At 70.5% G+C, this 57,671-nt stretch carries 51 protein-coding genes, 1 tRNA gene, 1 rRNA gene, 1 pseudogene and 1 riboswitch (1 of these 55 running past the window's edge); of the genes and pseudogenes, 39 read left to right on the plus strand and 15 right to left on the minus strand.

Going from position 1 to position 57,671, the window contains the following annotated elements:
- The first annotated feature begins 98 nt into the window (after positions 1–98).
- From rrf to RT2_RS12950, 21 genes and pseudogenes are all read left to right on the plus strand, one after another.
- Positions 99–215, plus strand: a 5S ribosomal RNA gene (gene rrf, locus RT2_RS12850).
- A gap of 80 nt (positions 216–295) precedes the next feature.
- Positions 296–1,240 (plus strand): tetratricopeptide repeat protein, encoded by a 945-nt coding sequence (locus RT2_RS26220; protein WP_072845191.1) that lies wholly within the window; start codon positions 296–298, stop codon positions 1,238–1,240.
- Positions 1,237–2,256, plus strand: a complete 1,020-nt coding sequence (locus tag RT2_RS12860) for an HAD-IIA family hydrolase (protein WP_072845192.1) — start codon at positions 1,237–1,239, stop codon at positions 2,254–2,256. The genes RT2_RS26220 and RT2_RS12860 overlap by 4 nt, the downstream gene beginning before the upstream one ends.
- Positions 2,257–2,317: 61 nt before the next feature.
- Positions 2,318–2,545: a hypothetical protein gene (locus RT2_RS12865; protein WP_072845193.1), complete on the plus strand. Its 228-nt coding sequence runs from the start codon at positions 2,318–2,320 to the stop codon at positions 2,543–2,545.
- Position 2,546: 1 nt separating this feature from the next.
- Positions 2,547–3,362 (plus strand): TlyA family RNA methyltransferase, encoded by an 816-nt coding sequence (locus RT2_RS12870; protein WP_072845194.1) that lies wholly within the window; start codon positions 2,547–2,549, stop codon positions 3,360–3,362.
- On the plus strand, positions 3,359–4,357 hold the full coding sequence (locus tag RT2_RS12875) for an NAD kinase (RefSeq protein ID WP_072845195.1): 999 nt from the start codon (positions 3,359–3,361) through the stop codon (positions 4,355–4,357). The genes RT2_RS12870 and RT2_RS12875 overlap by 4 nt, the downstream gene beginning before the upstream one ends.
- Positions 4,347–6,128 carry a DNA repair protein RecN gene (recN, locus tag RT2_RS12880; protein ID WP_072845305.1) on the plus strand — a complete coding sequence of 594 codons (1,782 nt, stop codon included), beginning with the start codon at positions 4,347–4,349 and terminating at the stop codon, positions 6,126–6,128. Before RT2_RS12875 ends, recN begins: the two co-directional genes overlap by 11 nt.
- Before the next feature lie 120 nt (positions 6,129–6,248).
- Positions 6,249–7,433, plus strand: coding sequence for a putative cytokinetic ring protein SteA (gene steA, locus RT2_RS12885; protein WP_072845306.1), 1,185 nt, complete (start codon positions 6,249–6,251; stop codon positions 7,431–7,433).
- Positions 7,430–8,380: a copper transporter gene (locus RT2_RS12890; protein WP_139191184.1), complete on the plus strand. Its 951-nt coding sequence runs from the start codon at positions 7,430–7,432 to the stop codon at positions 8,378–8,380. Before steA ends, RT2_RS12890 begins: the two co-directional genes overlap by 4 nt.
- A 171-nt stretch (positions 8,381–8,551) precedes the next feature.
- Positions 8,552–10,306 carry a CTP synthase gene (gene pyrG / locus RT2_RS12895; protein ID WP_072845308.1) on the plus strand — a complete coding sequence of 585 codons (1,755 nt, stop codon included), beginning with the start codon at positions 8,552–8,554 and terminating at the stop codon, positions 10,304–10,306.
- Between the two features lie 10 nt (positions 10,307–10,316).
- A complete protein-coding gene (locus RT2_RS12900; RefSeq protein ID WP_072845196.1) occupies positions 10,317–10,958 on the plus strand; it encodes an NUDIX domain-containing protein in 642 nt (213 codons plus the stop codon).
- Between the two features lies 1 nt (position 10,959).
- Positions 10,960–11,883 (plus strand): site-specific tyrosine recombinase XerD, encoded by a 924-nt coding sequence (xerD, locus tag RT2_RS12905; RefSeq protein ID WP_072845197.1) that lies wholly within the window; start codon positions 10,960–10,962, stop codon positions 11,881–11,883.
- Between the two features lie 139 nt (positions 11,884–12,022).
- Complete coding sequence (locus RT2_RS12910) at positions 12,023–13,042, plus strand: alpha/beta hydrolase (protein ID WP_092776023.1); 1,020 nt, start codon at positions 12,023–12,025, stop codon at positions 13,040–13,042.
- Positions 13,043–13,243: 201 nt separating this feature from the next.
- Positions 13,244–14,131, plus strand: a complete 888-nt coding sequence (locus RT2_RS12915; RefSeq protein WP_245709282.1) for a ParA family protein — start codon at positions 13,244–13,246, stop codon at positions 14,129–14,131.
- Between the two features lie 92 nt (positions 14,132–14,223).
- Complete coding sequence (locus tag RT2_RS12920; protein ID WP_072845310.1) at positions 14,224–15,066, plus strand: segregation and condensation protein A; 843 nt, start codon at positions 14,224–14,226, stop codon at positions 15,064–15,066.
- Positions 15,063–15,893 (plus strand): SMC-Scp complex subunit ScpB, encoded by an 831-nt coding sequence (gene scpB, locus RT2_RS12925; protein ID WP_083577357.1) that lies wholly within the window; start codon positions 15,063–15,065, stop codon positions 15,891–15,893. Before RT2_RS12920 ends, scpB begins: the two co-directional genes overlap by 4 nt.
- Before the next feature lie 708 nt (positions 15,894–16,601).
- Positions 16,602–17,474, plus strand: a pseudogene (locus tag RT2_RS26390) (pseudouridine synthase); the annotation flags it as partial.
- 59 nt (positions 17,475–17,533) lie between these two features.
- On the plus strand, positions 17,534–18,196 hold the full coding sequence (cmk, locus tag RT2_RS12935) for a (d)CMP kinase (RefSeq protein ID WP_072845312.1): 663 nt from the start codon (positions 17,534–17,536) through the stop codon (positions 18,194–18,196).
- A complete protein-coding gene (der, locus tag RT2_RS12940; RefSeq protein WP_174556708.1) occupies positions 18,193–19,638 on the plus strand; it encodes a ribosome biogenesis GTPase Der in 1,446 nt (481 codons plus the stop codon). The genes cmk and der overlap by 4 nt, the downstream gene beginning before the upstream one ends.
- 174 nt (positions 19,639–19,812) lie before the next feature.
- A tRNA-Pro gene (locus tag RT2_RS12945) sits at positions 19,813–19,886 on the plus strand.
- A 147-nt stretch (positions 19,887–20,033) separates the two neighbouring features.
- Positions 20,034–20,648, plus strand: coding sequence for an NUDIX hydrolase (locus RT2_RS12950; RefSeq protein ID WP_072845200.1), 615 nt, complete (start codon positions 20,034–20,036; stop codon positions 20,646–20,648).
- 9 nt (positions 20,649–20,657) lie between these two features.
- Here RT2_RS12950 and RT2_RS12955 read toward each other — a convergent pair whose 3' ends face one another.
- Positions 20,658–21,164: a DUF1990 domain-containing protein gene (locus RT2_RS12955; protein WP_072845313.1), complete on the minus strand. Its 507-nt coding sequence runs from the start codon at positions 21,162–21,164 to the stop codon at positions 20,658–20,660.
- Between the two features lie 85 nt (positions 21,165–21,249).
- On the opposite strand from RT2_RS12955, the gene RT2_RS12960 reads away from it, so the two are divergent.
- The 12 genes from RT2_RS12960 (at position 21,250) to RT2_RS25880 (ending at position 31,925) form a co-directional block, all read left to right on the plus strand.
- Entirely contained in the window at positions 21,250–22,293 is a 1,044-nt protein-coding gene (locus RT2_RS12960) for an SMP-30/gluconolactonase/LRE family protein (protein WP_072845201.1), read from the plus strand.
- Between the two features lie 45 nt (positions 22,294–22,338).
- A complete protein-coding gene (locus RT2_RS12965; RefSeq protein ID WP_083577359.1) occupies positions 22,339–23,022 on the plus strand; it encodes a CDP-alcohol phosphatidyltransferase family protein in 684 nt (227 codons plus the stop codon).
- Positions 23,019–23,879, plus strand: a complete 861-nt coding sequence (locus RT2_RS12970) for a DUF881 domain-containing protein (RefSeq protein WP_072845202.1) — start codon at positions 23,019–23,021, stop codon at positions 23,877–23,879. Before RT2_RS12965 ends, RT2_RS12970 begins: the two co-directional genes overlap by 4 nt.
- 14 nt (positions 23,880–23,893) lie before the next feature.
- Complete coding sequence (locus tag RT2_RS12975; RefSeq protein WP_072845315.1) at positions 23,894–24,244, plus strand: small basic family protein; 351 nt, start codon at positions 23,894–23,896, stop codon at positions 24,242–24,244.
- A gap of 3 nt (positions 24,245–24,247) precedes the next feature.
- Positions 24,248–24,994 (plus strand): DUF881 domain-containing protein, encoded by a 747-nt coding sequence (locus tag RT2_RS12980; RefSeq protein WP_072845203.1) that lies wholly within the window; start codon positions 24,248–24,250, stop codon positions 24,992–24,994.
- Between the two features lie 64 nt (positions 24,995–25,058).
- Positions 25,059–25,463, plus strand: coding sequence for a glycine cleavage system protein GcvH (gene gcvH / locus RT2_RS12985; protein WP_072845204.1), 405 nt, complete (start codon positions 25,059–25,061; stop codon positions 25,461–25,463).
- 168 nt (positions 25,464–25,631) lie between these two features.
- Positions 25,632–26,117, plus strand: a complete 486-nt coding sequence (gene garA / locus RT2_RS12990) for a glycogen accumulation regulator GarA (protein WP_072845205.1) — start codon at positions 25,632–25,634, stop codon at positions 26,115–26,117.
- Complete coding sequence (ftsR, locus tag RT2_RS12995) at positions 26,117–26,854, plus strand: transcriptional regulator FtsR (RefSeq protein WP_072845206.1); 738 nt, start codon at positions 26,117–26,119, stop codon at positions 26,852–26,854. The genes garA and ftsR overlap by 1 nt, the downstream gene beginning before the upstream one ends.
- Positions 26,855–26,951: 97 nt before the next feature.
- Positions 26,952–27,425: a bifunctional nuclease family protein gene (locus tag RT2_RS13000; protein ID WP_072845207.1), complete on the plus strand. Its 474-nt coding sequence runs from the start codon at positions 26,952–26,954 to the stop codon at positions 27,423–27,425.
- A gap of 382 nt (positions 27,426–27,807) precedes the next feature.
- Entirely contained in the window at positions 27,808–28,347 is a 540-nt protein-coding gene (locus RT2_RS13005) for a MerR family transcriptional regulator (RefSeq protein WP_245709293.1), read from the plus strand.
- A 92-nt stretch (positions 28,348–28,439) separates the two neighbouring features.
- Positions 28,440–28,538: riboswitch (glycine riboswitch) on the plus strand.
- Between the two features lie 172 nt (positions 28,539–28,710).
- Positions 28,711–31,560: an aminomethyl-transferring glycine dehydrogenase gene (gcvP, locus tag RT2_RS13010; RefSeq protein ID WP_072845209.1), complete on the plus strand. Its 2,850-nt coding sequence runs from the start codon at positions 28,711–28,713 to the stop codon at positions 31,558–31,560.
- A gap of 194 nt (positions 31,561–31,754) precedes the next feature.
- On the plus strand, positions 31,755–31,925 hold the full coding sequence (locus RT2_RS25880) for a hypothetical protein (RefSeq protein ID WP_169888330.1): 171 nt from the start codon (positions 31,755–31,757) through the stop codon (positions 31,923–31,925).
- Positions 31,926–32,013: 88 nt separating this feature from the next.
- Here the strand turns inward: RT2_RS25880 and RT2_RS13020 are convergent, their stop codons facing one another.
- The 5 genes from RT2_RS13020 to RT2_RS25885 all read right to left on the minus strand — a co-directional run bounded on the left by RT2_RS13020 (position 32,014) and on the right by RT2_RS25885 (position 38,756).
- Complete coding sequence (locus tag RT2_RS13020) at positions 32,014–33,168, minus strand: metallophosphoesterase (RefSeq protein ID WP_072845211.1); 1,155 nt, start codon at positions 33,166–33,168, stop codon at positions 32,014–32,016.
- A 3-nt stretch (positions 33,169–33,171) separates the two neighbouring features.
- Positions 33,172–34,950, minus strand: coding sequence for a substrate-binding domain-containing protein (locus RT2_RS13025; protein ID WP_072845212.1), 1,779 nt, complete (start codon positions 34,948–34,950; stop codon positions 33,172–33,174).
- A 143-nt stretch (positions 34,951–35,093) separates the two neighbouring features.
- A complete protein-coding gene (locus tag RT2_RS13030; RefSeq protein WP_072845213.1) occupies positions 35,094–37,277 on the minus strand; it encodes a malate synthase G in 2,184 nt (727 codons plus the stop codon).
- Between the two features lie 358 nt (positions 37,278–37,635).
- A complete protein-coding gene (locus RT2_RS13035; protein ID WP_169888333.1) occupies positions 37,636–38,193 on the minus strand; it encodes a class I SAM-dependent methyltransferase in 558 nt (185 codons plus the stop codon).
- Positions 38,118–38,756 carry a hypothetical protein gene (locus tag RT2_RS25885; RefSeq protein WP_169888336.1) on the minus strand — a complete coding sequence of 213 codons (639 nt, stop codon included), beginning with the start codon at positions 38,754–38,756 and terminating at the stop codon, positions 38,118–38,120. Before RT2_RS25885 ends, RT2_RS13035 begins: the two co-directional genes overlap by 76 nt.
- Before the next feature lie 276 nt (positions 38,757–39,032).
- On the opposite strand from RT2_RS25885, the gene RT2_RS13040 reads away from it, so the two are divergent.
- From RT2_RS13040 to RT2_RS13055, 3 genes are all read left to right on the plus strand, one after another.
- The gene (locus tag RT2_RS13040; protein ID WP_072845214.1) at positions 39,033–40,043 is read left to right on the plus strand and encodes a Vgb family protein; all 1,011 of its coding nucleotides are present in this window, start codon (positions 39,033–39,035) and stop codon (positions 40,041–40,043) included.
- A gap of 1,414 nt (positions 40,044–41,457) precedes the next feature.
- A complete protein-coding gene (locus tag RT2_RS13050; protein WP_245709281.1) occupies positions 41,458–42,375 on the plus strand; it encodes a hypothetical protein in 918 nt (305 codons plus the stop codon).
- A 23-nt stretch (positions 42,376–42,398) separates the two neighbouring features.
- Complete coding sequence (locus tag RT2_RS13055) at positions 42,399–45,233, plus strand: FtsW/RodA/SpoVE family cell cycle protein (protein ID WP_072845217.1); 2,835 nt, start codon at positions 42,399–42,401, stop codon at positions 45,231–45,233.
- Here RT2_RS13055 and RT2_RS13060 read toward each other — a convergent pair whose 3' ends face one another.
- The 3 genes from RT2_RS13060 to RT2_RS13070 all read right to left on the minus strand — a co-directional run bounded on the left by RT2_RS13060 (position 45,234) and on the right by RT2_RS13070 (position 50,253).
- Positions 45,234–46,223, minus strand: coding sequence for a rod shape-determining protein (locus RT2_RS13060; RefSeq protein WP_072845218.1), 990 nt, complete (start codon positions 46,221–46,223; stop codon positions 45,234–45,236).
- A gap of 538 nt (positions 46,224–46,761) precedes the next feature.
- Entirely contained in the window at positions 46,762–48,321 is a 1,560-nt protein-coding gene (locus RT2_RS13065) for an HNH endonuclease signature motif containing protein (protein WP_083577361.1), read from the minus strand.
- Positions 48,322–48,435: 114 nt separating this feature from the next.
- Positions 48,436–50,253 carry a multicopper oxidase family protein gene (locus RT2_RS13070; RefSeq protein WP_072845219.1) on the minus strand — a complete coding sequence of 606 codons (1,818 nt, stop codon included), beginning with the start codon at positions 50,251–50,253 and terminating at the stop codon, positions 48,436–48,438.
- A gap of 218 nt (positions 50,254–50,471) precedes the next feature.
- Here RT2_RS13070 and RT2_RS13075 point away from each other — a divergent pair, with 218 nt between their 5' ends.
- Both RT2_RS13075 and lplAB read left to right on the plus strand, forming a co-directional pair.
- Positions 50,472–51,245: a class I SAM-dependent methyltransferase gene (locus RT2_RS13075; RefSeq protein WP_072845220.1), complete on the plus strand. Its 774-nt coding sequence runs from the start codon at positions 50,472–50,474 to the stop codon at positions 51,243–51,245.
- Positions 51,246–51,316: 71 nt separating this feature from the next.
- Complete coding sequence (lplAB, locus tag RT2_RS13080; protein ID WP_072845221.1) at positions 51,317–52,366, plus strand: lipoate-protein ligase LplAB; 1,050 nt, start codon at positions 51,317–51,319, stop codon at positions 52,364–52,366.
- Here the strand turns inward: lplAB and RT2_RS13085 are convergent.
- The 3 genes from RT2_RS13085 to RT2_RS13095 all read right to left on the minus strand — a co-directional run bounded on the left by RT2_RS13085 (position 52,351) and on the right by RT2_RS13095 (position 54,837).
- Positions 52,351–52,533 (minus strand): hypothetical protein, encoded by a 183-nt coding sequence (locus RT2_RS13085; RefSeq protein WP_174556709.1) that lies wholly within the window; start codon positions 52,531–52,533, stop codon positions 52,351–52,353. The two genes, lplAB and RT2_RS13085, sit on opposite strands and share 16 nt — an antisense overlap.
- An 88-nt stretch (positions 52,534–52,621) precedes the next feature.
- Positions 52,622–54,109, minus strand: a complete 1,488-nt coding sequence (locus tag RT2_RS13090) for a GMC family oxidoreductase (protein WP_072845222.1) — start codon at positions 54,107–54,109, stop codon at positions 52,622–52,624.
- A 110-nt stretch (positions 54,110–54,219) separates the two neighbouring features.
- Positions 54,220–54,837: a PaaI family thioesterase gene (locus RT2_RS13095; RefSeq protein ID WP_072845223.1), complete on the minus strand. Its 618-nt coding sequence runs from the start codon at positions 54,835–54,837 to the stop codon at positions 54,220–54,222.
- 101 nt (positions 54,838–54,938) lie between these two features.
- Here RT2_RS13095 and RT2_RS13100 point away from each other — a divergent pair, with 101 nt between their 5' ends.
- A complete protein-coding gene (locus RT2_RS13100) occupies positions 54,939–55,307 on the plus strand; it encodes a SpoIIAA family protein (RefSeq protein WP_072845317.1) in 369 nt (122 codons plus the stop codon).
- Between the two features lie 46 nt (positions 55,308–55,353).
- Here RT2_RS13100 and RT2_RS13105 read toward each other — a convergent pair whose 3' ends face one another.
- The 3 genes from RT2_RS13105 to RT2_RS13115 all read right to left on the minus strand — a co-directional run.
- Complete coding sequence (locus RT2_RS13105) at positions 55,354–55,968, minus strand: PaaI family thioesterase (protein WP_072845224.1); 615 nt, start codon at positions 55,966–55,968, stop codon at positions 55,354–55,356.
- A gap of 94 nt (positions 55,969–56,062) precedes the next feature.
- On the minus strand, positions 56,063–57,004 hold the full coding sequence (locus RT2_RS13110) for a 3-methyladenine DNA glycosylase (RefSeq protein ID WP_371851166.1): 942 nt from the start codon (positions 57,002–57,004) through the stop codon (positions 56,063–56,065).
- Positions 57,001–57,671 carry the 3' portion of a hemolysin family protein gene (locus RT2_RS13115; protein ID WP_072845225.1) on the minus strand. 418 nt of this gene lie beyond the right edge of the window, so 671 of the gene's 1,089 nt are visible here — the last part of the coding sequence; its start codon lies beyond the right edge, outside the window; it ends in the stop codon at positions 57,001–57,003. Before RT2_RS13115 ends, RT2_RS13110 begins: the two co-directional genes overlap by 4 nt.

Raw genomic sequence — 57,671 nt, forward strand, 5'->3', positions numbered from 1 at the left:
AGACAACACACAGATACCCTTTTCCCCCGCTGGCACACCCGATTTGTCGGGTGTGCCGGTCCGGGCGGGGAGAGGGGTGTGTGACAGTTTCACAGAGTTACGGCGGCCATAGCGGAGGGGAAACGCCCGGTCCCATTCCGAACCCGGAAGCTAAGCCCTCCAGCGCCGATGGTACTGCACTCGACAGGGTGTGGGAGAGTAGGACACCGCCGTACAATCGTTACCGAAAGGGGACCCGACATACTGGGTCCCCTTTCGTGTTTTCTCAAGCGTATGTTGTCTTAAAGGAGATGCTGTGTCGGACAACAACGATGATCGTCGTTCGTATGGGAACGGCGGTTCTGATCGTGGTCGCTCGGGCGAGAACCGCGGCGGCAACGCCGGCGGCCCCCGTGGCGGCCGAACCGGTGGCCCCCGAGGCAACACCGGTGGCGGTCCCCGTGGCGGGAGCGGCGCAGGCCGCCCAGACCGTCGTGGTGACGGACCGCCGAGGCGTCGTGGCGGCGAGGGCAGTTTCGGTCCGCCCCCGCGCGACGGTGGCGCGTACGCCGAGCGTCGCGCTCCGCGCCCCGAAGAGCCGGACCTTCCCGAGGACGTGCAGGCCGGCGAGCTCGACCCGACCGTGCGTCGGGACCTGCTGAGCCTGGACAAGTCCAATGCGAACGCAGTCGCCCGTCACCTGGTGATGGCAGGCAAGCTGATCGAGGACGACCCGCGTCTGGCCCTCGCGCACGCCCGGGCCGCCCGGCAGCGTGCCGGCCGGGTCGCCGTGGTCCGTGAGACGGCCGGCATCACCGCGTACCACGCGGGCGAATGGGCCGAGGCGCTCTCCGAGCTGCGTGCCGCCCGCCGGATGGCAGGTGGACCCGGTCTGCTCGCCGTGATGGCCGACTGCGAACGCGGTCTCGGTCGTCCGGAGCGGGCCATCGAGCTCGGTCGCAGCGAGGAAGCCCGCGCGCTCACGGGCGACGAGGCCACCGAGCTGCGGATCGTCGTGGCCGGCGCCCGGATGGACCTCGGCCAGTTCGACCAGGCCGTGGTCACGCTGCAGACGCCGGAACTCGACGCGTCCCAGTCCGGACCCACCGCCGCCCGCCTGTTCTACGCCTACGCCGACGCGCTGGTCGCGGCCGGTCGGGTGGAGGACGGCCTCAAGTGGTTCCTCAACTCGGCAGCGGCAGACCTCGACGGCGACACCGACGCAGAGGACCGCGTGGCCGAGCTCTCGGGCGAACAGTGACCTCTGGGTCCTCGACCACCGAGAACGACCGGTCCCTGCGGCAGCGTCACGACGTCCTGCTGCTGGACCTGGACGGCACCGTCTACCAGGGCGCCGAGGCGATCCCGGGCGCTCGGGAGGCGTTGGAGACCGGCGAGAGCCGGTTGTTCTACGTCACCAACAACGCGAGCCGGAGCCCCGCGTCCGTCGCCGCGCACCTGCGTGAACTGGGTTTCGCGGCCACCGAGGACGAGGTCGTGACCAGCTCGCAGTCCGGCGCCCGGTTGGTTGCCGAACATGTCGCCGCAGGGTCGGCGGTGCTGGTCGTCGGGACCGAGGCCCTGGCCGACGAGGTGCGGCAGGTCGGCCTCGTGCCGGTCCGCCGGTTCGAGGACGGCCCTGCGGCCGTCGTCCACGGGCACTCGACCGAGACGAACTGGTCGATCCTGGCCGAGGCCACCCTGGCGATCCGGGCGGGTGCCGTCTGGGTCGCCACCAATGTCGACACCACCCTGCCCACCGAGCGCGGTCTGTGCCCCGGCAACGGCGCGCTGGTCGCGGCGGTGCGGGCGGCAACCGACCGCGAACCGCTGGTGGCCGGCAAGCCGGCCCGACCGCTGATGGACGACGCCCTGCGCCGCAGCGGCGCCGTCAACGCGCTGGTGGTGGGCGACCGGATCGACACCGACATCGCCGGTGCCAACGCCGTCGGGCTGGAATCGCTGCTCGTGCTGAGCGGGGTGAGTCGTCCGACGGACCTGCTGCGTGCGCCGCTCGGGCACCGGCCGACGTACCTGGCCATGGAACTTGCGGCGCTGGACCGGCCCGCCGAGGACCTGGCGATCGCCCCGCACCCCGGTGTCACGGTCCGTCGCGACGGCGGAACCCTGGTCGTGGCCTGCGATCCGACCGGGTCCGCGGACCGCGCCGCCGTCCTGCGTGCGGTGCTGTTCGCCGCCTGGGAGGGCCCCGAGGTGACCGACCTGCGCGGTGAGGACCCGCTCGCGGTCGAGGTCGTCGCAGACCTGCTCGGCTGACCGCCCCGCGCCACGAGTCGGTGTGCGCGAGTGTGGGGCGCATCGACTAGCGTTGACGGCGATGAGTACGCCGATTCCCCGTCCCGGGCAACACCTGCCGGGCCCGCCGCCGACTGTCGACCCCGCCCGGATCCATGCGGAGGTCGACGAGCTGCTGGCCGGTCTCGACACGGCCTCGGCCGTTCACGACGATCCGACCGGTCTGGGCCAGCTGCCCCGGCAGGCACATCTGCTCGAGCAGGCGCACGACGTGTTGGTCCAGGCGCTCGCAACCGTGGACAAGATCTGACGTGGCCAGGCGAGCACGCGTCGACGCCGAGTTGGTTCGGCGGGGGATGGCGCGATCCAGAGAACATGCGGCGCAACTGATCTCCGACGGCAGGGTGCTGATCGCCGGGTCGGTCGCCGTCAAGCCCGCGACCGCCGTCGAGGCCGGCACCCCGCTGCTGGTCACCGACGAGGTCGACGAGGTGTCCTGGGCGTCGCGCGGCGCGCACAAGCTTCTCGGCGCACTCGAGGCCTTCGAACCGCTCGGCCTGTCCGTCGACGGCAAACGCTGCCTCGACGCCGGCGCGTCCACCGGCGGCTTCACCGACGTCCTGCTCAGCCGCGGGGCGCGCGAGGTGGTCGCGGTCGACGTCGGATACGGCCAGCTGGTGTGGCGCCTGCAGTCCGACGACCGGGTCACCGTGGTCGACCGCACCAACGTCCGGTCCCTGGAGGCCGATCAGATCGACGGTCAGGTGGACGTCGTGGTCGCCGACCTGTCGTTCATCTCGCTCAAACTGGTGCTGGGTGCGTTCGTGGCCTGTGCGGCCGACGGCGCCGACCTGGTGCCGATGGTCAAGCCGCAGTTCGAGGTCGGCAAGGACCGCGTCGGCTCGGGCGGCGTCGTGCGTGATCCGGCGCTGCGGGTGGAGGCGGTCCACGAGGTGTCCCTCGCGGCTGATGCGCTCGGTCTGCGGACCCTCGGTGTGGTGGCCAGTCCGCTGCCCGGGCCGTCCGGCAACGTGGAGTACTTCCTGTGGCTGCGCAAGCAGGCCGAGCCGGGAGTGGAGTCGGTGCGTGAGGTCATCGAGCGTGCGGTGCAGGACGGCCCGCAGTGACTTCGGCACCGGAAGGGCAGCGTCAGGAAAGGGAAGGGCAGAGCCCGGAACGGGAGATCCTGGTCGTCGCGCACACCGGCCGCGCGGAGGTCACCGCGACCGCGCGCCGGGTCGCCGCGATCTTCGAGCAGGCCGGCATCGGGCTGCGACTGCTCGCGAACGAGGTCGACCGGACCAGTCCGGTCGGTGCCCCCGACGAGTCCACCGCATCGGACGTGGACCTGACCATCGTCGAGGCCGGCCCCGCGGCCGCTGCCGGTTGTGAACTGGTGCTGGTGCTCGGCGGCGACGGCACCTTCCTGCGTGGGGCCGAACTGGCCCGCGAGGCCGGGATCCCGGTGCTCGGAATCAACCTGGGGCGCATCGGTTTTCTCGCCGAGACCGAGGCCGAGCATCTCGAGGAGGCCCTCGCTCTCGTGGTCCGCCGGGAGTACCGGGTGGAACACCGGATGACGCTCGACGTGACCGTCCGGGTCGACGACAAGGTGGTCGGCCGCGGCTGGGCGCTCAACGAGGCGAGCATCGAGAACGTTTCCCGGCTCGGCGTGCTCGAGGTGGTGCTCGAGGTCGACGGCCGACCGGTCTCCTCGTTCGGCTGCGACGGCGTGCTCGTCGCCACGCCGACCGGGTCCACCGCCTACGCGTTCTCCGCGGGCGGGCCGGTGGTGTGGCCGGAACTCGAAGCGCTACTGGTGATTCCGAGCAACGCACACGCGTTGTTCGCGCGGCCGCTGGTGACCAGTCCCGAGTCGCTGATCGCGATCGAGACGTTCTCCGAGGGGCACGACGGTCTGGTGTTCTGCGACGGCAGCCGGACGCTGTCGCTGCCGGCCGGCGGCCGGGTCGAGGTGGTGCGTGGTCAGCACCCGGTGAAGTGGATCCTGTTGGACTCTGCGCCCTTCGCCGACCGGATGGTGCGCAAGTTTGCGCTGCCGGTCAAGGGGTGGCGCGGCCGCCGGACCGATGGGGAAGGGGACGGTGCGCATGCTCGCTGAGATCCGGATCGACGGCCTGGGCGTCATCTCGCAGGCGAGCGCCCAGTTCCACGAGGGTCTCACCGTCCTCACGGGTGAGACGGGCGCGGGCAAGACGATGGTGGTGACCAGCCTGCACCTGCTCAGCGGCGCCCGTGCCGATGCCGGACGGGTCCGCCAGGGCGCGGCGCGGGCCGTCGTGGAGGGCCGGTTCTCCACCGCGAACACCTCGACGAGGGCCGCCGAGGAGGTCGACCGGCTGCTCGAGTCGACCGGTGCGGAACGCGACGAGGACGGCACCGTCATCGCGGTCCGCACCGTGAGCAGCGACGGCCGTTCCCGGGCGCACCTCGGCGGTCGCAGCGTGCCGGCGGGCGCGCTCGCGGAGCTCACCGCGCCGCTGTTGACCGTGCACGGACAGAACGACCAGCTCCGGCTGCAGCGACCAGACCAGCAGCGCCAGGCGCTCGATGCGTTCGGGGGCGCCGCGATCGGCTTCCTGCTCGACAAGTACCGGTCCCTGCGCGCGCAGTGGGTCGAGGCCCGCGACGAGCTCATCGAGCGCACCCGCAGCGGCCGCGAACTCGCGCAGGAGGTCGACCGGCTCGAGTTCGCGCTGAACGAGATCGACTCCGTCGCACCGCAACCCGGCGAGGACGTCGACATCGTCGCGAATGTGCGCCGGCTGACCGACCTCGACTCGCTGCGCAGCGCGGCGGCCGCCGCGCAGGCGGCTCTGGTCGGTGGCGCCGACGCGGAGCTCGGCGGCGACACCGGATCGGAGGCGGCCGGAGCGCTGGACCTGCTCGGCGAGGCCCGCGCCCGGATCGAGTCGTCCGACGACCAGCAGCTGACCGTGCTCGGGCCCCGGCTGGCCGAGGCGATCACCGTGCTCACCGACGTCTCGTCGGACCTGGCGGGGTACCTTGCGGACCTGCCGTCCGACCCCGGCGCGCTCGACACCCTGCTCGGCAGGCAGGCGGAACTGAAGTCCCTCACCCGCAAGTACGCCGCGGACGTGGACGGCGTGCTGGAGTGGGCCGCCCAGGCCCGGGACCGGCTGTCGCGGATCGACGTCTCCGCCGACGCGCTGGCCGCGCTGACGGCCCGCGTCGAGGAGACCGCGGCCGCGCTCGCGGCCGCCGCGAGCGCGCTGAGCAAGGCCCGGGCCAAGGCGTCCGTCAAGCTCGGCAAGGCGGTCACCGCCGAACTGGCCGGCCTGGCCATGGGCAAGGCACGGCTCGAGGTCGCGGTGCGCCCGATCCCCGCCGGCCCCCAGGACACCGCGCCGCTGACGGTGGACGGTCAGGAGGTGCACGCCGGCTCGGCCGGCGTCGACGAGGTCGAGTTCCGGCTCGCCGCGCACAGCGGCGCGACGCCCCTGCCGATCAGCCGCAGCGCGTCGGGCGGTGAGCTCTCGCGGGTGATGTTGGCGCTCGAGGTGGTGCTGGCGGGGGCGGAGTCCGGCGCGACCATGGTCTTCGACGAGGTCGACGCCGGGGTGGGCGGCCGGGCCGCCGTGGAGATCGGCCGCCGCCTGGCCCGTCTCGCACGCACCCACCAGGTCATCGTCGTGACGCACCTGCCGCAGGTCGCGGCCTACGCCGACACCCACCTGGTGGTGGACAAGGTGGACGGGGGTAAGGGTGCCGACAGCGGCGTGCGGACCCTCACCGACGAGCAGCGGGTGGTCGAACTGGCCCGGATGCTCGCCGGCCTCGACGACACCGAGACCGGCCGGGCGCACGCGGAGGAGTTGCTGGCGACCGCCATGGCCGACCGGGCGGGGTAGCCGGGCGCCGCCGCGCGGCGGCACCCGCATCGGGCGCACTTCGCCGGGCGGCGCCCCGACCAGGAGTTGCTTCGGCGCGCCTCCGTGGGTGAAGGCCCGCGCGGCGTCATGATCGAAGTCATGAAGATGCCCGCTCTGTTGTCACGAAACACCGAATCGCTGCCGGGAACGACCGGCATCGCCAGGGTTGACCGCAACACGGCGAAGCTGTTGCGCCGCGTCGGCCCGGGCGACATCGTCGTCCTCGACGAGCTGGACCTGGACCGCGTCACCGCGGACGCGCTGGTCGCGGCGGGGGTGACGGCCGTCGTCAACGCGTCGCCGTCGATCTCCGGGCGCTACCCGAACCTGGGACCCGAGGTGATCGTCGCGAACGGCATCATCCTGGTCGACTCCGCCGGCGAGGAGGTGTTCAAGAAGGTCAAGGACGGCGCCAAGGTGCGTCTGCACGAGGGCGGCGTCTACGCCGGCGAACGCCGCCTCGCCAAGGGCACCGAGCAGAGCGAGGCGGAGATCTCCGACCTCATGATCGAGGCGAAGACCGGCCTGGTCGACCACCTCGAGGCCTTCTCGGGCAACACCATCGAGTTCATCCGGACCGAGAGTCCGCTGCTGATCGACGGCGTCGGCGTGCCCGACATCGAGGTGGACCTGCAGGACCGGCACGTGGTGATCGTCGCGGACGGCGCGGACCACGTCGCGGACCTGAAGAACCTCAAGCCGTTCATCAAGGAGTACTCGCCGATCCTGATCGGCGTCGGGGCGGGCGCGGACGCGCTCACCAGCGCCGGCTACCGGCCCGACCTCATCGTCGGCGACCCCGACGAGATCACCGCCGACACCCTCAAGTCCGGCGCCGAGGTGGTCCTGCCCGCGGACCCGGACGGGCACGCGCAGGGCCTCGAACGGATCCAGGACCTCGGCATCGGCGCGATGACCTTCCCGGCGTCCTGCGCGCCCGCGGACCTCGCGCTGCTGCTCGCCGACCACCACGGGGCCTCGCTGATCGTCACCGTCGGCTCGACCGTCTCGCTCGACGAGTTCTTCGACCGCGGACGCCGGGACAGCAACCCGGCCGCGTTCATGACCCGGCTCAAGGTCGGATCGAAGCTGGTCGACTCGAAGGCGGTCGCGACGCTCTACCGCAGTCGCGTCTCCGGCGCGGCGATCGCGCTGCTGGTGCTCGCCGCCCTCACCGCGGTCATCGTGGCCCTGGTGGTCTCGAACGTCGGCGGCGAGGCGTGGGACTGGTGTGTCCAGACGTGGAACAGCTTCGCGCTCTGGGTCCAGGGAATGGTCAAGTGATCTCTGCTCGTCAGCACGCGATCTCCCTCGCCGCGGTCTTCCTGGCACTGGCCGTCGGTGTGGTGCTCGGCTCGGGCACCCTCTCCGGCGGCCTCCTCTCGGGTCTGCGCGACGACAAGTCCGACCTGCAGAACCAGGTGAACGCACTGCACGACACGAACAACCAGCAGGCCGAGCAGCTGACCGCGGCGGACAACTTCGACGCCGCGATCTCCGGCCGGGCCGTCCGCGACGCCCTCGGTCAGCGCTCCGTGGTCTTGGTGACCACCCCGGACGCCGACCCCGGCGACCTCGACGCCGTGACCCAGCTGATCGGCGCGGCCGGCGGATCGGTGACCGGCCGGGTCTCGCTGACCGACTCCTTCGTCGACGCGGCGAACAGCGACCAACTGCGCACCACCGTCACCAACGTGATCCCCGCCGGGGTCCAGCTCCGGACCGGCGCCGTCGACCAGGGCAGCCTCGCCGGTGACCTGCTCGGCTCGGTGCTGCTGCTCAACGCGCAGACCGCACAGCCGCAGAGCACCCCGGAGGAGCTCACGCTGGCCCTCGAGGCGCTGCGCGCCGGCGGCTTCGTCGGCTACGACAACGGCGCGGTCGCGCCCGCCCAGCTGGCACTGGTGCTGACCGGTTCCGGTGCCGCCGACGGCGCGGCATCCGGCAACCGCGGGTCGATCGTCGCCCGGTTCGCCGGCGCACTCGACGCGCGTGGCGCGGGCACCGTGCTGGCCGGGCGGCCCGACTCGGCGGTCGGCAACGGACCCGTCGCCGTCACCCGCTCCGACACCGCGCTGTCGACCGGCGTCACCACCGTCGACAACGTGGACCGCGAGTCCGGCCGGATCACGACGGTGCTGGGCCTGCAGGAGCAGCTCAGCGGACACGCCGGCCGGTACGGCACCGGGCCCAACGCGACCGCGGTGACGGTCGGCGCGACGGTCGGCTGACGCGCGTGCGAGTCCTGCGTGTGGCGGACGCCACGGCGCTTCGGGGGCCGTGGGCGCGCGCCATGCAGAGGTTCGCCCCGACAGGTGTTACCGTGAAGTCCCGTGGGTCGGCAGGCCCCAGCACTACCATTGGTCAAGCCCTGCAAGGTCGTCACGGGAGCCCTTTTGTCACTGTCACGCAGTAATTCGCGTACCGCCACCAAGCACATCTTCGTGAGCGGGGGCGTCGCCTCCTCACTCGGCAAGGGTCTGACGGCCTCGAGCCTCGGACAGTTGCTGACCGCCCGGGGAATGCGGGTGACCATGCAGAAGCTGGACCCGTACCTCAACGTGGATCCGGGCACCATGAACCCGTTCCAGCACGGTGAGGTGTTCGTCACCGAGGACGGCGCCGAGACCGACCTGGACGTCGGGCACTACGAGCGTTTCCTCGACCGCGACCTCTCCGGCGATGCGAACGTCACCACCGGGCAGGTGTACTCCACGGTCATCGCCAAGGAGCGCCGCGGCGAGTACCTGGGCGACACCGTCCAGGTGATCCCGCACATCACCGACGAGATCAAGAGCCGCATCCTCGCGATGTCGGGACCGGACGGCGAGGGTCAGCGCCCCGACGTGGTGATCACCGAGATCGGTGGCACCGTCGGCGACATCGAGTCGCAGCCATTCCTCGAGGCCGCCCGCCAGGTGCGTCACGACATCGGCCGCGACAACGTCTTCTTCCTGCACGTCTCGCTGGTGCCGTACCTCGGCCCGTCCGGCGAGCTCAAGACCAAGCCGACCCAGCATTCGGTGGCGGCGCTGCGCAACATCGGCATCCAGCCCGACGCCCTGATCCTGCGCTGCGACCGGGACGTGCCCGAGCCGCTCAAGCGCAAGATCGCGCTGATGTGCGACGTGGACGTCGACGCCTGCATCTCCACCCCCGACGCCGCGTCCATCTACGACATCCCGAAGGTGCTGCACAGCGAGGGCCTCGACGCCTACGTGGTGAGCAAGCTCGGCCTGCCGTTCCGGGACGTGGACTGGACCGTGTGGGGCGACCTGCTCGAGCGCGTCCACGAGCCCCGCGAGACGATCCGCGTCGCCCTCGTCGGCAAGTACGTGGACCTGCCCGACGCCTACCTGTCGGTGACCGAGGCGCTGCGCGCCGGCGGTTTCGCGCACCGCGCGAAGGTCGAGATCTCCTGGGTGCCCTCGGATGCCTGCGAGACCGAGGCCGGCGCCCACGAGGCGCTCGACGACGTGGACGCGGTCCTCATCCCCGGCGGCTTCGGCATCCGCGGCATCGAGGGCAAGCTCGGCGCCATCCGCTTCGCCCGCACCCGCCAGGTGCCGCTGCTCGGCCTCTGCCTGGGCCTGCAGTGCGTCGTGATCGAGGCCGCCCGCTCGGTGGGCCTCGACGACGCCAACTCGGCCGAGTTCGAGCCGGACACCAAGCACCCCGTCATCTCCACCATGGCCGACCAGGAGCAGATCGTGGCCGGCGAGGCCGACCTCGGCGGCACCATGCGCCTCGGTGCCTACCCGGCGGTGCTCGACAAGGGTTCCGTGGTGGCGCGCGCCTACGGCTCCGAGAGCGTCTCGGAGCGGCACCGGCACCGCTACGAGGTCAACAACGCCTACCGTGACCGCATCGCCAAGAGCGGCCTGAAGTTCAGCGGCACCTCCCCGGACGGACACCTCGTCGAGTTCGTGGAGCTGCCCGCGGACGTGCACCCGTTCTTCGTCGCCACCCAGGCGCACCCGGAGCTCAAGAGCCGTCCGACGCGTCCGCACCCGCTGTTCGCGGCGTTCGTCTCGGCGGCGCTGAAGTACAAGGCGGCCGAGCGGCTCGAGGTGGACGTGCACCCGGAGTCGACCCTCGAGGTCGCGATGCACGAGGCCGCAGACGACGACGCGGTCGACGCACCGAGCGCGAGCTGACCCACCCGCGATGAGTCGGCCCGGCGAGCACGAGTTCGAGACCCACGACACCCGCACCGCGTACGAGGGCGCGATCTTCGCGGTGCGGGTGGACCGGGTCGCCATGCCGGGCGGCACCGCCGCGCTCCGCGACGTCGTGGAGCACTACGGCGCGGTCGCGGTGGTCGCGGTCGACGAGCGGGATCGGCTGGTGCTGGTCAACCAGTACCGCCATCCCGTGGGCCGGCGGCTGTGGGAGCTGCCCGCCGGCCTGCTCGACGAGCCGGGCGAGGACCCGCTCGACGCCGCCCGCCGCGAGCTGGCGGAGGAGACCGGCCTCGCCGCAGAGCACTGGTCGGTACTGGTGGACGTCGCGGTGAGCCCGGGATTCACCGACGAGGTGGTGCGGGTGTACCTCGCGACCGCGCTGCACGAGGTGGAGCGGCCGGACCCCAGCGACGAGGAGGCCGACCTCGAGATCTGCCGGGTGCCGGTCGCGGACGCGGTCGACCGCGCACTGTCCGGTGAGATCGTGAACGCGACCGCGCTCTCGGGCATCCTGGCGCTGGCCGCGGCCCGCGCCCGGGACGGCCGGGAAGCGACCGGCCGGCCGGCCGACGCGCCGTGGGCGGACCGGCCGGAGGCGTTCGCGCGGCGTCGCCACGGCGGCTGAGGTGCTCGCCGACCAGGTCGCCGGCTACCTCGACCACCTCGCGGTGGAACGCGGGGTGGCGGAGAACACCCTCAGCTCCTACCGGCGGGACCTGCGCCGGTACCAGGAGTTCCTCGGCACGCGGCGCATCGACGACCTTGGCCGGGTTTCGGAACGGGACGTCAGCGACTTCGTGGTGGCGTTGCGGCGCGGCGACCGGGACGCGCAGGTGCGTCCCCTCGCGTCCAGTTCCGCGGCCCGCGCGCTGATCGCGGTGCGCGGCCTGCACAAGTTCGCGACGTTGGAGGGCATCGCGAACGTGGACGTCGCGCGGGCCGTGAAGCCGCCCGCGCCGGGCCAGCGGCTGCCCAAGTCGCTGCCGTTGGACCAGGTGATCGCGATGCTCGAGGCGACCGGCGGCCCGGACGCGTCGGACCAGGCGCGCGGGCTGCGCGACCGCGCCCTGCTCGAGGTGCTCTACTCCACCGGCGCCCGGATCTCCGAGGCCGTCGGCCTGGACATCGACGACGTCGACGGCGCGGACCGCGCGGTGTTGCTGCGCGGCAAGGGAGGCAAGGAGCGGGTGGTCCCGATCGGTCGGCCCGCGATCGCCGCGCTGGAGGCATACCTGGTGCGGGGGAGGCCCGCGCTGGTGTCCACCGGCGGACCCGCGATCTTCCTCAATGCGCGCGGCGGCCGGCTCTCACGGCAGAGCGCCTGGCAGGTGCTGCGTTCGGCGGCGGACCGGATCGGACTCGCCGACGGGGTGTCACCGCACACGTTGCGGCACTCGTTCGCCACGCACCTGCTCGAGGGCGGCGCCGATGTCCGGGTGGTGCAGGAACTGCTCGGCCATGCGTCGGTGACCACCACGCAGATCTACACGCTCGTCACCGTCGGCTCGTTGCGTGAGGTCTGGGCAGGGGCGCACCCGCGGGCGAGGTGAGCCGTCGTACCCGGTGACGGGTCGGTGACGTTCGGAGGACACGGCCCGGAAAGCCCCGGGTCCCGCGGTGCCGTCGGCCTAGACTCCGCGCAGCGGTGAGCGGATCCCCGCGCTGCCGGACGAGCGTAAGGACATCCCGATGCCCGTTTCCTCCCGTGTCCGTCCACTGACGGTGCTGCGCCGGGCGGGGCGCGCGGCCGTCGCGCCCGCCCTCGTCGCGTCCGTTCTCGGTGCGGTGCTCGTCGCGCCCGCCCAGGCAGACCCGGTGCCCGGCGGCGCGGCGCGGGTGCTCTCGCAGTCGCAGGTCAATGACGTGCGGACCCGGCTGTCGGTGTTCTCGCCGTCGATGGACCGGCCGATCACCGTCGACCTGCAACGCCCGGTCGCGGCGTCCGGTGTCCGGCCGACGCTGTACCTGCTCGACGGCGCCGAGGCGCACGAGGAGGAGAGCGGCTGGACCGCCATGACCGATGTGGGGAACCTGGCCCGCACCGCGAACGTCAACGTGGTGCTTCCTGTCGGCGGGGCGCACAGCTACTACACCGACTGGCGCAACGTCGACCCGGTGATGGGCCGGCTGTCGTACGAGACATTCCTCACCCAGGAGCTGCCGCCACTGATCGACGCGCAGTTCGGGGGGAACGGCGTCAACGCGATCGCCGGCGCGTCGATGGGCGGCGCGGCGGCGCTGACCCTCACGGCCCGGCACCCGGAGCTGTACCGGGGAGTGGCCGCCTACAGCGACTGCGCCGGCATCAGCAATCCCGTGAACCAGCTGCTCGTCCGGTGGGACGTCGCCCGAGGCGGCGGCGACGTGGCCAACATGTGGGGCGCCTTCGACGATCCGGCCTGGGCCGCACACGACCCGCACCTGCTCTCCGGGAACCTGCGGGGCAAGCAGATCTACCTGTCCTCGGGCAACGGCCTGCCGGGCCGGTACAACAACCTGCTCGCCGACCCGCCGATGGAGACGGTCCAGGGCATGTTCGGCGAGTTCGGGGCGATGGTGTGCACCGCGCAGCTGGGAGCCGCCCTGTCCGCGCAGGGGATCGGCCACACCACCAACCTCCGCCCCACCGGCACCCACAAGTGGGGTTACTGGAACGACGAACTGCACGCGTCGTGGCCGACGCTGATGGGGGCGCTGACCTCCCGCTGAGCCGGCCGTGGGCCGCGGTGGGGGTGTTTCGGCCCACGGAAGCCCGCGCGTGTCCGTGCCGGGTTGTCGACGGCAGGCGGTAGCGTCTGCTGCACAGGCAATCGGACGACAGGGGAGCATCGAACCGTGGTGACACCGCAGCCGCCCGCGGCGGAGTCAGAGCGCCCAGGGCAGGAGAGAGCGCTCTTCGACAGCCGGAACTTGGACGTAGCAGGCCGTGCAGACGGCGATCACGGGGTTGGGGACGAGGAGAACCTGGGACCGACGGGACGGCCGTTGCGGTTCGTGCCCGAGCCGCAGCCGCTGGGCTCGCACGGGCCGGCGAAGGTCATCGCGATGTGCAACCAGAAGGGTGGCGTCGGGAAGACCACGTCGACCATCAACCTGGGCGCCTCTCTCGCGGAGTGCGGGCGCAAGGTGCTGCTGGTGGACCTCGACCCGCAGGGCGCGCTGTCCGCGGGACTCGGCGTCGCGCACCACGACCTCGAGCTGACCGTGCACAACCTGCTGGTGGAGCCCCGGGTCTCCATCGACGAGGTGCTGATGCGCACCCGCGTCGAGAACCTGGACCTGCTGCCGAGCAACATCGACCTGTCCGCCGCGGAGATCCAGCTGGTCAACGAGGTGGGACGCGAACAGACCCTCGGCCGGGTGCTGCACCCGGTGCTGGACCGCTACGACTACGTGCTCATCGACTGCCAGCCGTCGCTGGGCCTGCTCACCGTCAACGCGTTGGCCTGCGCGGAGGGCGTCATCATCCCGATGGAGTGCGAGTACTTCAGCCTCCGCGGGCTGGCGCTGCTCAACGACACCGTCGAGAAGGTCCGCGACCGACTCAACCCGCGGCTCGAGATGTCTGGCATCGTCGTGACCATGTTCGACGCGCGGACGCTGCATGCCCGCGACGTGATGTCCCGGGTCGTCGAGGTGTTCGGCGACCTCGTCTACGACACCGTCGTCAACCGCACCGTGCGCTTCCCGGAGACCAGCGTCGCCGGCGAGCCCATCACCACCTGGGCGCCGAAGTCCGGTGGCGCGCAGGCGTACCGGGCGCTCGCGCGCGAGGTGATTCACCGGTCCGGTCGGTAGTGGGCGACGAGACCGCACCGATCGAGAGCGAGTCGACCGATCCCTTCCCGGTCAATCCTGAAGTGGTAGATCCTGAAGTGGCAGTTCCTGACGTGGCCGATCCTGGGCGGCCGGAGACTGCGGGGCTGTCGGCTCCGTCGACCGTGGAGAGCGGATTCCGGGTCCGGCTGCGGAACTTCGAGGGCCCCTTCGACCTGCTGCTCAGCCTGATCAGCCAACGCAAGCTCGACGTCACCGAGGTGGCGTTGCACGCTGTCACCGACGAGTTCATCGCGTACACGCGGCTGCTGGGCAGCGACATGGGCCTGGACCAGACCACCGAGTTCCTGGTGGTCGCGGCGACGCTGCTGGACCTCAAGGCGGCGCGGTTGCTGCCCTCCGGCGACGTCGAGGACGCGGAGGACCTGGCGCTGCTCGAGGCCCGGGACCTGCTCTTCGCGCGGTTGCTGCAGTACCGCGCGTACAAGCAGGTGGCGCAGCTGTTCGCGGAACTCGAGGCGGCGGCGCTGCGGCGGTACCCGCGGTCCGTCTCCCTGGAGGACAAGTTCGCGGGGCTGCTGCCCGAGGTCCTGCTCGGCGTCGACCCGCAGCGGTTCGCGGAGATCGCCGCCACCGCGTTCGCGCCGCGGCCGGTCCCCACCGTCGGCCTCGACCACCTGCACGTGCCGACGGTGTCGGTACCCGAGCAGGCCGCGCTCGTGCTGGACCTGCTCAAGGCCCGGGGGATCGGCGAGTGGGCGACCTTCGACGAGCTGATCGTCGGCTGCGACGTCACCGTGCAGATCGTGGCAAGATTTCTGGCGCTGCTCGAGCTCTACCGTGAGCAGGCCGTGGCGTTCGAACAGCCCGAGCCGCTCGGCGAGCTACGGGTGAGCTGGACCGGTGACGTGGACGCGGACGGGCGGACCCTGGTGAGTGCGGAGGACTACGGATGAGCGCGGTCGACGAGAGCCGGGAGGAGGCCGGAGCGGCCTCCGAGTTCGACATCGGTGGTTTCGAAGCCGGGGGTTTCGAAGCCGCGGGCGTCGGCGACGACGGTTTCGAAGCCGGGGGTTTCGAAGCCGCGGGCGTCGGCGACGACGGTTTCGACGACGACGGTTTCGACGACGCGGAGGCGCAGGACCGGCTCTCGGACGGTGAACTCGACGCCGCGCTGGAGGCAGTGCTGCTGGTGGTGGACTCGCCGGCGAGTAACGACGCGCTCGCGTCCGCGGTCGGCGACAAGCCCGCGCGGGTACGCGGGCGACTGCGTGCGATGGCGGCGGCACTGACCGCACGGCGCAGCGGAATCGACCTCCGGTACGCCGGCGACGGCTGGCGTTTCTACACCAGGAACGAGTACGCGCCGTACGTCGAGCGACTGCTCCTCGACGGTGCCAGGTCGAAGCTCACACGTGCGGCGTTGGAAACCTTGGCCGTTGTTGCGTACCGTCAACCATTGACCCGTGCACGGGTGAGTGCGGTTCGCGGTGTGAATGTCGACGGCGTGATGCGTACCCTGCTTGCCCGCGGACTGGTCTCGGAGGCCGGTGTGGACTCCGAGACCAATGCAACGACCTACGCGACGACCGAGCTGTTCCTGGAACGGCTCGGCCTCGCGTCGCTGGCAGACCTGCCGGCACTGGCACCGCTGCTACCCGACGTCGACGTCATCGACGACATCAGCGACGACATGGAGTCAGACCCGCGGTTCACCAAACTGGGAACCGGCCGGGCGGGATCCAAACCCGATTTGGACACCCGAATTGATAGTGAAGAGTGACAGGACCCTCAAGTGAACAAGCCCGCTCGCCGAGATGGCACACCGGACCGTGGCAGGAGCAATCCCGCCGACAGAAATTCGTACCAGAAGGACTCACCCCGCACGGGGTCGGGTTCGCGGGGTGGCGCACCCCGCAGTTCCTCCCCGCGCGATTCCTACCAGCGCGATGACTCCCCGCGTGGCGGCGCCCCCCGCGGCGGCAGCACTCGCGGCTCCTCCTCCTACGATCGCGGCGCGGCGCCTCGTGGCGGTGCTCCCCGTGGTGGCGAGTCGCGTGGTTCCTACGATCGCGGCGCGGCCCCTCGTGGTGGCGCTTCCCGTGGCGGCTACGAGCGCGGCGGCGAGTCGCGTGGTTCGTACGATCGCGGTGCCGCGCCTCGTGGCGGTGCTCCCCGTGGTGGCGAGTCGCGTGGTTCCTACGACCGCGGCGCAGCACCCCGTGGTGCGGCCCCTCGTGGCGGCGCTCCCCGTGGCGGCTACGAGCGCGGCGGCGAGTCGCATGGTTCGTACGATCGCGGTGCGGCGCCCCGTGGCGGTGCTCCCCGTGGTGGCGAGTCGCGTGGTTCCTACGACCGCGGCGCAGCACCCCGTGGCGGCGCTCCCCGTGGCGGCGATTCTCGTGCTCCGTACGAGCGCACCGAGCGGGGCGGCGCCCCCCGTGGCGCAGCTCCCCGTGGTGCCGCCCCTCGTGGCGCGGGCCAGCCGCCGGCGGATCAGAACAAGTACGGCAAGCCCAAGGCGGCCAAGCCGCAGCGCGCCCAGGCGGCCGCACCCAAGATCAGCAACGCCAAGCCCGCACGGCACCAGCACACCGACGAGGCCTCCGGGCCTCCGCGGATGGCGGCCGGCGAGGGCATGCGCCTGCAGAAGGTGCTGGCTCAGGCCGGCGTCGCCTCGCGGCGTGCCGCCGAGGAACTGATCGACCAGGGGCGCGTCGAGGTCGACGGCCGCATCGTCGTCGAGCAGGGCCTGCGGGTCGACCCCGAGAACGCGGTGGTCCGTGTCGACGGCGTCCGCGTCGTCGTCAAGAAGGACCTGGTCCACATCGCGCTGAACAAGCCGCGTGGCTGGCAGTCCACGATGTCCGACGACCTCGGTCGCCCGTGCATCGGCGACATCGTCTCCGAGCGGGTGTCCGCAGGGCAGCGGCTGTTTCACGTCGGCCGGCTCGACGCCGACACCGAGGGACTTATCCTGCTGACCAACGACGGCGACCTGGCTCACCGGCTGATGCATCCGTCGTTCGAGGTGCCGAAGACCTACCTGGCCACGGTGTCCGGGACGGTCGAGCGCAGTCTCGGCAAGACACTGAAGGCGGGTGTCGAACTCGAGGACGGCCCGGCCAAGGTCGACCAGTTCGCGCTGCTCGACATCGGCGAGGGCAAGTCCCTGGTGAAGATCGTGCTGCACGAGGGACGCAAGCACATCGTGCGCCGGCTGCTCGAGGCCGTCGGGCACCCGGTGGTGCGCCTGGTCCGGACCGACATCGGTGCGGTTGCGCTCGGCGACGGGCGTCCGGGCACCCTGCGGGTGCTCGGACAAGGCGAGGTCGGCAGCCTGTACCAGGCGGTCGGTCTGTGACCGGAGCGAGCGCGGCGACCGAGACCGCTCAGAGGACCGGTAGCCGACTCGTCGTGGCCATGGACGGACCGTCCGGCACCGGCAAGTCGAGCGTGTCCCGACGCCTCGCGATCGGACTGGCCGCGCGCTACCTCGACACCGGTGCGATGTACCGGATCGCCACGCTGCACGCGTTGCGCTCCGGCGTCGACGTGTCCGATCCCGCGGCGGTCGCCGCGGCGACCGAGTCGCTCGAGCTGAACGTCGGCACCGATCCGGAGTCGAACCGGGTGCTGCTCGCGGGCGAGGACGTCACCGACGAGATCCGCGGCGCCGCGGTGACCGCCGCGGTCTCCGCGGTCGCGGCGGTGCCGGAGGTGCGGACCATCCTGGTGGACAAGCAGCGGCAGCTGGTCGCCGGCACCGAGCGGATCGTCGTGGAGGGCCGGGACATCGGCACCGTGGTGCTGCCCGACGCCGACGTGAAGATCTACCTGACCGCGTCCGCCGAGGCGCGGGCGCAGCGGCGGAACACACAGAATGTCGCCGAGGGTCGCGGTGACGACCTCGCGGCAGTGCTCGCCGACGTGAAGCGGCGCGACCATCTGGACTCGACCCGTGAGGTGTCCCCGCTGCGGCCCGCAGAGGACTCGGTGACCGTCGACACCAGTGAACTGGGCATAGAAGACGTGATCGGCAGGTTGCTGCTGGTGGTGCGCGAAAGAACTGGAGCAGTGCAGTGACCGAGAGTGTGGACATCGGCGGAGCGAGTTTCGTCGGAGATGGCGTCTGGAACGAGGAGTCGGACTGGGAGCTTGCCGACTTCGTCGACGGTGAGGAGGGCTTCGAGGACGTTGCCGTCCCCACCCTCGCGATCGTCGGCCGCCCCAACGTCGGCAAGTCGACGCTGGTCAACCGGATCATCGGCCGCCGTGAGGCCGTCGTCGAGGACATTCCGGGCGTGACCCGGGACCGTGTCTCGTACGACGCCAACTGGGCCGGCCGACGCTTCCTGGTGCAGGACACCGGCGGCTGGGAGCCCGACGCGAAGGGCCTGCAGCAGTCGGTGGCGCGTCAGGCCGAGCTGGCGATGTCGACCGCCGACGCGATCATCCTGGTGGTAGACGCGGTGGTCGGCGCGACCGCCACCGACGAGGCCGCCGCAAGGGTGCTGCGTCGGTCGAAGACACCGGTCATCCTGGTGGCCAACAAGGTCGACGACGAGCGCACCGAGTCCGAGGTGGCCGCACTCTGGTCGCTCGGCCTGGGCCAGCCGTACTCGGTGAGCGCGATCCACGGCCGCGGCACCGGCGACCTGCTCGACCAGGTGCTGGCCGACCTGCCGGAGACCCCTCGTGAGGGCACCGCCGGACAGGGCCCGCGCCGCGTCGCGCTGGTCGGCAAGCCGAACGTCGGCAAGTCCAGCCTGATCAACAAGCTCTCCGGCTCCGAGCGGTCCGTCGTGCACGACGTCGCCGGCACCACCGTCGACCCGGTCGACTCGCTGGTGGAGCTGGGCGAGAAGGTGTGGCGTTTCGTCGACACCGCGGGCCTGCGCAAGAAGGTCAGCCATGCCAGCGGGCACGAGTTCTACGCCTCGCTGCGCACCAAGGGCGCCATCGAGGCGGCCGAGGTGGCGATCCTGCTGATCGACGCCTCTCAGCCGATCACCGAGCAGGATCTGCGGGTGCTGTCGATGGTCTCCGACGCGGGCCGGGCGCTGGTGCTGGCCTTCAACAAGTGGGACCTCGTCGACGAGGACCGCCGGTTGATGCTGGAGAAGGAGATCGACCGCGAGCTGGTGCGGGTGCCGTGGGCGCAGCGGGTCAACATCTCCGCACACACCGGCCGGGCCGTGCAGAAGCTGGTGCCCGCGCTGGAGACGGCGCTCGAGTCCTGGGACAAGCGCGTCCCGACGGGCCGGCTGAACACCTGGCTCAAGGAGGTCGTGGCCGCGACGCCGCCGCCGATGCGCGGCGGCCGGCTGCCGCGGATCATGTTCGCCACCCAGGCGGGCACCCGTCCGCCGACCTTCGTGCTGTTCACCACGGGCTTCCTGGAGGCCGGCTACCGTCGGTTCCTGGAGCGCCGGCTGCGCGAGGAGTTCGGCTTCGACGGCAGCCCGGTGCGGGTCTCCGTGCGGGTGCGTGAGAAGCGTGAGCGCAACAACAAGAAGCGGTACTGACAAGACGCGGTACTGACGCGACGGGGCGACGGCAATGTGCCGTCGCCCCGTTTCGTTTGCCGCGGTGGTGTCCGGGGAGGCGCTGTCGGACGGGTGAAACAGGCCGCCGACCAGTCGATTCGCGATCCGGAGTGCCACTGATGTAATCTCATCGAGCACCCGCAAGGGGGCAAACGGGCTGTGGCGCAGCTTGGTAGCGCACCTGACTGGGGGTCAGGTGGTCGCAGGTTCAAATCCTGTCAGCCCGACAGTTGAAGGCGGTTCCGGAGAAATCCGGAACCGCCTTTTCTGTGTTCCGGGGCGGGTGGATTCCCGTGCCGTCGGAACTCAGCGCTCGGGACTCGAGTCGCTCGGACCTGCGGTCCGGAACCGCACCGGGCCGCTACTGTCGGTCCATGGAGGCACCGATGCTCACCCGCGAGTCCTGCGCCGCCGCCCTCGGGGCGTTCGAGACGCGCACCGCCGACCTGGGCGGCCGACGTCACGCCGCGGTCGCGCTGGCCGTGGTGACGCGGGCAGGCGCGGAGCCGACCCTCCTGCTCACCCTGCGCCCGAGCAAGATGCGCGCACACCCCGGCCAGTTCGCGCTGCCGGGCGGCGCCATCGACCCGGGGGAGACGCCGCCGGAGGCCGCGATCCGGGAGCTCGAGGAGGAGCTGGGGGTGCGGGCCGCGCCGTCGGGAGTGCTCGGTCGGCTCGACGACTTCGTCACCCGCTCCGGGTACGTCATCACCCCGGTGGTCGTGTGGGTCGGTGACCTGGACGCGCCGCTCGCGCCGAACCCCGACGAGGTGGCCCTCGTCTTCGAGGTGACGATGGCCGAACTGGATCGCGAACCGCGCTTCCACGCGATCGCCGACAGCCCGGAACCGTTGATCCAGTGGCCTTTTCGCGGTGAGTACCTGTTCGCGCCGACCGCCGCGGTCATGCACCAGTTCCGGGAGGTGGTGCTGCGCGGCAGGCACACCCGGGTGGACGCGTTCGCCCAGCCGGACTTCGCGGCCCGCTGATCGGCGACCCTAGACGGACCTGACGGCGCGAAGGTAGCGGCGGGTGATCACGGACTGAACCATCCGGTTCGCGGGACCGGCCAGGCTGACGAGCCGGTTTCCGGGCCGCGAGAATGCGGTGATGCGGGTCAGTACGTCGCCGGAATCGGGGTCCAGCTCCACGACGAAGGACTCCTCGCCGCATTCGGGATGGCCCGGGAGGGTCCCGTACGCGAATCCCCGGCGCAGCGGCTCGTCGACCACGTACACGACGCGACACGGGACCCGGAGCGGCCCGAGGCCCAGCACGGCGACGGCGCCGGGCTGCGCCACCGGCGTCGACGCGGTGACGCGCAGCCCGGCGCCCCGGTGCATGTCCCAGCCGAGAACCGTCGCGGCCGCACGTTCGAACGTCGCGGCCCCGTGGCCGACCGACCGCGCCTCGTGCACGTGGTGGTATCCCGCGGGCAGGCGGCCGCGGGTGGCCCCGACCTCCGGGTAGGTCAGTGGCTTCGATTCGTAGGCGGCGAGGTTCACGTGTCCATGGTGCCCGAGCGCGGTTACCTCGGCAGGAGCGGCGATCGCCGCGCGCCGGTGCCGCAGCGCGTCTACCGTTTCGGTCATGGGCATCGTGTACTCGGCACTGCGGCGGCTCGACCGGACCGGCGTCGAGCCGGTGGCCTGGCATGCGCCGACCCCGCCCCCGTTGACGGGAGTGCTGGCGCCGAACACCGAACTCGACGCCGCGGAGCGCTGGACCATGCCCGCCGGCCGCGGACCGGAGGACGTGGCCGTCGACCACGAGGGCCGGTTGGTCACCGGCACCGACGACGGCAGGGTGTGGCGCTTCGGCGCCCCGGGCCGGGCCACCGTCGTCGCCGACACCGGCGGCCGCCCGCTCGGGGTGGAGGTCCTCGACGACGGTCGGTACCTCGTCTGTGACGCCGAACGCGGCGTGCTCCGGGTGGACGACACCGGCCGGATCGAGACACTGACGGACACCGCCCTGGGCACCCCGCTGGTCGCCTGCAACAACTCCGCCGTCGGCCGGGACGGGGCCGTCTACTTCACCGACTCCTCCGCCCGCTTCACCATCGCCGAGCACCGCAACGACCTGCTCGAACACTGCGGCACCGGGCGGCTGGTGCGACTGGACCCGGCGACCGGCGAGACCGACCTGTTGGCCGACGGGTTGCAGTTCGGCAACGGGGTCGGCCTGTCCGCGGACGAGTCCTACCTGATCGTCGCCGAGACCGGCGCCTACCGGATCCGGCGGGTGGAGCTGACCGGGCCGCGGGCGGGCACGGTCTCGACGTGGGCGGAGAACCTGCCGGGGATCCCCGACAACGTCACCTCGCAGACCGCCGCTGGGATCTTCTGGGTGGCGCTCTACAGTCCGCGCATGCGCCTGCTCGACCTGATGGCGCCGCACCCGGCCCTGCGGATCGTGGCGGCGAACCTGCCCGGGTGGGCGCAGCCGGATCCGGAGCAGCGGGGGTGGGTGCTCGGCCTGGATGGCGACGGCACCGTGGTGCACAGCCTGCAGGGCGGCAAGGGCAGCTACGCGCCGGTCACGGGGGTGCGGGAGGCCGACGGCTGGCTCTACCTGGGCAGCCTCAGCGCCGACGCGGTGGCCCGGGTCCGGGCACCGGGCCACTCCGTGTGACACGCTGGTCCGCAGTAATCGCGGACCGACAGCGCAGGGGGACCAATGGACACCGGAGACCGGCCACGTGGTGTGGCGGACGGCCCGAACGTCCCAGAAGCGACTGCGGGCGCGCCGGCCGTCGCGGAGCCGGTGGTGACCGACCGGGTGCTGACGGTCCCCAACGTGCTCAGCGTGATCCGTCTGCTCGGCATCCCGCTGTTCCTGTACCTGTTGCTCGTCCCGCAGGCGGACGGCTGGGCCCTGGCGATCCTGATGCTCAGCGGGTTCACCGACTGGGCCGACGGCAAGCTGGCGCGGCTGCTGAACCAGACCTCCCGGCTGGGTGCGCTGCTGGACCCGCTGGTGGACCGGTTGTACGTGATCACCACCCTGGTCGGGTTCACGCTGCGCGGCATCATCCCGTGGTGGGTGGCGGCCATCCTGATCGGGCGCGACCTGATCCTGGCGCTGGTCCTGCCGATCTACCGTCGTCGTGGGCTGCCGCCGCCCGCCGTGTTGTACCTGGGCAAGGCCGCCACGTTCGCCCTGATGTTCGCGCTGCCGTTGGTGCTGGCCGCGCAGGGCGACTGGGGATTCGCCCCGATCGCGCGGGCCTGGGGTTACGCGCTGCTCATCTGGGGCACCGGCCTGTACGTGTGGACCGGCCTGCTGTACCTGCTGGCCGCGGCGAACATCGCCCGTGAGGTGCCGGTGGGTGCGCGGCAGACGGAGCCAGAACACCGGTGAAACGGGAGGAAGTTCGCCGCAACCCGGCCCCGGCGCTGCTGCGCGCACTGCAGAACGAAGGGCTCGACCCGGGCTACGCGGCGGCCGCCGAGGACCGGTCGCGCGGCCACTCGCTGCACAAGCCGCTGCACGCGACCGCGTGGTGCGTGGCGGGCGGCATCGTGCTCGGATTGCTGTTCGGGGTGGCGTACGCGCAGGCCAGCGACCGTGCGCCGGGCACCGACCAGGTGCGAAGCGAGATACTGACCAAGGTCGACGCCGCCAAGTCCCGCGGCGACGACCTCGCCCGGACCCGGGACGAGCTGGCCGCACAGACCGAGACCCTGCGGGCCGCCGCGTTGGCAGGCGACGCGCACGGCGCGGACGTCCTCGGCCGGCTCGGCGCGATGGAGCAGGCGGCGGCGCTGGACCCGGTGCACGGACCCGGACTCCAGGTGACCCTCACCGACCCGTCGGCTCGGCCGGACCTGTCCGACCAGTCCAGGCCCAACGCGCGCGCCGCGAAGCCGGTGGTCCTGGACCGGGACATCCAGTCGGTGGTGAACGCGCTGTGGGCCGGCGGCGCCGAGGCGGTCGCCGTGGGCGGTGTCCGGGTTGGTCCGGCCGTCACGGTCCGGCAGGCTGGTGGCGCGATGCTCGTGGACAACCAGCCGGTGCCGTCGCCGTACGTGATCTCGGCGATCGGGTCCACCGCCAAGATGCAGACCGGGTTCGTGGTGAGCGAGGCCTACCTGCGGATGTCCGGCGTGGCACAGCTCTACGGCGCGGGATTCACCGTGACCGAGCAGGACGACCTTTCCGTACCCGGGGCATCCGCCCGGGAGATTCGAACCGCACGCGAGGTGAGTGGGCAGTGAAGCCGGTCAAGGCCGTGAAGAACGGGTACGCGATCTACGGGGTGCTCGCGTTGGTCGCGGGGATCGTGCTTGGCGTGGTGTTCCGCCCGCAGGTGCCCGACGCGGTGCAGCCGTACCTGCCGATTGCGGTGGTGGCGGCGCTGGACGCGGTGTTCGGCGGCCTGCGGGCGTACCTGGACGAGATATTCGACGCCAAGGTGTTCGTGGTGTCCTTCGTGTTCAACGTGCTGGTGGCGGCGTTGATCGTGTGGCTCGGTGACCAGCTCGGCGTGGGGACCCAGCTGTCCACCGCGATCGTGGTGGTCCTGGGCATCCGGATCTTCGGCAACGCCGCCGCGCTGCGGCGTCGACTGTTCGGTGCGTGAGCGGTGAACGGCGAGGGCAGGCATGAGCTGCGCACCGACACCACCGCGGCCGCGCGCCGGTCCCGGGTGGTCTTCGGGCTGCTGGCCGCGCTGCTGGTGGGGGTCCTGGGCGTCGCGATCGTGACCCAGGTGCGCGACACCGGTTCCGGCGACAGCCTGGACTCCGCCCGGCCGGCGGACCTGCTGGTGCTGCTGGACAACCTCAACCAGCGGGAGGCGGCGCTGCGCGAGGAGGTCTCCTCGCTCGAGGCCACGCTGGCGACCCTTCAGCGCAGCGGCGGTGGCTCCGAGGCGGCGCTGGCCGAGGCGAAGGCGCGGCTGGCGGCGCTGTCGATCCAGGTGGGCGCCGCCCCGGCGACCGGACCGGGTGTGGAGTTGACCGTCACCGACCCGAACAACGGCGTCGGCTCGGAGGTGTTGCTGGACCTGATCCAGGAGTTGCGGGCGGCCGGTGCCGAGGCGATCGAGGTGGGCGGCGCGGGATCCGAGCCGATCCGGATCGGGGTGAATTCCTGGGTGACCGGGCAGGCGGGCCGGATTCAGCTCGACGGGACCGCGCTGGCGGCGCCGTACGAGGTGGTCGCGATCGGTGACCCGCCGACACTGGCGGCGGCGCTGAACATTCCCGGTGGCGTGGTGGACACCGTCGCGCGCAGCGGCGGCCGGGTTTCGGTCGATCAATCGCAGCAGGTCACGATCGCCGCCTTGCGAGAGACGAAACCACGCCAATACTCTCGTCCCGGCAACTGAGATCTCCGATTTGTCAACGGCGCGCGCGGCGCGCCCCTCGGAAGATCGTCGAAAGGACCTCACGGTGAGTGAAACCAATACGCCGAGCGAATTGCGCTACACGGCGGAGCACGAATGGGTCCAGCGGACCGGACCGGCCACCGTTCGGGTCGGCATCACGGACTTCGCGCAGTCGCAGCTCGGCGACGTCGTCTTCGTACAGCTGCCCGCCGTCGAGGAGGACGTCGTCGCCGGTGACTCCTTCGGCGAGGTCGAGTCGACCAAGAGCGTCTCGGACATCTACGCTCCACTGAACGCGAAAGTCATTGCGGCAAACGCGGATCTGGAGGCCAGCCCGGAGCTGGTGAACTCCGCTCCGTACGCTGGCGGGTGGCTGGTCGAGCTGGAGGTCGCCGACGAGGCGACCCTCGACGCCGCGCTCGGGGGCATGCTCGACGCGGACGCCTACAAGGCGCTCGCGGGCGAGTAACCTGCACGCGACTCGACCGGCGATGTCTACGCGGACGGGCTGTCGCAGGGTACGGTCGAAGGCGAGCGCATTCGCCGTGTCGGGGCGCAGGTCCGCATCGGAATGTGGTTGTGGCTATAGATTTGTCCGGGAGGTCTCCCGGATCGGTCGGACTGAGGAGGAGAAACGGTGAGCGAGAACGACAACGACGCGGTTCTTGGGGAAACGCCGGCAGAAACCACGTCGGTTTTCCGCGCAGATTTCCTCAGTGAACTGGACGGCACGGCGACCGCTACGCCCGCCGCCGAGGCGCCGGTGTCCGGGGTGGAGGGTCTGCCTGTCGGTTCGGCGCTGCTCGTCGTCAAGCGCGGCCCCAACGCCGGATCGCGATTCCTGCTGGACCAGCCGACCACCTCGGCCGGTCGGCACCCGGACAGCGACATCTTCCTCGACGACGTCACGGTCAGCCGTCGGCACGCCGAGTTCCGTCAGGACGAGAACGACTTCCAGGTCGTCGACGTGGGCAGCCTCAACGGCACCTACGTCAACCGGGAGCCGGTCGACTCCGCCACGCTCGCCAACGGCGACGAGGTGCAGATCGGCAAGTTCCGTCTCGTGTTCCTGACCGGCCCCCGCGGCGCGTCCGGCGACTCGGCTGCGGGTTCGGGTAGCTGATGACTGCCGTCCGGCAGCGGACCCAGGGCGGGATGTCGATCGGCTCCGTCCTGGACCGGTTGCGCCCCGACTTTCCGGACATCACCATCTCGAAGATCCGTTTCCTCGAGGCGGAGGGGCTGATCAGTCCGGAGCGCACTCCGTCGGGATACCGGCGGTTCTCGGTGTCGGACTGTGAACGGCTGCGGTTTGTGCTGACTGCTCAGCGCGACCAGTACCTGCCGCTAAAGGTCATCAAGGAACAGCTCGAGGCGATCGACCGCGGTGTCGCGGTGGTCGGGTCCCCGGACTCGCCGCCGCGACGGCCGCGGGCGCTCGCCATCGCGCCGGGTGAGGTCTCCCCGGAGGAGTTCCGCGCCGACCGTGAGGTGCGGATCAGCCGGGTGGACCTGCTGGCCCGTTCCGGGACGGACGAGGGATTCCTCACCGAGCTGATCCGCGGCGGGCTGGTGGTGCCCGGCGCCGCGGGCTTCTTCGACGAGGAGGCGGTGACGCTGGCGCGGACCGCGAAGGCGATGTCCGCGTTCGGGCTCGAGGTGCGGCACCTGCGTGCGTTCAAGCTGGCGGCCGACCGCGAGGCCGGTCTGGTCGCCCAGATCGCGGGGCCGGTGGCCAAGGGCCGTGACGCGGGCGCCCGGGACCGCGCGGAGGAGATGGTCCGCGAGTTGGCGGCGCTGTCCTTGACGCTGCACACCTGCCTGGTCAAGACCGCGGTGCGTGGCGCCCTCGACCGCTGACCCTGCAGGAGTCGAACGCGCCGCGGTGTCGGAATAGAATCGGCGGTACCGCTTCGGTGTGCGGGGACAGTGCCACGGCAGACGGAAGGCAGACGCGATGAGCGAGATGCGTGTGATCGGTATTCGTGTCGAGCAGCCACAGAATCAGCCGGTACTGCTGCTCAGGGAGGCCGACGGCGACCGGTACCTCCCCATCTGGATCGGTCAGACGGAGGCCGCGGCGATCGCCCTCGAACAGCAGGGCGTGGAGCCGGCGCGTCCGCTCACCCACGACCTCATCACGACCCTGATCGGGGCGCTCGGCCACACGCTGCGCGAGGTGCGGATCGTGGACCTTCAGGAAGGCACGTTCTACGCGGACCTGGTCTTCGACGAGGATCTGCGGGTCTCGGCCCGGCCGTCGGACTCCGTCGCGATCGCGCTGCGGGCCGGGGTGCCGATCTTCGCGGAGGAGACCGTGCTGGCCGAGGCGGGCCTGGTGATGCCGGACGAGCGTGAGGACGAGGTCGAGAAGTTCAAGGAGTTTCTCGAGTCGGTGTCCCCCGACGACTTCAAAGCAACAGATACGTAACAATTGCCTCCGTGTCGCGACCTGGTGAAACCAGATCGTTGTGACTTCTGGTAGGTGCCGCTTGGGCGTGTTGCGTTGACCGCGGTTTCGTGGCCCCATACCGTCTGCACCAGTAAATATCCATCATGTGATTCGTCCCGGGGCGTACCCTGAGTTGAATCCACGGTATGGGATTTGTCCGTGCGAGAGGGAGCAGTCAGTGGTAGATCAGCCGCAGGATCCTCGGCGAAACCTCGTCTCGAACCCGGGAGACCGGGCCGGGTCGGCCGGTGACGGTGCATCGAGCGGCGATTCCCAGACTCCGAACGCCCAGAACCCGAACGCTCCGGTCGTCGAGACCCCCGTCCCCGAGTCCCAGATTCCCTCTGGCCCGGTGGAGGACATGCAGCCGGGCCTGTTCCCTGACGACTCCGTGCCGGACGAACTGGTCGGCTACCGGGTGCCCAGCGCCTGCCAGATCGCCGGCATCACCTACCGCCAGCTCGACTACTGGGCCCGCACCTCACTGGTGGTGCCGTCGATCCGCGGGGCCGCGGGATCCGGCAGCCAGCGCCTGTACTCCTTCAAGGACATCCTGGTCCTGAAGATCGTCAAGCGACTGCTCGACACCGGCATCTCCCTGCAGAACATCCGCGTCGCGGTCGATCACCTGCGCAAGCGTGGCGTCGGCGACCTGGCCAAGATCACCCTCTTCTCCGACGGGACCACCGTCTACGAGTGCACCTCCGCGGAGGAGGTCGTGGACCTGCTGCAGGGCGGTCAGGGCGTGTTCGGGATCGCGGTCAGCGGCGCAATGCGCGAGCTGACCGGCGCCATCGCGGACTTCCCCGCCGAGCGGGCCGACGGCGGCGAGAGCGAGCCGAGCCCGGAGGACGAGTTGGCGTCGCGTCGCAAGAACCGGGCCAACCGCAAGATCGGCTGACATCGGCGTCGAAGAACGTGTCGGCGGACACAGTCCCCGACGGGTTGGGCCGTCGCGCGCAGGTGAATTCGTAGCCTAGAATTCTAGGTACGTCGCGTCGCGCGGGAGAGTTCCGGAGGATTTCGCTCCGGACGCCGAAGGAGCAACACCTCCCCGTCAATCTCTCAGGCACAAGGGACCGCGCGGGCTACGACGTCTCTGGAAAGCGGTGGGAGTACCCACCCGCCCACGGGGAAAGGGGCCGACCGTCGTCGGTTTCCGAATCTCTCAGGCGCTCGCGGCGACGAGCAGGCGACAGAGGGGGAGGAGCGCACCGCAGGACGCGGGGCGTGTCCTAGGACCCTTCACCCCGCGGGAGTTGCCTTGTCAGACGCCAGAAGCCACACCTTCGTCGACCGCCACGTCGGTCCGGACGCGGGCGAGCTCGCCCGGATCCTCGACGTCGTCGGCGTCGCGAGCCTCGAGGAGATGGCCGGCAAGGCCGTTCCCGAGGTCATCCTCGACACCGTCACGGACGGGGTCAGCGACGGCCTGGACGTGCTGCCCGCGCCGCTCTCCGAGCACGAGGTGCTCGCCGAACTGACCCGGCTGGCAGACCAGAACACCGTCGCCACCTCCATGATCGGGCTGGGCTACTACGACACCCTCACCCCGCCGGTGCTGGTGCGGAACCTGATCGAGAACCCGGCCTGGTACACCGCCTACACGCCGTACCAGCCGGAGATCAGCCAGGGCCGGCTGGAGGCGTTGCTCAACTTCCAGACCATGGTCGCCGACCTGACCGGCATGGAGGTCTCCAACTCGTCGATGCTCGACGAGGCCACCGCCGCGGCCGAGGCGATGACCCTGCTGCGTCGCGCCAGCCGTAGTCGCTCGCCGCGGTTCGTGATCGACGTGGACCTGTTCCCCCAGACCCGTGCCGTGATCGAGACCCGGGCGATGCCGCTCGGCATCGAGCTCGTCGAGGCGGACCTCACCCAGGGACTGCCCGAGGGCGAGTTCTTCGGCGTGCTGGCGCAGCTGCCCGGCGCGTCCGGCCGCGTCGTCGACCACGGCGACCTGATCGCCGCCGCGCACGAGCGTGGCGCGCTGGTCGCGGTCGGTGCCGACCTGCTGGCGCTGACCCTGCTGACCCCGCCCGGCGACCAGGGTGCGGACGCCTGCTTCGGGACCACCCAGCGTTTCGGTGTCCCGATGGGCTTCGGCGGGCCGCACGCCGGCTACCTCGCGGTGCACAGCAAGCACGCCCGCCAGCTTCCGGGCCGACTCGTGGGCATCTCCGTGGACGCGGACGGCGACAAGGCGTACCGGCTGGCGCTGCAGACCCGTGAGCAGCACATCCGCCGCGAGAAGGCCACCTCCAACATCTGCACCGCGCAGGTGCTGCTCGCGGTGCTGGCCGCGATGTACGCCAGCTACCACGGCGCCGACGGGCTCCGGGCGATCGCCCGGCGCGTCAACGGCCACGCCACCGCACTCGCCGCCGGGCTGCGCGCCGCGGGCATCGAGGTGGTGCACGAGGCGTTCTTCGACACCGTGCTCGCCCGGGTGCCCGGCCGCGCCGACGCCGTCACCTCGGCCGCGAAGGCCTGGAACGTCAACCTGCGGCGCGTCGACGCCGACCACGTGGGCATCTCCTGCGACGAGGCGACCACCGCGGCGCACCTCGAGTCCGTGCTGGCCGCGTTCGGGGTGGGCGGTGCGGCGGTGCCGCAGGGCGCCGACTCGCTGCCGGCGTCGCTCGCGCGTACCTCCCTGTTCATGACCCACCCGGCCTTCGTCGCGTATCGCACCGAGACCGCGATGATGCGGTACCTGCGCCGGCTCTCGGACAAGGACATCGCGCTGGACCGCAGCATGATCCCGCTCGGTTCGTGCACCATGAAGCTCAACGCAGCCGCCGAGATGGAGGCCATCACCTGGCCGCAGTTCAACAGGCTGCACCCGTTCGCGCCGACCGGCGACGCCCCCGGCATGCTGCAGATCATCACCGACCTGCAGGACTGGCTGGCCGCGATCACCGGCTACGACGCGGTGAGCCTGCAGCCGAACGCGGGCAGCCAGGGCGAGTACGCCGGCTTGCTCGCGATCCGCAGCTACCACCTCAGCCGCGGCGACGACCACCGCGACACCTGCCTGATCCCGTCCAGCGCGCACGGCACCAACGCGGCCTCGGCGGTGATGGCGGGCATGCGGGTCGAGGTCGTGGCGTGCCGTCCCAACGGCGACGTCGACCTCGACGACCTGAAGGCGAAGATCGCCGACCATGCCGGGCGGCTCGCCGCCATCATGATCACCTACCCGTCCACACACGGCGTGTACGAGCACGAGGTCGCCGAGATCTGCGCGGCCGTGCACGACGCGGGCGGACAGGTCTACGTCGACGGCGCCAACCTGAACGCGCTGGTCGGGCTCGCCCGCCCGGGGCGCTTCGGCGGCGACGTCAGCCACCTGAACCTGCACAAGACGTTCTGCATCCCGCACGGCGGCGGCGGTCCGGGCGTCGGGCCGGTCGCGGTGCGCTCGCACCTGAGCCAGTTCCTGCCCGGGCACCCGATGGCGCCCGAGCTGGGCGGCGCCGGGCCGGTCTCGGCGGCGCCCTACGGCAGCGCGTCGATCCTCCCGATCACCTGGGCGTACATCCGGATGATGGGCGCGGCAGGGCTGCGTCAGGCCTCGCTCACCGCCATCGCGTCCGCCAACTACATCGCCCGGCGCCTCGACGAGCACTTCCCGGTGCTCTACACCGGCGAGAACGGCATGGTCGCGCACGAGTGCATCCTGGACCTGCGCCCGATCACCAAGGACACCGGCGTCACCGTCGACGACGTGGCAAAGCGGTTGGCGGACTACGGTTTCCATGCCCCGACCATGAGCTTCCCGGTGGCGGGCACGCTGATGATCGAGCCCACCGAGTCGGAGAACCTCGCCGAGATCGACCGGTTCTGCGACGCGATGATCGCGATCCGCGCCGAGATCGGCCGGGTCGCCGCCGGCGAGTGGCCGGTGGAGGACAACCCGCTGCGCGGCGCCCCGCACACCGCGGCCTGCCTGGTCGGCGACTGGGAGCACCCGTACTCGCGCGAGCTCGCGGTGTTCCCCGCCGGCAAGGACGCCCCGAAGATCTGGCCGCCGGTCCGTCGTATCGACGGCGCCCACGGTGACCGGAACCTGGTGTGCTCGTGCCCGCCGATCGAGGCGTTCGCCGACTAGACCCGGAATTCCTGGCCCCCAATGTCACAGCGGCTGCCCATACGGGCGGTTGCTGTGACATTGGGGGGCGCGGACATCGGTGCTGACGCCAAGTCGTGAGCGACCCGAATGATCATTGTGTACAACGTCACGCGGGGAGGACGATGGCGGATGGCGGCCGCAACGCCGCCGTCGTCCAGCCAAAGGTGCAGGCCATGAAGTCCATCCTCGCAAGAGCCGTCGCTGCCACCGCCGTCGTTGTCGCGATCGGCGCGGTCACCGCCCCGATCGCCTCTGCCGAGTCCCGCCCGCTCGGGAACGGGTCGTTGAACATCTGCTTCTCGGTCCCGCTGCCGGGCTCCGCAGATCTCGTCTGGTGCCTGTGACCTCGCCTGGCTGACCGAGTGTCGCATTCGTCCACTCGAACCGAACGAATGCGACATTCGGACATGAGGAATTGCGGGTGACGGACGGTCAGCCCGGGTCGACGGCCAGCTCGAGGATCGTGATCTCGGGCGGCGCGGCGACCCGCACCGGCGGACCCCACGCGCCCGCGCCCCGGCTGGTGTAGAGCACGGTCTCGCCGATCCGGTCGAGGCCCGTCGCCGACGGCTGCTGCAGCGGCACCAGGTACCCGAGCGGCCACATCTGACCGCCGTGCGTGTGCCCGGACAGTTGCAGGTCCACGCCCAGTTCGTTGGCCTCGAGCGCCTGTTTGGGTTCGTGCGCGAGCAGCATCACGAGGCGGTCCGGGTTGCGTCCGGCCAGCGCCGCGTGCAGGTCGGGCTCGTACGGCGCCGGCGAGGTGAAGTCGTGGATGCCGGCCAGGTCGACGACGGCCTCGCCACGGCTCAGTTCGACGCGGGCGTTGCGCAAAGTGTGGATGCCCAGCCGGTCCCACAGGTCCAGCCATCGGCCGCCGTCGCCCGCGTAGAACTCGTGGTTGCCGCTCACCCCGAACACACCGAGCGGGGCGCGCAGGTCGGCCAGCGGCGCCAGGTCGGTGCCGACCTTGGCAACCGTGCCGTCGACGAGGTCGCCGCCGAGCAGGACCAGGTCGGGTCGCTCGGCGCTGACCGCGGACACGACCTCGCGGGTGAAACCGGCACCGCGGGCCGGTCCCACGTGCAGGTCCGTCACCAGGGCGATCCGCGTCCCCGCGAATTCGGCGGGCAAGCGCCGCAACGGGACCCGTACGTGCCGTACGCGCGGAGTGGCGGCCTCGCCGACGCCGTACCCGACCGCGGTGAAGGACGCGAGGACGACCGTCGCGGTCGCCCCGCGCAGCAGCCGGCGCCGCGTCAGGCCGGGGCCGCTCGACTCACCACCGCCAGTGCGGGAGAGCAGGCGGGAGGCACCGGACACGGCGGCGACCAGCAGCAGTCCCAGCGCCAGGTACAGCATCACGGCGAGCCAGACCCAGCCCACGAACGCAGGTCCGCGGGCCCACGACGGGTCGAAGACCTCGCCGCTGCCGAGGCCGACCAGGGCGAGCACCCACGCCCCGGCGAGGGCGACGGCGACCGCGCGGGTGCCGCGCGGGCCGAGGCCCACCGCGTGGGTGAGGCGCCGGTGCAGCAGCCAACTGACGAGCGCGAGGAACGCACCGAAGACGAGAAGTCGGATCATCCGTCAGGACAGCAGCTTTCCGACGGCCTGCTCGAGTTCCGGTCCGTCCGACGTCGGCACGGTGACTGCGGTGCCGCCGGTCTGCTCCGCGAGCTGTCGCAGGGTGGCGACGTCGGAGTTCTCGCCGATGACGATCACGTTGACGGGCACCGGCTTGCCCGGCACCGTCACGTCCCGGATCGAGGCGAGAAGTTGGCGGGAGCTGATCGAGGTGTCGTCGTTGGGGCCGTCGGTGATGAGCAGCAACGAGTTCGGGCGCCCCGTGACGAAGCCGTCGACCGCGGCCTTGTACGCCGCCTGCACCGACGCGTACGTGGACGTCGCCGTGGCCGGGGTGAGGCCGCCGAGCGCGGTCTCGAGGGCCTCCCGGCGGGTGACGCCGGCGACCGGGTCGGTCAGCGGCCCGGTGGGCACCACGACGCGGTACGGCTTGGTGCCGTCGAGCCCGCGGGAGTAGGTCCAGAGTCCGAGTCCGGAGTAGTCCGGCGCGCGCGCGACCTGCGCGGTGAGTGCCGCCGCGGTGTTGCGCAACCTGCTGGCGCCGCCCTCCGTCGTGCTCATCGAACCCGAGACGTCCAGCAGCACCGTGGCGTTCGCGGCGGCGACGGGATGCGTGACCACGCCGGTGAGCGTCGCGGCGACGGCGCCGCTGCTCGGCTGCAGAGCGGTCGCGACCGGGGCGAACGGCACGGCGTCGGTGCCGGTCGGCACGCCGTCCTCGGTCCGGAACCCGGCGTCACGCAACGTGGCCGCCTGCTCCGGCTGTCGCAGGTACTCCACGAACTGGGCGGCGGCGCGGCTGTGGGTCTCGTCGACCCAACCCGTGGCCAGGACCGCGGCCGGGTGGTCGGCGATGGGCGTGGCGCCGGTGGGCGTCAGGGTGGCCAGCGGCGCGCCGGACCGCGTCGCCCGGTACACCTGCTGCTCGGTGGCCGGCGTCGCGTGCAGGGCGCCGGCCGCGGGATGCGGTTGACTGCCGAGGGCGACCAGTGCGGCTGCGGTGGTGGCCGGCGGGCCGCCGTCGAGGGCCGCGGACCCGATCCCGAGCTGCGAGAGGGCGGCGACCACCGGGGTGGAGGCGGCGTGCTCTGCGGTGACCGGGCCGGCACCCGCGTTCGACACCGCGGCCGCGACGGCCTCCGCGGCCAGGCCGGTCGGCTCCGAGCCGGCGCCGGTGGGCAGCGCCAGCCGCAGCGACCCCCACCCGGACAGGCCCGCCGCGTCCAGCGAGCGCGGGTCCGACTGCAGGCCGGCGAGATCCTGCCAGCCGGTCGGTCGGCCGGCGAGAGTGTCGGCGAGGGCGGGCGGTGCGGCGAGGACGACGGGGGAGGAGGCGACCGACTTCGGCTGGCCGTTCACCAGACCGGGACGGTCGGCGACCCGGTCCAGGGACTGCGAGCTCTGCGGGATCCACAGCGCGGGGGCGGGTCCGGGTCCGGTCCAGTGCACGGGGTCACCGGCGGCGAGCGCGTCGGCGACGGACTCCCCGGGAGCCGGGGTCACCGTCACGCTGATGCAGTGGTCGCGCACCACGGGCGCGGAGTCGTTGTAGCGGCGTGCGAGTTCGCCGAGGGGGAGTGCGATGTCGGGGTCGGCGGTCACGTCGAGCACGGCGTCGCCCTCGACGCAGGTCTGTGCGGCGGCGGTGCCCTGGTCGGAGATGCGATCGCGCAGGCGCATCCAGCCGAGCACCGCAAGGATCACCAGCAGCACCGCGACCACGGCGATGACGGGCCCCCGGCTGACACCTCTGGATCCGGATGCCCCGCGATGTTGACCCACGTCCCACTCCGTCTGCCCGCGCCGAGCGGGCCTGTCGATGATCGGCCGGACGCCAGTCTACGGATCCGGGCCGGGCCGGAAGATGCGCCGATGCCGCCGCCCCGACAGGTCGGGACGGCGGCATCGGCGGCGGTCAGGAGGGGTCAGGCGTTGGCGGCCTTGTACTCCCGGCGACGGCGGTGCAGGATCGGCTCGGTGTAGCCGCTCGGCTGCTTGACGCCCTCGAGGATCAGTTCCTTCGCGGCCTGCCAGGCGATGTTGGTGTCGAAGTTCGGCGCCATCGGACGGTAGTCGGCGTCGCCCTCGTTCTGGCGGTCCACCACCGGAGCCATCCGCTCGAGCGCCTCGACGACCTCGGCCTCGGTGACGATGCCGTGTCGGATCCAGTTGGCCAGCAGCTGGCTGGAGATCCGCAGGGTGGCGCGGTCCTCCATCAGTGCGACGTCGTGGATGTCCGGCACCTTCGAGCAGCCGACGCCCGCGTCGATCCAGCGGACCACGTAGCCGAGGATCGACTGGCAGTTGTTGTCGAGTTCCTCACGCTTCTCGGCGTCCGACCAGTCGGTGCTCGGGGCGAGCGGGATGGTGAGGATGTCGTCGACGGTGCAGCGGGGCTTGCCCTTGAGCTGGTCCTGCACCGCGAACACGTCCACGCGGTGGTAGTGCGTCGCGTGCAGGGTGGCGCCGGTGGGCGACGGCACCCAGGCGGTGTTGGCGCCGGCCTTGGGCTGGCCGATCTTCTGCTCGAGCATGTCCGCCATCAGGTCGGTCATCGCCCACATGCCCTTGCCGATCTGCGCCTTGCCCTGCAGTCCGTCGGCCAGGCCGGTGTCGACGTTCCAGTCCTCGTAGGCGGAGATCCAGCGCTGCTTCTTCATCTCGGCCTTGCGGACCACGGCGCCGGCCTCCATGGAGGTGTGGATCTCGTCGCCGGTGCGGTCCAGGAACCCGGTGTTGATGAAGACGACCCGGTCGCTGGCCTCCTTGATGCACGCGGACAGGTTCACCGTGGTGCGGCGCTCCTCGTCCATGATGCCGACCTTGAGCGTGTTCGCGGGCAGGCCCAGGACCTGCTCGACGCGGCCGAAGAGCTCCGCGGTGAACGCGACTTCCTCGGGACCGTGCTGCTTGGGCTTGACGATGTAGATCGACCCGGTGCGGCTGTTGGCCAGCGGGCCGTTGGCGTCGCCGGTGCTCAGGCCGTGGACGGCGCAGGCGCTGGTGACCAGCGCGTCGAGGATGCCCTCGGGGACCTCGTTGCCGTCGGCGTCGAGGATGGCCGGGTTGGTCATCAGGTGACCGACGTTGCGCACGAACAGCAAGGAGCGGCCGTGCAGGCTGAGCTCGCCGCCGTCCGGCGCGGTGTAGGTGCGGTTGCCGTTGAGGGTGCGGGTGAAGGACTTGCCGCCCTTGTCGATCTCCTCCGCGAGGTCGCCGCGGTTGAGGCCCAGCCAGTTGCGGTAGCCGACCACCTTGTCGTCGGCGTCGACGGCCGCGACGGAGTCCTCGAAGTCCATGATCGTGGTCAGTGCCGACTCGAGCACGACGTCCTTGACGCCCGCCGCATCGGTCTGTCCGATCGGCGAGGAGGCGTCGATCTGGATCTCGGCGTGCAGGCCGTGGTTGCGCAGCAGCACCGAGGTGGGCGCGTCCTTCTCGCCGAGGTAGCCGACGAACTTCTCCGGCTGCGCGAGCGTGGTGACGGTGCCGTCGGTCAGCTCGACCTTCAGCTCGGTGCCGTCGATCCAGTAGCGCTTGGAGTCGGCGTGCGAGCCGGCGGCCACCGGCGCGGCGGCGTCGAGGAACTCACGGGCCCAGGCGATGACCTTGTCGCCGCGGACCTTGTTGTAGCCCTTACCCTTGTCCGCGCCGTCCGCCTCGGAGATGGCGTCGGTGCCGTAGAGCGCGTCGTAGAGCGAGCCCCAGCGGGCGTTCGAGGCGTTGAGCGCGAAGCGGGCGTTGAGGATCGGGACCACCAGCTGCGGCCCGGCGGTGCTGGCGATCTCGGCGTCGACGTTCGAGGTGGTGATCTCGAACGGGGCCGGGGTCGGCAGCAGGTAGCCGATCTCCTGCAGGAACGCCTTGTACTCGGCGGCGTCGATGGGCTGACCGGCACGCTCGCGGTGCCACGCGTCGATCTGGGCCTGCAGCTCGTCGCGCTTGGCGAGCAGGGCCTTGTTCTTCGGGGCGAGGTCCTCGATGACCTTGACCGCGCCGGACCAGAAGGCGTCGGCGTCTACACCGGTGCCCGGCAGTGCCTCGTTGCTGACGAAGTCGTAGAGAACCTTGGCGACCTGAAGCCCACCGACCTGAACGCGCTCAGTCATGAATTTCCTCGCTCTTTCTAAGTGAAAACCATGCAGACGACCTACATGTTACTCTCCGGTAATCCTCTAACTCTTTGTCCAGGTGCGAGAGGGACGCACACTGCGCTACGGCATCTCGGCGCGCGGTGGTGCGGCGCGTGAGGCGAGCGCGGACGGGGCGCGGGCGTAGTCGGCCCGGCCGGCCGCGGTCCCGAGCGACGTGGTTGGTGACCAGTCGTGTCGAGGCACCCGCGTGTCCTGTTCGCGGGCCAGTCGCGGCTGGTCGAACCTATCAGGTGCTCGACGGGAAGGTGCTCGACGGGCGCCGGGGTCCGGGCGTTTCTTCCCGAGTTCACGCATCGGGTGTCGAGCCCAGCGCTCAACGGTCGAGGCGGTAGAACCGCCAGAAGTCGTGTTCGATCGGCAGTTCGGTGAACGACTCGAACCCGGCCGCGGCGGCCCACTTTCGGACGGTCGACGGGCGCAGCACCGTCCCGTTGGCGGTCTCCGACGACTCCGCCATGGTGGCGGGCAGGCAGTGCAGCACGCTGAACGCATACTGCAGCCGCTCCACATCGCCCGCGCCCTCGGTGAACTCTTCGCCCGAATTCTCGTCGCCGATCAGAATCACGCCGTCCGATGTGAGGACCTCGCGGATCCCAGCGAGCACACCCACCGGATCGCCCATGTCGTGCAGCGCCTCGAATATCAGGGCGAAGTCGAAACTCAGCCGACGACGGTCCGCGAGCTCGGCGATCCCGTTGGCGTTGGCGACCTCGAAGTGCACGCGGTCTTCCAGTCCCCGTTCCGTGACGTTGGCCCTGGCATCGGCAATCGAGGCGGCGTCGAGGTCGACGCCGATCACCTCGGCGTTCGGGAAGGCCTCGGCGATGGAGATGCTCGACCATCCGGTACCGCATCCGGCGTCGAGTACCACGGCGCCGTCGCACGCCGCGCCGTCACCTCGGGCATCGTTTCGATCCATCCGGGCAGGTCGTGGACGAACCCGGGACGGTTGAAGGACCCGATGCCGTGCCGGATCTCGGCGCCGTACTGCTCGTAGGCGACGCCGCCGCCGGTGCGGTAGGCGGCCGTCACCGCCGGCAGGGTGAGTCCGCATCCGGCGAGCATCGGGGCGGCACCCAACATGTGCGCCAGGCTCTGCTCGTCGAGCAGGACCGGCTCGTGCGCTCGCGGTATCTCGTAACGACGTGAGCGGCCGTCACTTTCGCTGCCGTCGGCGACGACGCCGAGGATCCCAGCCGCAGCCTGCTGCTCGAGCCACTCCCGTGCGTACCGCTCGGATATCCCCGCCGCGGCCGCCAATCCGGCCGAATTGGTGGACCCGAGCCGGTGTATCGCGGGGTACAGCCCGAGCCTGCGGCCGAGGTCCATGGTCAGCAACTCCATGCCCGCGAGCAGGGAACCGAACACCCGGTCCACCAACTGATCGCGCGTCTGTTCCTCGGCAGCTGTCAATGGATCGGTGGTGGTGCGCATGGCCCCCAGCCTCATTTCCGCGTGCCGGTCAACGGGACTTACCTTTGTCGACGCTATTCCTTCGCCACCAGCAGTGTCGAGGGTCGAGGGCCTGGTACGGATGACCGGCACAGTGTCGTTCGGCTGTCGCGGTGCCGGACGACGGTTCGATCGAATCGAGAACAGGACCAGCGGTGGGGCCTGTGGATCGCCGGCGCCGTTGTGGCAACGATCCATCGGGAATAGCATCGGTAAATGTTGCGCTGCCGAGCGCTCTGTGGAATCCGCTCCAAGGTGATGACGTCGGTGGTCGCGTTCGTCGCCGCCGGGTTGACAGGGGTATTCGCCCCCACCTTCGCGAATGCGGATCCTCACATGGTCGAGTACCCGTTGCCGACCCCGATGTCGGCCCCTGTCGACATCAAGGCCGGCGGCGATGGCGGCATCTGGTTCTCCGAGACGCCGGCGAACAGGTTGGGCCGAATCGATCCGGTCACCAAGGAGATTCGCGAGTATGCGTGGCCGCAGCCGTGCGGCCCGTACCCGGTTACGGGCGGTCCGCAGGGCAAGATCTGGTTCGCGGCGTTGTCGTGCAACAGCATCGGCTCACTCGACCCGGCAACCGGACACGTCGACCTGTTCCCGGTTCCGAGTCCGCTGGCATTCCTCGCTGACATCAAGCCCGCGCCGGACGGTGGACTGTGGTTCACCGAATCCGTCCCAAGCAAGATTGCCCGCTTCGATCCGGTTACCCACGGCTTCCAGGAATTCAACGTGGACCTGCTGTCGGTACCGCAGGACATTGCCGTCGTCGGCAGCGGCGTCTATTACGCCGAACCGGTGGGCAACCGTATCGGCCGCATCGATGTGTTCACCCACCAGATCACCAATTACCAGATCTCATCGACCTTCTCGAATGTCGTCGATCTCGACCCGGGAGCGGACGGACATTCGGTCTGGTTCACAGAGGCGGGCCTGAGCAGGGTCGGATATCTCGACACCGACACCGGCGTGGTCGTCGACATTCCACTTCCCTTCCCGCTGACAGGTGTGACGACGATCGCCGCTGGACCTGATGGCGCCATGTATTTCCCCGAGTTCTACCCCAACAGGATCGGGCGCATCGATCCCGTCACGCATGCGATCACCTATTCCCCGATTCCGACGCCGCTTTCCCTTCCCATCGACATCGGCTGCACCAAGGCGCCGACCGCCAATCCGATGCACACGGATCCATGCCTGAAGGACGGCAGCCTCTGGTTCGCCGAGTCGCTGGGTAACAAGATCGCCGAGTACAAACCTTCGTAGTTACCGTGGTGCTCTGACGAAAGGGCTGTTCCAGTGCGGCAGGTCGGTGTCAGGGGGCGTCTTCACGCCGTCGTAGGGCCGCAGCAGGCGGGTGTGCTTCGGTCCGACCGCGAGGGGAACGCCGGTGTAGGTCCCGCCGCCCTTCGGGCCGATGCCCGGCCGGGATTCGACGAGCCCGACCTGCATGATCAGGTCGGCGCCGGGGTTGGGCGGGACGAGGTCGGGGGTCGTCGTAGCGGTAGGTGTCGACGTTCGCGCGCTGCATGGCGGGGCTCCTGGTCGACGGGTGGATCGGGCGAATGCGTCGATCGTGTCGATGAGCGGTGCCGGGTGTTGCAGGCGTCGGTCCGGGCCGGGCGCCGTTCCGCGGCGGTCGCCGGGCCGGTGTGATCGGGGCGTCGGCGCGGGCGCGCGGTCGGGAATCTTGCGGGCCCGGGTGGCGAAGACCGAAACAGCCGCTCGAAGCCGACGCCGATCTGGTCCTGCACCTGCACCGCACCTTTCCGTGCCGCCGCGGAGGATCTGTGGGCGAGGACCACCGCACCACCAATGCACCGCACGGTGGTTCGGCCCCTCGAAGGCGGAGGCTACGCCGGGAGCGACGATCGATGTCCAACAGGCGTTCGAGGAGAACGCCCCCTGGTGCGAACTGCGGATTGACACCTGCGAACCGCCCCGGCGGCTCGCGGTGTCGATGAGCGACGAGTTCGGGGACTGGCGACTGGAACCGATGCTGAGCGAGTCGAACGGCGCCACCGAACTGCGGCTTGTGCATCACCTCGGCAGCGACCAGGGGCTCGGCGGGGTCGGACCCGGTGGCGGAGTGAGGCCCCGGCCAAGACACCTACCGTCGAGACCGCGTGCAGCCGCAGGTCAGCGACGCGACCAATGAGGCTTCCATCCACCGGCGCGGGCGCTCGATCTGCACCTCGATCTCGGATGGTTAAACGGCATGTCCGCCGGCGCGGATCGGAGTTTAATGAGCAGCGCAGCGTAGTGGAGTTCGACAGATGCCCGACTCATGTTCCGCCGCCACCCATTTCGGTCCAGTCGCGGCCGATGCGGGAGGCATAGCGTTTCGGGGTGCAGGATGATCGAAGCAGTAACGGGGCTCCATGCGAGATGCGGCGCGCCGACCGATTCCCGGTCTGCTCCGCCCGGCCGTGTCGCGATCGGGTCGGGTGGTGGTGGCGTCGCCCTGCCGAGGCTGCTCACGGCGGCGACGTTGACGTCTGCGCAGGCCACACTGCTCCTCACGGATGCGATCGATCAGCTGGAAATGGCGCGCAGCCAGGGCCGTTCCCCGGTCGGTCTCGGGGGCGACGCTGTGACGGTCTCCGAAAGCGGACAGCTCACGATCGAGTGCCCCCGGAGTACGGAATCCCGGCACGACCAGCACGAGGCGGCCGCGAGTTTGCTGCGCAGTATCGTGGCGAACTGCGGCGATCCGGTGCTCGCCGATCGGCTGGACCAATCGATCTCCGGAGCAACGGATATTGCCGCTCTGACGAGACGCGCGCGTCACGCGGTCACGACCGAGTCGGACCTGGACGAGGAACGGACAAGGCGGCGCCAACTCGCCGACCTGGTCTCGGCCACGAGGGGGCGTTCCCTGCCCGGCGGGCAGGCCGGGGGCGAGGCGGCCGCCGGGTCGACCCGGCTGCCGATGTCTGCCGGAACGTCGCTCGCGCCGGACCACTGGTTCCCTCCGGCCCGGAGTCCGTGGCATCGCAGGAGAAGACGGCTGTCGCGGCGCCAGGGTGTACTGGGTCTCGTCATCGTCCTGGTACTGCTCGGGGCGGTGTGGACGGCTCCGCGGATGTGGTCGGAGCTACGGCGTGGCTGGGACACCGTCCTCAACCCCGTGAAAACGGAGGAACAGAATCAGATTCGGCCGGTCTCGCCGCCACCACCGGAACCCGTCGGTGATCAACCCGCCCCGGCCCCGAACACGGTGGGCACGGCGCCGGCGCCCGTCGAAGTCGGTGCCCCCGGCAGCGCCGGGCCGATCACCCTCGTCACCGCCACACCGGCCAACGGCGAGTGCCGGGCCGGGGGATCGTGCGTCATTCGGGTCGACGTGCACCTCGATCCGGCGACAAGTGTCGGCGCGGTGACCTGGGCGCTGACGGTGTACGACCGATGCTCCGGGCAGGTGCGGACCAACGGTGACGTGTCCCAGCCCGTCCAGTCGGGCACACATCAGGTGTACGGCATCGGGCGGACGGACCTGCCGCCTGGCACCGCGCTCGCTGTCGCCGCGATCACCAGCGCCCCTGCGACGGCCGCGTCCGAGCCGCTGCTGGTGCCTTCCGAGAACGCAGTCTGTTGAGCGGCCAGGGGAGCGGGGGACGCATGCCCGGAGGCAAGCGGGAATCCGATCCGTGGATCGTCACGGCGGCCGTCGTCCTCGTGGTGCTCGGCCTCCTGAATCTGATTGCGACGGGAATGACAGCGGCCGCCGTTCGCCACGCACTGTTCGCGGCAGCCGGCCTCGTCGTCATGTGCGTGGTCGCCCGACTGCGGATGAGCTACCTGCGTGCCTTCGGCTGGGCGGTGCTCGGCGTCGCCACCGTCCTGTTGGCGGCGGTGCCCCTCGCCGGGGTCGCGACCAAGGGTGCCCAGCGCTGGCTCGACTTCGGTGTGATCACCATCCAGCCGTCCGAGCTTGCCAAGCTCGCGCTCGTCCTGGTTCCCGCGGGCATGCTCGCGGCGGGGTTCACGCTGGCTCGATTCCTGGCGACCCTGGCGATCGCCGCCGTGCCCGTGGCGCTCGTCGCACTGCAACCCGACCTGTCCACCGCCGTCGTCCTCGTCGCGACCGCGGGCTTCATGCTCGTCCTCGCCCGGGTCCCGCTGCTTCCCCTGATTCCGTTGCTGGCAGCGGGGATCGTCTCGTTGCCCCTCGCGGTGCTATTTCTCCGGCCCTATCAGCTCGAGCGCGTCCAAGTGTTTCTGTCGAGCGACGCCGACACGGCCGGGGTTGGATGGGCCGAGTTGCAAGCGAACATCGCGATCGGCAGCGGCGGATTGTGGGGCCTGGCGCGCGACCCGGTGTACGACGTGCGGGCCGAGTACCTTCCCGAATCGGAGCACGACCTCGCGTTCGCCAGCCTGGTGTACGGATGGGGCTTGGTCGCCGGTCTCGCCGTTGTGGTGGCGACGTCGGTCATCGTCTGGCGGGCTGCGCTCGCCGCGCGAACGGCACGGACCCGGGAGGCCGCGCTCGTCGCGGCAGGCATCGGGGGCCTGTTCGGGTTCCACGCGCTGGTGTCGATCGGTGCGAGTCTCTCCCTGCTGCCCCACACCGGGATGCCGATTCCGCTGTTCAGCTACGGGGGAACCGCCGCGATCGTCGGGTTCGTCGCCGTCGGACTGGTGCTCGCCGTGCGGAGAGACGGTGTCGCGCGGCCGCTGTGGGCGTCGGAGCCACATCGGCGCCGTCGTCCTCGCGGCCTGTCTGCAGGCGCCCTCACGCTGACCGCGTCCCTTGTCGCGATGTCTGTGTTCGCGTGGCAGTTGCAGCACAATCGGGGTGCGGAGTTCCGGGCGATGAGCGACCAGCAGATCATGCGCTGTATTCGCCTGCCTGCCGAGCGAGGACTCATCCTCGACCGCAACGGCATTCCCCTCGTGGAGAACGTGGCGGAGTACACCGTTGCGGTGGTCGCTCAGATGTTCGACGAGAACGACGACGGCGCTCGCAGTCGACTCGCTGCGCTGCTCGCCACGTCTCCGGACGCGTTGACGGAACTGATCGGAGGACGTGGCGAAGGGGAGTCGAACGTCGTCGTGGGCACAATCGCACCCGATCAGGCCCGACGCATCGTGGACGCCCGACTGCCCGGGGTCCTCGTGGTGCCGTCCGGTCGCAGGCATTACCCGCACGGCGCCGTGCTCGGCTCCGTCCTCGGGCACGTCGGTGTCGCCGACCCCGACGACATGGAACGCTGGCCGCACCTCGCGCTCGGTTCACGGGTCGGCAAGGCGGGGCTCGAGAAGCAGTACGACGCGCTGCTCCGCGGCAGCGACGGCAAGCAGTGCATCTACGTCAGTCCCTCCGGGCGTCCGGTTGCGACGGGTGAGCGGGTGGACCCGATGCGGGGTCACGACCTGCGACTGCACCTCGACCTCGGCATGCACATCCTGGCCACCGACGCGCTCGCGGAGGCGGTGCGCACCAGCAAGGGCGACCTCGGTGCCGCGGTCGTGATGGACGCCCGCACCGGCGCCGTTCTGGCGCTTGCCAGTGTCCCTGGCGCCGACAACAACGTGTACGGGCCCCCGGCCGACCTCGTCGCGCTGGCGGACCAGGCCCAGGCCCCTGGGCCGAGTCGGTTGGTGAACAACGCAACCCAGACCGCGGTACCGCCCGGCTCGACCTTCAAAATCGTGGTCGCGGCGGCGAACACCCAGTACCCGGTGCTGGCGCCGGAGACCGTGATCGACACCGGTGCGTCCTACACCTACGGCAGCCACACCTTCCGGAACTGGAAACCGATGGGCCCGCACAACCTGCTCCAGGCAATCCAGTGGTCCGACAACGTCTACTTCTACAAGCTCGGCGAACTCCTCGGCCCCGAGAAGATGGCGGACGTCGCGGGGCAACTCGGAGTCGGCCGACGATCCGGGATCGACCTGCCCGGCGAGGCCGAGGGATTCCTGGGGACGCCCGAGAACGTCGGAAGTATCGGGGCCACCTGGTATCCCGGATCGACGCTGCTGATGGGCATCGGTCAGGGCACCGTCAGCGCGACCCCGCTGCAGGTGGCGCGATGGACGTCGGGCATCGCCACGGGCGCGGTGGTGACGCCCCAGCTCGCGGCTGCGTACGGGACGACGGACACCGTACCGATTCCGACGGCGGCACCGGTACTGCTGCCCTTCGCGGAGCGACTCGGACCCGTGCGAGCGGGGATGCGGGCCTCCGCGTCGGCCGGCACGGCCGGTCAACTCGCCGACCTGCCGGTGCCGGCCGGCGCCAAGACCGGAACCGCCGAGGATCCTTCGGCGCCGGGGGAAGGTCTCAATGCATGGTTCTCCGCCGTGGCGCCGATCGACGCTCCGGAAATCGTCGTGTCGGTGTTGGTCCGCGGAGGCGGCTTCGGGTCGGCAACTGCGGGGCCCGTGGTGAAGAAACTCCTCGAGCGTTACTTCCCGCGACCGCCCGGCGTGGTGCCGACGCGGTGATCAGCTGCCGTACGCGGCAAGCACTTCGGGGTGATCCAAACATGCCGTAGCGCCTTCGGCCACGCAGGTGAGTGGGCGCTCGGCAGTCTTCACCGGGAACCCGAAGGACTGTTCGAGCAGTTGCGACAGACCACGCAACATCGACCCGCCGCCGATCGCGAGCAGCCCTTCCGACATCACGTCACCGATCGCCTGCGGGGGAAGGTCCTCCAGACACGCGGTCAGTGTCTGGACGATGCTCGTCGTGGTCGGCCGCAAGGCATCGACGATTTCCTCGATCTCGAGGGTGACCAGACGGGCACGGCCGGTCACGGCGTCGCGGCCCTCTACAACGAGCGACTGTCCTTCGGCAGTGTCGGGCGCGCCCAGCTTCGCCCGCTCGGCGGTGATCTCGCCGACGATGGTTTTGTGCTCTGTCCGTAGATAGTGGTGCAGCGCGTCGGTGAGTTCATCCCCCGCGAGTCGGCAACTGCGGTGGGAGAGAATGCCACCGAAACAGAACGCGGTGATCTCCGAAGTGCCGCCACCGAAATCGACGACGAGGTGGGCGCGCGGTTCGAGCGGGTTGATCCCGCAGCCGAGTGCACCCGCTACCGGCTCCGGTATCAGAGCGACCTTGCGCAGACCAGCCTCGTGTCCGACCTCGAGCAATGCGCGACGCTCGAGCGGGGTGGCGCCCGCGGAAACCGCGATGACGCCCCTCGGCCGTAGGCCGTATCGCCTGGCCGGGGCGGCGCGCTTGATGACGGCCGTGACGAATGTCCCGGCCGACTCCAGATCCACGATCACCCCGTCGCGAATCGGACGAACCGGTGTGATTCCGATCGGAGCGCGGCCGACGAGGTTCCGCGCGTCCGTGCCGATCGCCAGAGCCCTGTTGGGATCCTTGGTTCGAACGAGCATGAACGATGGCTCGTTCAAGACGATGCCGTCCTCGGGGGTCCCGACGACAGTGTTGGCAGTTCCGAGATCGATACCGAGTCCACTCACGTCGGCCTCCGAAAGGGATTTCAGCGAGACGATATCGATGGTACGGAGCGGCGGCGTCATTCGGAAGGCATCCGTGCCGCCAAAGTTGCCGTAACCCCTTTTTGCGCAACACGTTGCAGTGATCATGACCGACCAGTGGGGAAGCCCGGTGGGTATGGTGACGGTGTTGGTGGTGTCGATCACCGATACGGTGGGTACGGTCAGTGGACCGTGGCCAGGGGCCGCCACGAAAGTGCGGCGACATGCGGCTGCGCGAGGAACTGTTGACGCTCATCCAGTGATAGCGGCATGTCCTCCAGGCTGCGCGCCAAGGACGTTGTCCGCGAGATGCCGAACCTGTCACCGTCAACGCTCTGACACCTCGGTACCGCTGAGCAGCCGAAGATTTGTCACTGGGGACTGTGCGGGCGCGCTGCGCGACCTGGCTGCGGGCACGGCGCACTTCGAGGGGGCCGCAGCTCACCAGCTCGGTGGTTGGTAGGCGTGCAAAACTCGAACGGTCGCAGTGCAGTTCGTCAGTGCCTGGTTGGTGGCACGCTCAAGGGACGCCGTCATCATTGGGCGAGGTGCCGTCGTCTCGGTCGATCCTGGGACCGGCTCTCCGGGATCGGCGCCGGCCCTTCAGTTCGGCCTCCCTGCGGGCGCGTGAACGTGCGAGCGCCTTGGCGAGCAGTTCGTCGAGGTGGTGCCGGTGGTTGACCCGCGGACTCCGGTCCGGGTCGATGTGGGGCGGCGCGATCCAGTGGGTGCGGCCGCGGTACCTTCCGCCATCCGGTGTGTTGGCCGTCTGCCAGCCGCCGGGTCCGTCGTGGATGAGGGCGTGGCACGGGTCGCATGCCAGGTCGAGGTTCTCGATGTCGGTGGCGCCGCCATCATCCGGTCCCTTCGTGTGGTTGCTCTTCCAGCCCTTGACGTGGTGGACGGCGGTCATGCTCGCCGGCGCATCGCAGCCCGGGCGGGTGCAACCGCGCGATGCGGCAATCAACGCGAGGCGTTGATCGGCGCTGGCGAGGCGTTTGTTCCTACCCAGGTGCAGCGGGCGGCCGCTGTGGTCGAAAATGCACAGCACGGGGTGTGCAAACTCTGCCATGCGGAGCGCATCCCGGATCGGAAGCATCCCACCGGACGCGGTGGTGGCGACCCCGGTTGCCTCCTCGAGTTGCTTCAGGGTCATGGTGATGATTGCGGTGACCGGGAGTCCCCGGTGGCTGCCGAGGATCCCGGAGCCGAGCACGTGGCGCAGGCCGGCCTTGAGCGCGTCGTGGTTGCGTTGCCCCGCGGTGCGGGTGTCGCGGCCGGCGGCCTTCACGAGGGTGTCGCGTTTCGTCGTCGGAGAATCGGCGTCGCCGGTAGGGGAGGTGGGGTCGTCCGGGTTGTTCATCCCGGGCCGGGCGTACTTCGCGAGCAGCGGCTCGAGCAACGCGCGTGCCTCGGGGTCGAGCAACCCGGATACCGGCGTCATGAGATCCGCGTTCTGCCTGCCAATCCGGAAATTACGTTGCCGCTTGCGGTCTCGGTCGTCGGTGAGGCTGCCGTCCGGGTTGAGGTAGCCCAGCAACTGCTGGCCGGCGGCGGCGACGGCGTCAGGGGTGGACAAGCGGGCAAGCTCGGCAAGTACGCGCTCGGCCGCGTCCACCTTCTCGACCTCGACGGCCCGGGGGACCTTTCGCAGCACCTGTCGAATCGCGTCCACGTGGTCCGGTCCGACGGCCCCGTCCCGTTGCGCGGCAGCGGTGGCGGGCAGATCGGCAGGCAAGGGGTCGCCGCCCAGGTTGTGCCAGGTGCCCACCTTCCGGGCCGCCGTCACCCGGCGAGAGGCGTCGCCGACCGAGAGTCGCAGGGATTTGATCAGAAAGTTGTTGATCGACTTGCAGTCGTACTTGCCGGGCAGGCCTCGTTCGACCGATTCGACGACGAGGCGGTGCCCGACGGTCGATGCTTTGCGGAGGGAGGTCTCGATCCGCTGCAGGGTCGCCGTGACATCGGCGTCGGACAGTTGCGAAAGCTGGTCGTCGAGCAGTCCGGCGACGGCGGCGTCGAGTGCGGTCAGGTGCTCGGACACCGTCCCGAGTTCGCCGAATCCGTTGCTCGAATCCATGTGCGAATTGTATCGAGGGGTACCGACATGTAGCTGCGTGAGCTGGCAGCCGGGTACTGGGGCGCAGTTCGACGAGGCGGCGGGTCGCTGATTCGTCGGGCAGGTGGCGGGGGCCTACCCGCGCACCCGGATCTGCTGCATCATGTCGTGGTCCTGGTGTTCGAGGTTGTGACAGTGCCACGTGTATCCGCGGACTTCCTGGTGGGTGCCATGCTCACTCGCTGCGTCGGCCGGGACCGGGATCGGCGCGTCCGGGTCGAAGCCGAGGTCGTCGACCGAGGGCCAGTGCACGAGGATGGTCAGCACCGCGTCGGACTCGACGAGCGTGGTGTCCTTCCAGCCCGCCTCCCACGCGGCCGGTGGCGCCTGCTCCCCGATGAGGAACGGGGACGGGTCCGGCGCCCAGCGGACGTCGTGCTCGAGTGGCGGGGGTGAGGCGGCCATGTAGCCGGCCGTCCACAGCTTCTGCCGGCCGAGAACCCGGAACCGGGCCAGGTGCAGGTGGACCGGATGCTCGAACGGAAATGTGTTGACGATGTGCCAGATCTCGGTCGTCCCGGCCCGGGCGACGTCGATGTCGTCGGTGAGGAACGGCAGGTTGTTGATCGACCCCATCAACGGCAGCACCGCGGCCGTCCGGTCCAGGTCGAACCGCGCCAGGAACGTCATGACCCGGGTGCGGGTGACGCTGTCGGTGGTGGCGGGCGCGATCGCCGGGGGGAGTCCAGGCCCGCCGCGCAGTCGCGCCGGCGCCCGGACCGGTGTGGCCGCAGCCTGATCCGCGTCGAACCGCATGATCTCGGGCAGTGCCGGGACCGCGAGCACGGCGTTGCCGGAACTGTTGAGCGCGGTGTTGACGAGTGTCACCGACTCGCCCGGCGCGAGCGCCGCGAAGTCCACCAGCAGGTCGGCGCGCTCCCCGGAGGTCATGACGATGTGGTCGGTGTCGACGGACTCGTCGAGCAGGCCCTGGTCGCCGCCGATCACCGTGAACCGCATTCCGTTCGAGAACCCGAACCGGTAGGTGCGCGAGTTCGAGCCCTGCAGGAGCCGCAGCCGATACAGCGTGCGCCGCACCGTCATCCGTGGCCATGCGACTCCGTTGACCACGGCGACGTCGCCGAACTGGCCGCCCTGGTTGTAGCCGCTCGGCTGGTAGCGGGCCAGCCGCGGCTGCAGCGTTCCGTCGGCATTGAACATGCGGTCCTGCACCACGATCGGCACCTCGAACTCCCCGGCGGGCAGCCCGAGCGGGTTGTCGGCGCGCCCGGTGTCGAACTCGTCGCGCAGCAGATAGAACCCGGCGAGCCCGGCCTGCACGTTCAGGCGGGTGTTCGCCATAGCGTGATCGTGATACCAGAGAGTCGCGGCCTCCTGGTCGTTGGCGTAGCGGTTGGTCTGCACGCCGCCACGCCGCCACGCGATCAACGGGTGCCCGTCCGAGTCCGGACGGCTCGGCGCGCCGTGCAGATGCACTGTCGTCCGCGGATTCGTCCGATCCTCCTCGGTGGCGCCGTGCATCGTCAGGTCGACGGCATAGCCGAGTGGATTGACGTCGATCGAGTTGGCGAACGACACCGTCGTCGGCGTGCCGCGGTGGGCCTCGAGCGTGGGGCCGAGGATGCCGTCGTGGTAGCCGAGGACCGTCGTCGCCGGCAGATCCGGGTGGTACGTGTGGATGCCGGACTGCTCGGTGAGCGTTCCGGATGCCGCGGCGGTCGGTAGGCGTGGCAGGTCGGTGACGAACCGGCGTAGCGGTGGCGACGAGAAGTTCAGCGGACTCGGGCCGGTCGGCGGCGGCAGGTCCGGGATCGGGACCGGCGGCGGTGGCACCGGCGCACCCGGTCCGGCGGAGGCCGACGGTGCACCCAGCCAGCCGAGTGCGGCGATCGAGCCGGCCATACCGAAGAATCCGCGTCGTGAGAGTTGCATCGTCGAACTCCTTGGTCGCGTGACGACGTCCTGGGATCCAACTCGTGCGGACGTTACCCGACCCGTCGACATGACACGCCGCCGTTGGGCGCAACCAGGGTGAGCCGTAGCGCAGGTCCGCACCGAGACCCTGGGGATGACACTGCGGTTCCATGACGGCCGAGGTTCCGTGACGGCGGGGTCTTGACGCGTCCGTCTCCGTCCGCTTGATTGGATCCATGCAGTTCGCCGCACCGGCCGAGCAGTACGACCGCTTCATGGGGCGCTACACACCGACCCTCGCGGCCGCGCTCGTCGACGCGGCCGATGTGTCGCCGGGCAGCCGGGTGTGCGATGTCGGCTGCGGGCCCGGCGGCCTCGCCCGGGAACTCGTCGCGCGGGTTGGCGCCGCGAACGTCGCCGCGATCGATCCGGCGCCGCAGTTCGTGGCGGCCTGTCGGGAGCGCAACCCCGGTGCCGACGTCCGCGAAGGTGTCGCCGAGCAGTTGCCCTGGGCCAGCGGAGAATTCGACGCCGCCCTGTCCTGCCTCGTGCTCGGGTTCATGAGTGATCCCGACCGGGGTGTGCGCGAGATGGCGCGGGTGACTCGGCCGGGTGGCACCGTCGCCGCTTGCATGTGGGACACCGCCACCGGCGGCATGACGATGCTGCGTCTGTTCTGGACCGCGGTGCGGGAGGCCGACGCCGAGGTGGTCGGCGAATCCGCGATGGTTGGCACCGCGGAGGGCGACATTGCGGAGCGCTTTCGCCGTGCCGGGCTGACCGACGTGGTCGGCGGTGCCCTCACGGCCCGGGCGAACTACGCCGGCTTCGACGACTTCTGGGAGCCGTTCACCTTCGCGGTCGGTCCCGCGGGCCAGTACCTGCAGTCCCTTACGAGTGGGCGGCGTGTGAGCGTGCGCGAGGCGTGCCGAGCGGCGCTCCCGTCGGGGGCGTTCTCACTCGACGCCCGCGCCTGGTATGCCCGGGCGACGGTCCCGCAGTCGCGGTGACCGGGGGAGGGCCAAGCGAGCCCCGTATCGGCGGCCCCGGCGGCGCCCCGGGCCGTTATACGCTTCACCTCGTGCGTGGTGAGTACAAGGTTCCCGGTGGCAAGCTCGTGGCGGTCGATGTCGAGGTGGACGACGGGCGCCTGTCGCGGGTGTCGCTCTCCGGTGACTTCTTCCTCGAGCCGGACGAGGCGCTCGACGACATCGTCGCAGCGGTCGTCGGGATGTCTGCCACCGCCGACGCCGCGAAGCTCGGACAGGCGATCTCCGGGGTGCTCGGCGACGAGGTGTCGATGATCGGCTTCACCCCGGAGTCCGTCGGCATCGCGATCCGCCGCGCCCTCGGCCACGCGACGAGCTGGCACGACCACACCTTCGAGGTGATCGAGCCGGTGGTGCTGGACCCGGCGATGCACGTCGCGCTCGACGAGGTGATCACCCGTGAGGTGGCCGCCGGCGACCGCGGGCCGACGCTGCGGTTCTGGGACTGGGACGCGCCGCTGGTGGTGCTCGGCTCCTTCCAGTCGGTGCGCAACGAGGTCGACGAGGAGGCCGCCGCCCGGCACGGCATCGGCATCGTTCGGCGCATCTCCGGCGGCGGCGCGATGTTCATGGAGCCCGGCAACTGCATCACCTACTCGCTGTCGGTGCCCACCTCGCTGGTCGACGGCCTGAGTTTCGAGCAGTCGTACGAGTTCCTCGACCGGTGGGTGATGGGTGCGCTCGCCGACGTCGGCATCGACGCGCGGTACGTGCCGCTCAACGACATCGCCTCCGACAAGGGCAAGATCGCCGGGGCCGCGCAGAAGCGCTTCGCCGCCGGCGCGGTGCTGCACCACGTGACGATGGCGTACGACATCGACGCCGACAAGATGACCGAGGTGCTGCGCATCGGTCGGGAGAAGATCTCCGACAAGGGAATCACCAGTTCCGGCAAGCGGGTCGACCCGATGCGCTCGCAGACCGGCATGGCGCGCGACGCCATCATCGCCGCGTTCCTCGCGCACTTCCGGGCCCGCTACGACACCCGGGACAGCACGTACACCGACGCCGAACTGGCCGCGGCACGCGAGTCGGTCGACTCCAAGTTCCGTACCCCGGAGTGGACCTACCGCGTGCCGTGACCACGTTCTCGGGCAACGACAGTCAGGGAAAAGCCGGCGTCGGCGGTGTCCGCCGGGAGATAGCGGGCAGCCATCTCGCGGTTCATCTCGTCGGTCACCGCAGTGATCCGGGTGGCCGGCCCCTCCACGCTCACGTACCGGACGGTGGGTTCGGCGTGCTGCACCATCAGGCTGAATCGGCCGGCCTCCCTGATGTTATCCGCGAGAAACTACGGACCGCGCCGAGACCGTGACCGGCTCAGAACTTGCCGTACCTCAGATCAGTTGCGCGGCACGTTCGGCCATCATCACGCAGCCAAGGTAGGTGTTGCCCGCAGGCAGCACCGGCATCGCCGAGGCGTCCACGACCCGCAGGCCCTCGACCCCGCGGACGCGGCAGCGTGCGTCCAGGACGGCCCTGGGGTCTCCGTCCGGCCCCATCGCGCACGTACCGCCCAGGTGTGCGTAGCTGATCACGCCTCCGTCGACCAGGCCGGCCGCTGCGCCTTCGACGCTCAGGTCGGTGATCGGTTGGACGCGGGTGGCGCCGAGCTCCGAGAACGGCCCGGTCGACTCCAGTGCGGCGATGCGACCGAGGATCCAGTCGAGGCGTTCCAGGTCGTGCGCGGTCAGCGCCGGCATCACCACATCCGGTTCGGCGTCAGGATCGACCGACGAGATCCGGACCGTGCCCCGCCCGGTGACATCGAGCAGGTACGGGACGACCGAGAAGTACGCGCCGTCGGCGGTCGGTTCGCCGATCGGCAGGTTCAGAACGTGGAAGTCGATGGTGTCCGACTGCGGCGTACGGCCCACCCACACCGGCTGGACCGGACCGCCGCGCAGCGGCCTGCCGCCCTCGTGGTGGTAGAGAAGGGGGAACCCGAGGTGGTCCTGGAGGTTCGCCCCGACGCCAGGGATGTCGGCGACGACGGGGATACCGAGGCCGTCGAGCAGATCCCTCGGGCCGATGCCCGACCGCTGCAGTAGTGCGGGTGAACCGGTTGCGCCGGAGCTGACGACGATCTCGCCGGCGGACAGTTCCCGGCCCTCGGCGGTGAGGACACTTCTCGCCCGCCCCTCCTCGACGACGACCCTGTCCACGGTAACCCCGGTCTCGACGGTCAGGTTCGGTCGCGACCGGACTTCGCGGGTCAGGTACGCCTGGCTCACGGTCAGCCGTTCGCCGTCCCCGGACACCGTCAGCGGGAAGATCCCGACGCCCGGGAGCTGCCGAGGGTCGTTGACGTCGTCGGCCCACGGCACGTCGAGAGCCCGCAGTCCTGCGAGGAACGCCCGCTGGGATTCGGTCTGTTGGTCGGGGGTGGAGCGGCGTACGACGAGTGGCCCGTCGGAGCCGTGCAGCTCGGATGCGCCGCAGTCCAGGTCGTTCTCCATGGCCCGGAACGTCGCGAGGATGTCGGGCCAGCTCCACCCGTCGAGCCCCCGCGCGGCCCATCCGTCGTAGTCGGCCGGCTGGCCGCGCATCGTGGCGAGGTAGTTCACGGCCGAGGTGCCGCCCAGGACACGCCCGCGCACCATCTGGACCGTGGTGTGCCCGGCCTGCATCGGGAACGCCCGAGCGAAAGGCGTTCCGGCCCAGACGTCCCCCGCCGAGGTGGGCAGCAGGACGGAGTCGTCGTACGCCGAATCGTCCGGGCCCTGCTCCAGAAGCAGCACGCGCCGATCCGGGTCCTCGGACAGCCGTGCTGCCAGCACCGCACCGCTGGTGCCCCCGCCTACGACGATCACATCCGCGTCCATTGCCACCCTGTCTCGACTCGCTCGCCCATCGCCTCACATTGCGTGACTCGGTCACATTACTGGGTGCCTTGTGATCGGGGTCACCGGGACGTGTTCGTGCATCGACTCCGCTACGCCGTCGCCGTCGCCGGGCCGATGAAGATGCCCTCGGCCTCGACGGTCACGCCGCCCGCGTCCGAGAGTGTCCCGTTGACAACGGTTTTGCGACCCTCGTTGCGGGTGATGCGGGCCTCGGCGCGCAGCCGGCCCAGCGGGGTGCCGCGGCGGTACCGCAGGGTCAGCGTGCCAGTGAACCGCGGTTCGATCGAACTGGCGGTGGTGCCGAGCAGGTGGTCGAGCACCAGCGCGCAGATCCCGCCGTGCACCAGCCCCGGCGGTCCTTCGTACGGTGCGCCGAGTGTCACCTCCGTCCAGTGCAGTCCGGAGGCGTCGGACTCGACGCTGAGCGGGGGAGCGAGCGCGTTGCGCAGCCCGATCCCGGCGTTGCCCCACGCGAACGACTCGCCGCCGGTGGTGAACCGCAGGCCGAACGCGCCGTCGAGCTGCTTGGCGCGCAGCTTCGCCGCCGCGGCGGCGACCTCCGCATGCACCTCGCGGATGACGGACTCGTCGACCTCGGTGCGGATGGTGGCGTCGACGAGCTCGCGGACCGCCTCGGTGAGCGGGCCGTACAGCGCCCGGCGCCGGTCGAGTTCTGAGCTGTCGATGTCTTCTCGGGTGAACTTCACCCTGTGATCGTGAAGGATCGTGTCGGCTGCCGGGAGGATTCGATTCACGACATGCTGTGCTCCACGACACATGGGACGTCGCGGTGTGCCACGGTGGACTCATGATCGAAGCCATCGAGAACCTGCCTGACGGCACCCTGGGGTTTCGGGCGACCGGCACCGTCACCGCACAGGACTACCGCGACGTCCTCGACCCGGCGATCGACGCGAAGATCGCCGCCGACGAGAAGGTCAATCTCGTCTACGTCCTGGGCGACGACCTGAGCCGTTACACCGCGGGCGCGCTCTGGCAGGACGCCGAACTCGAGAGCCGGCCCCGGCGCAGCTGGGGCCGCATCGGACTGGTCACCGATCACGAGTGGATCGGCAAGGCGATTCACCTGATCAGCTTCCTGATGCCCTGTGAGGTGCGGTCTTTCGCGCTTGCCGACGAGCTGGCGGCGATCGAGTGGGTCTCGCAGGGGAAGTGACGGGGAGGGATTCGCGCACGACGCCCGCACCGCCGCTTCCGCGACGCTAGTTCGGGGCGGCCGGGCTGATGAAGATGCCCTCCGCCTCGACGGTGACGCCGTCGGGGTCGGACAACGTGCCGCGGACGGTCGCCTTGCGCCCGTCGACGCCGACGATCGTCGCGGTGGCGTGGACCGGACCCAGGGGAGTGCCCCGGAGATAGCGCAGCGTCAGGGTCCCGGTGAAGCGCCGCGTGCCCTTGCTGGCGGTGACCCCGAGCAGGTGGTCGAGCACCAACGCGCAGACGCCGCCGTGCACCAGCCCCGGCGGGCCCTCGTACGCGGCACCCAGGTTGACGTCGGTCCAGTGGCGGCCGGACTCGTCGGACTCGAAGACCAGCGGTGGCGCGATCGCATTGCGCAACCCGACGCCGGCGTTGCCCCACATGACCGACTGGCCCGTCGGGGTGAACCTCCTCCCGAACGCGCCGTCGAGTTGCCTGGCACGCAACTTCGCGGTCGCGGCCGCGATCGTGGCCTGCACCTCGCGGATCACCTCGTCGTCGACCTCGGTGCGGATCGTCGCGTCGACCAACTCACGCACCGTGTCGGTGAACGGGCCGTACAGGGCCTTCTGCCGGTCGAACTCGTCGAGGTCGACGTAGTCGGGGATGGACGTCACATGGGCCGCCTTCGCTGGGGTGGACAATTGCTGTCCGGCCCGAAGGTATCGGTTCCGAGCACGTCCGGGCGGTCCATCCCGGACGGTAGGACGTTCAGCCGGCGTGCGACAACAGAACCCGACACACGTCGAGCAGCGCCGCCCGCAGCGGCGCCGCCCGCTCGGCCAGTGCCGACTGCGCCCGCACGTAGTCCGCCCGCCCCGTCGCCGTCTCGATCGGCACCGGCTCGTAGCCCAGCGCACTCAGGTCGTACGGACTGGCGCGCATGTCGAGTTCGCGTGCGGCGACGGCCAGTTCGAAGCAGTCGACGGTCAGTTCGGAGTCGACCAGCGGCGCCAGCTTGTAGGCCCACTTGTAGAGGTCCATGCCGGCGTGCAGGCAGCCCGGCTGCTCGCGGGCCGCCTGGTCCTCGCGTCGCAGCGGGATCTCGTTGCGCGGCACCGCGTCGTCGGTGAAGAAGCGGAACGCGTCGAAGTGCGTGCACCGCAGGTTCATCGACTCGACCACCGCGTCGGTGCCGCCCGGCCCGAGCCGCAGCGGTGTGCCCGAGTGCCGCACCGCCTCGTCGCCGCCGCGGTAGACCATCGCCCACTCGTGCAGGCCGAAACAGCCCAGCTGCGCCGGCCGGGACGCGGTCGCGTCCAACAGTCGGGCGGTGAACTCGAGCATCGAGCGTCGCTGTGTGAGCACCGTCGGGTTGACCTCGGCCACTGACCGCTCGGACACAGATCCCTCGGGCGCGTCGACCCGGCGGTAGCCCGAGTACTCCCAGTACTCGCGGGCGGCGTCGCCCTCGAGCCGCACCCCGAACCCCGGATGCCACCGGCGCAGCTGCGCCGGCCGCAGGCTGTAGTAGGTGAACAGGAAGTCCAGCACCGGGTGGGCGTCCCCGCGTGTGCGGCGCTCGAGGTGCGGGCCGATCAGCGCGTCCACCCGGGCCCGGTGCGCCTCGCGGCGCCCGGTCCAGTCCTCCTCGGCGAGCGCAACCGGCGCGCCCAGTGCGGGCGCGCCGGTTGCCGACGGTGTTCCGGTCACGGCGTTCGCTGCCCCGGGACCACGTCGGTGATCCGGTGCGTGCCGTCCCGGACGGTGCCGACGAACTCCTCGACCAGGTCCTCGAGCGCCACGATGCCGATGGCGGCGCCCGACGCGTCGACCACCAGGCCGAGGTGGCTGCTGGCCCGGCGCAGCGTCGAGAGCGCCTCGTCCAGCGGGGTCTGCACCGGCAGCTCCGGCAGTGCGCGCACGTCCGAGCGCGGGATCACCGTGTCCGGGCCGGCCTCCTCGTCGAGGACCTGGTCGAGCACGTCCTTGAGGTGCAGGTAGCCGGCCACGGTGCCGTCGGGCAGCACCGCCGGGTACCGCGAGTAGCCGGTCTCGGTGACCGCCCGCTCGACCGCGCCCAGGGTGGTGCCGCGCTCGGTCAACGGCACGCTGCGCACCTTGTCCAGCGGGATCAGCACGTCCGCGACGGTGCGGCCGGCCGTGTGCAGCGCCTGCGTGAGCCGGCGGTGCTCCTCCTTGTCGATCAGCCCCTCCGAGCGGGACTCGCCGATCATCTCGGCGAGCTCGAGCGCGGAGACGGTGCTGTCGAGCTCGTCCTTGGGCTCGACGCGCAGCAGGCGCAGCGACGCGTTGGCGGCGTAGTTGTAGAACGCGATCAGCGGCTTGGCCAACCGGATGAAGGCCAGGTGTGCCGGGA

This window comes from Rhodococcus tukisamuensis NBRC 100609, from assembly GCF_001894985.1.
Classification (GTDB): domain Bacteria; phylum Actinomycetota; class Actinomycetes; order Mycobacteriales; family Mycobacteriaceae; genus Rhodococcus_G; species Rhodococcus_G tukisamuensis.

What these genes read in the sequence shown, in the direction of transcription:
- RT2_RS13070 (WP_072845219.1), bottom strand. Translation starts at nt 50,253, where the DNA reads ATGCAACTCTCACGACGCGGATTCTTCGGTATGGCCGGCTCGATCGCC.
- RT2_RS13055 (WP_072845217.1), top strand. Translation starts at nt 42,399, where the DNA reads ATGCCCGGAGGCAAGCGGGAATCCGATCCGTGGATCGTCACGGCGGCC.
- RT2_RS13005 (WP_245709293.1), top strand. Translation starts at nt 27,808, where the DNA reads ATGCAGCCGGGCCTGTTCCCTGACGACTCCGTGCCGGACGAACTGGTC.
- cmk (WP_072845312.1), top strand. Translation starts at nt 17,534, where the DNA reads ATGGACGGACCGTCCGGCACCGGCAAGTCGAGCGTGTCCCGACGCCTC.
- RT2_RS12865 (WP_072845193.1), top strand. Translation starts at nt 2,318, where the DNA reads ATGAGTACGCCGATTCCCCGTCCCGGGCAACACCTGCCGGGCCCGCCG.
- RT2_RS12965 (WP_083577359.1), top strand. Translation starts at nt 22,339, where the DNA reads ATGGACACCGGAGACCGGCCACGTGGTGTGGCGGACGGCCCGAACGTC.
- steA (WP_072845306.1), top strand. Translation starts at nt 6,249, where the DNA reads ATGAAGATGCCCGCTCTGTTGTCACGAAACACCGAATCGCTGCCGGGA.
- scpB (WP_083577357.1), top strand. Translation starts at nt 15,063, where the DNA reads ATGAGCGCGGTCGACGAGAGCCGGGAGGAGGCCGGAGCGGCCTCCGAG.
- RT2_RS13030 (WP_072845213.1), bottom strand. Translation starts at nt 37,277, where the DNA reads ATGACTGAGCGCGTTCAGGTCGGTGGGCTTCAGGTCGCCAAGGTTCTC.
- RT2_RS13000 (WP_072845207.1), top strand. Translation starts at nt 26,952, where the DNA reads ATGAGCGAGATGCGTGTGATCGGTATTCGTGTCGAGCAGCCACAGAAT.
- RT2_RS13020 (WP_072845211.1), bottom strand. Translation starts at nt 33,168, where the DNA reads ATGATCCGACTTCTCGTCTTCGGTGCGTTCCTCGCGCTCGTCAGTTGG.
- RT2_RS13090 (WP_072845222.1), bottom strand. Translation starts at nt 54,109, where the DNA reads ATGGACGCGGATGTGATCGTCGTAGGCGGGGGCACCAGCGGTGCGGTG.
- RT2_RS25885 (WP_169888336.1), bottom strand. Translation starts at nt 38,756, where the DNA reads ATGCGCACCACCACCGATCCATTGACAGCTGCCGAGGAACAGACGCGC.
- RT2_RS12950 (WP_072845200.1), top strand. Translation starts at nt 20,034, where the DNA reads ATGGAGGCACCGATGCTCACCCGCGAGTCCTGCGCCGCCGCCCTCGGG.
- RT2_RS13075 (WP_072845220.1), top strand. Translation starts at nt 50,472, where the DNA reads ATGCAGTTCGCCGCACCGGCCGAGCAGTACGACCGCTTCATGGGGCGC.
- RT2_RS12910 (WP_092776023.1), top strand. Translation starts at nt 12,023, where the DNA reads ATGCCCGTTTCCTCCCGTGTCCGTCCACTGACGGTGCTGCGCCGGGCG.
- RT2_RS13100 (WP_072845317.1), top strand. Translation starts at nt 54,939, where the DNA reads ATGATCGAAGCCATCGAGAACCTGCCTGACGGCACCCTGGGGTTTCGG.
- recN (WP_072845305.1), top strand. Translation starts at nt 4,347, where the DNA reads ATGCTCGCTGAGATCCGGATCGACGGCCTGGGCGTCATCTCGCAGGCG.
- RT2_RS25880 (WP_169888330.1), top strand. Translation starts at nt 31,755, where the DNA reads ATGAAGTCCATCCTCGCAAGAGCCGTCGCTGCCACCGCCGTCGTTGTC.
- RT2_RS13040 (WP_072845214.1), top strand. Translation starts at nt 39,033, where the DNA reads ATGACGTCGGTGGTCGCGTTCGTCGCCGCCGGGTTGACAGGGGTATTC.
- RT2_RS13065 (WP_083577361.1), bottom strand. Translation starts at nt 48,321, where the DNA reads ATGGATTCGAGCAACGGATTCGGCGAACTCGGGACGGTGTCCGAGCAC.
- RT2_RS13085 (WP_174556709.1), bottom strand. Translation starts at nt 52,533, where the DNA reads ATGGTGCAGCACGCCGAACCCACCGTCCGGTACGTGAGCGTGGAGGGG.
- ftsR (WP_072845206.1), top strand. Translation starts at nt 26,117, where the DNA reads ATGACTGCCGTCCGGCAGCGGACCCAGGGCGGGATGTCGATCGGCTCC.
- RT2_RS12960 (WP_072845201.1), top strand. Translation starts at nt 21,250, where the DNA reads ATGGGCATCGTGTACTCGGCACTGCGGCGGCTCGACCGGACCGGCGTC.
- RT2_RS12900 (WP_072845196.1), top strand. Translation starts at nt 10,317, where the DNA reads ATGAGTCGGCCCGGCGAGCACGAGTTCGAGACCCACGACACCCGCACC.